This is a genomic window from Pedobacter sp. W3I1, assembly GCF_030816015.1.
Taxonomy (GTDB): domain Bacteria; phylum Bacteroidota; class Bacteroidia; order Sphingobacteriales; family Sphingobacteriaceae; genus Pedobacter.
In genome coordinates this window covers 5073626-5131296 of record NZ_JAUSXN010000001.1, presented here as the reverse complement: position 1 = coordinate 5131296, position 57671 = coordinate 5073626, and the positions used below count along the sequence as shown (strand labels likewise).

The following is a 57671-nucleotide window of genomic DNA, read 5'->3' as shown; positions in this document are numbered from 1 at the left end:
CGGAATAAACCAGAAATAGAAGGAGAATCGTAATAACCATACATCGTTAAGCTGTAGTTTTTAGGCAAAGTGATGGTATTATCCGACATTACAGACCAATTCCACGAGAAGGCATTATAGCCATTTCCCTGTACGGCCGATGCAGTGCGGTTATAACCAACGGAAACTTCGGTACTGTTGTTCCACCATTTGGTTATATCAAAAGGACTTCCTGTGGCCATATAAAAATTTGTGGTACGGTTCAGGTTTTCTGGTCTGGAGATACTTTCCTTTGTACTATTGTTCTGATAAATCACTTCCGATATCGATCCATCACTAACCGAATAACTTAAGGTAAGTATCCTGAAGTTTTTAATCGAGTAATTAAATTCAAAACTATTGGCATAAGAGGGCTGCAACAATGGGTTTCCTTGTATTGCTGTATAGGGGTCGGTATAAAAGGTAAAAGGATTTAAACTGCTGTATGATGGCCTGTTGATGCTTTTGCGATAGGCAGCCGTTACGAGGTTGTTCGAATCCAGTTTTAAGGAGATAAATAGCGTTGGGAAAAGTTTCCAGTATTTCCTGTCAATTAAGGTATTTGTACCTGATGAACTGCCATCACCTCTGGTCTGTTCAGCACGTAAACCTGCTTTAACCTGTAGGTTTTTAAAACTTTGATCAAAGGAAAGATAACCTGCATTAATGTTTTCATGGTATAAAAAGGCGTTGGTTCTGCGCGGATCGTTAATCCAGCCAGCGGTTTTTAGCGAATCGAAACGTACATCGCTCTGCGATTTTACCCAGCTGCTCTTCCAGCCCGTTTCCATTTTTAATGTTTTTGAAAAATTCAGGCTATAATCGGCCTTGATTGAATAAATAGAGACGTTGCCCATGCCTTTGTTGCGTAAATCGATTGGATTGCCAATCAGCTGATCACTGGCATCGAGGTAATTATTGGTAAAGGTTTCGTTTTTGCTGTTATCGTATTGGACATAATCGGCATCAAAACCCAGTTCACCGCCCAGTGTATCTGTTTTAAAACGGTAGTTTAAATTTAGCGCGTGGTTTTTTTCGGTATTGCTTTGTGGATTAAACATCGATGTTCCGCCCATTTTTACACCAGTTGCATTGTAATTTACCGAATTGCTGTTTACCCTGGTTTCTTCAGGCGCAGTAAAGCCTTTTACCATTAAACCTAAAGTATGCTTCTCATTAATAAAATAATCGGCACCGGTAGAGTAATTTAAACTGTTGGTTACCGGATGCCAGAAACTAAGCTGGTTATATTGTTCGTCACCAATGGTTCGGTTTAACGTTAACCTGTTGTAGGAGTTATAGTGTCCGGCATTTAAGCGTACATACGTACTCACCTTACCGATATTGTAATTCAGATTGGTACCAGCATAAACTTTTTCATAACGGCCGTAACCGCCACCCAGATTCATGTTTCCATTAAAGCCCTGCATTTTATTTCTTTTGAGTTTAATGTTAATGATCCCTGCTGTGCCAGCAGCATCGAAAGAGGATGGAGGGTTAGAAATCAGTTCGATTTTGCTTAATACCGATCCGGGCAGCGATTTTAGGTAAGTGGTTAATTCAACGCCCGTCATATAGCTCATTTTGCCGTCAATCATCACGTTGATTCCTTTTTTACCTTTCAGTACAATGTTGTCGTCCTTATCCAGTTTTACACCCGGCGACCTGCTGATTACTTCCAGTGCATTATCGCCGGCGGTATTCATCTGTTCTACATTTACAATCACCCGGTCTGCTTTTTGGTCAATTATCGGCATTTTGGATATAATGTTTACATCTTTCAGGTTTTGAGCCTGATCTGCCAGTATAATTGATGGAACTTTAACGGCCATATCTTTTACTTCGAACGGTGCAGATTGGTTTTTACCGTAACCCATCATTAAGGCTTTAATAAAATACCGGCCAGATTTAACATTGCTGAATTCATATAAACCTTGTTGGTTGGTAACCTGTAAGGCAACTGAAGCCGAATCGGGTAAATGGATTAATGCTATTGAAGCATAATCAAGTGCTTTATTACTTTTATCGGTAATGCTTCCCGATACCTTAATGTTCTGAGCAAAGGCGGTTTGAAGACTAAAAATAAGCAGGGCAAAAAGAGCAGATTTAAATAAGTAGTTCATCATCTTGTTTGTTTTATAATTGACGATTCAAAGATGGAGAGGTTGCATCAGTCTAAAAATTATATAATCCCAACCCTTTGAAATATTATCCCAATGCGTTTTTCGGTAATTAAAGGTGTTAATCCTTAAATTGTACAGGTTGGGATAATTATTTGCAGGTTTGGAATAAGAAAATAGGCAGTTAAAAAAGCTTTGTATAGTTTTAAGGCATGAAAACAATAGAAACCATTTCCATACATATTCTTTGCTGGATACTCGTATTAGGCTATTTTTATGGTGGCTATTTAATTGATGGTACAACTTTTAGCAAGGCCGCTTTGAATATTTCTATGAATTTTATACAATTGATAGAATTCTATATCTGTTATTTATGGGTATATCCAAGATTTTTGAAAAAGAATAAATTACCTCAGTTAATCGGAGGCATTTTGTTTACCATTGCGGTATTTATTGCACTTAGGTATTTAATAGAAGAAGTGCTTTATTTAAAATGGCTTGGTTTTCATAACTATGATGATGGTACAACAGCCTGGGCCTACATCACAGATAATATTTATTGGAGCATTGGTTTTATTGTGACACCCGCTGCGGTTTACGGTATTGAGCAGAGTTTTAAATCGGAACAGGTAAACCGAAAATTGAAGGAGGAAGTGATTAAAGCCGAGCTTTCATTCTTGAAGTCACAAATCAATCCACACTTTCTGTACAATACTTTAAATTATGTTTACTCCCTGGCTATCCCCGTTTCTGATCAACTGGCGAATGCGATTTTACGGTTATCAGATTTAATGCGGTATACACTAAACGATAGTCCGGATGGTAAAGTAAGTTTAAATAAGGAGGTAGAATATTTAGAAAGTTATGTTGCGCTTTTTAAAATGCGCTTTGAACCGAAATTTTATGTCGATTTTACAACCGAAGGCATTACCGATCAAAAAATCGCTTCGCTGATTCTGATCCCTTTTGTTGAAAATGCCCTTAAACATGGCGTGGTAAATGATGAAGCACAGCCTGTGCGCATTAAACTTAAGGTGCAGAACAAACGCTTAAGTTTCGAGGTGAGTAATAAGATCAGCCATGCGCAAAAAGATCATTCGAGCGGTATTGGCATGGTGAATATCCACCGCAGATTAGATTTGATTTATCCTGAAAAACATGAACTGTTGATTTCGAATAATGGCAATACCTATAAGAGCACATTAATTTTAAATCTATAATTGTATCATTGAAATAATTAATTTACGCTAATCGCCAAACCCTAACTCCCAACTATGATCCGTTGCCTTGCCGTTGATGATGAATCTTACGCTTCTGATATTATTGCTGCCTTTATTAATAAAACCCCTTTTTTAGAATTGGTAGGAACCACTACAAATGCTTTTGAAGCGCTTAACCTGGTTCAGGAAGGTAAAGTTGATCTTGTTTTTTTAGACATACAGATGCCAGAATTAACCGGGATCCAGTTTTTGAAAATCTGTGGTGGTAAATGCAAGGTAATCCTAACCACGGCTTATCCCGAATATGCTTTGGAGGGTTTTGATCTTGATGTGGTAGATTATCTGCTTAAACCGATCTCCTATGAGCGTTTTTATAAAGCAGCCACTAAAGCACAACAGATTTTGCAGCCTGTGGCACCCGTTCAGCAAGAAATTGTTGTACAGCAGGTAGCGCAGGGAAATGATTTTATTTTCATCAAAGGCGATACCAAGAACAAGTTTATTAAGGTTAATTATGAAGACATCCTGTACATAGAGGGATTGAAAAATTATGTTTCTGTTTATACAGCTACACAAAGGATTATTACTTACCAGGCGCTGCGCGAACTGGAAACCGAATTGCCTCAGCCACCATTTTATCGCATCCATAAATCGTATATTATCTCTATCGAAAAAATTAAAATGATAGATGGAAATACTGTTTATATTAACGATCAGGCTATTCCAATTGGCGAAACCTATAAAGAAGGATTTTTTAAAGTGGTGAGGGAAGGGAAGAAGAATGGTTAACTGTTTTTGGTTAATTGTTTAAATCGGTTAAACTGGTTAATTGAGGCATAGTTAAATATTGTTAGATTGTTCAATTGTTGGGATCCATCTTTCGAATGCATTATTAACAGTTTTCAGTTGGCAATTTGCGGTTAACAATTTGGCAATGCAACAATTAAACAATCCAATTAGTATTTCGCTATTTACAATTAACCAGTTACAACAGTTAACCGATTAACCAACCTAACAGTGTTCATAAATTCTCCAAATTATTTATCCCGTTTTTTTTAAGTTTGCTGCGTAAAGATTAAATCAAACATCATCATGCAAGAAACGAATTCGTTAAACCAGGTTGCAGAATTTCACACTACCTTTAAACACCCTATTTTAGAAAGTCCGGTTATTCCTTCAAAACAGAGAGCCAATTTGCGTATTTCGCTTTTAGCCGAAGAGTTGAAAGAATTACAGGAAGCTGTAGAAAATGATGACCTGGTAGAAGTGGCCGATGCCCTTTGCGATCTGCAGTATGTTTTGGCTGGTGCTATCCATGAGTTTGGTTTGGGCGTGAAATTTAAGACTTTATTTGATGAAGTTCACCGCTCGAATATGAGCAAAGCCTGCAAAACCGTAGAAGAAGCTGAACAAACCATTCAATTTTACTTAGATAAAGATCAGACCGAATCATATTACAAAGAAATTGACGGACTGTTTTTGGTGTTCAGGAAATCTGACGACAAGACTTTAAAATCAATCAACTATTCTCCAGCTGATTTAAAATCACATTTGGTTTAACACATAAATCAGCGCTAATTGAAAAGGCTAAAACAGATTGTAAACGAGCTGAAGTTAACACAGGCAGCACCTGAAGCAGCGCTAATGCGCGAATTTATTTTTTACTCACCTAAAATGCCTTTGCGCCTGCATCAGGAACAACTGGTGGCTGCATCAAAACAATTTAGCCTTGAGGTTTTTGATACTTATTTCGCCCATTCTGATGTAACTATTAACTGCTTCAGTTGGGGAAATGGAAAACGTAAAGTGTTACTTGCGCATGGCTGGGCCTCAAAAGCTTTAGACTTTTATGAGTTGATCATTGAACTCCTGAAAATAGATGACCTGGAAATAATCGCTTTTGATGCACCTGGCAACGGAAGTTCAATCTCTGAATTTTCCAACCTGATGTTGTATGCCGGTTCGGTAAAATCTATTGCCTTAAATTATGCGCAGCCTGATGTTCTGATCGGTCATTCGCTTGGCGGGATGGCTAATGTAATTGCGCTGCAAGAACTGGAGATAACTCCCCATCTGCTCATCAGCATTGCGCCATTGATCAGGCTAAAAGAAAATTTCGAACAGAGTTTAGATTCGGTAAACATTGGTGCTAAACACCAGGATCTCTTTTTTGATAATTTTGCAAAAGAGTTTCCCGTTTCAGCCAGTCACTTTAATCTGACTAACCTATATCAGCTAAGCACCGCGATTGATCATTTCCTGGCATTCGATCCTGCCGATCATATTTCTCCTTATTCATTTCTAAAAGAATTCCTGGATAAATATCCTGCCATAAAATCAAAATCATTTGAAGATGTAGGACATTATAAAATTCTCAGATCGCTTGAGGTAATTGATGATGTTGTCAAGAGAATTTATGCGCTTCCAATGCTATAAATCGTGCCAGGTGGTAACATCTTGCACCAGAAATGACGCCCTTTTTTCGTCTTTTCGAGAAGGAACGAGAGCCTGCCCCGACTTTTTCGGGGAAGCAATCTCTTTCGTCTTGCCAGTTGGCTCATATAAATAATCTAATTCGGGTTAATAGGAAATGATTGGTTCTGTGCTTTTGGCAATTTCAGCCCCGCTTTTGGTTCGAGTTTCGATGAAGGATCGGAAGCTCTTCCCGGCAATCGGGTTTATTTAACCCAGGCTGGTGCAAGGAACTTAATCTTTCATCCTTCAATAATAAACGTGGGGTTGTTTCGAACAGGCTTTTGTTAACTAAACCCGACAGTAGCGGGCATCCTGATTATTTTCAATCGGGATAAAGCAAATGGCGGGACTACAGCACCTATGAAATGCTGTCCTTTCTTTTTCTAAAAAAAGAAGGATTTATACTTAATAACCTGAACTAGATAATTAGAATTTTAAGATCTTAATATGTGCCAGATGGTAACATCTGACACCACAAGAAATACTTAATAACCTGAACTAGATAATTAGAACTTTAAGATCTTAATATGTGTCAGATGGTAACATCTAACACCACGAAAATTATTGCCCGTGCTGATCAACACACAACCAATATAGCCAGGAGAGAAAGCATATTCAAAAAAGAACTGGCATTTGTTTTTCTGCACTATAACTCCTGACCTCGGTCTTCTGTCTCCAGACTCTCTAATTCTGTCTTCCAGGTACCAAATTATTTCACATCCATAACAGTGCATAACAGTTAAAATTACTGTATATTCTATTTTAGAGCAACCAAATATATTAATAGCGCATGCAAGCAATTTTAGGTGTAATTTTTCATTTCTTCGGTGGTTTTGCCTCCGGAAGTTTTTATATTCCTTACAAAAAAGTTAAAGGCTGGGCCTGGGAAAGTTACTGGATTGTTGGGGGAATCTTCTCCTGGTTAATCGTTCCGCCACTTGCTGCTTTTTTAACCATCCCGAATTTTACGGCAATTATCACCAGTACCAACGGTAGTATTTTATGGCTAACCTATTTTTTTGGTGTGCTTTGGGGTATAGGAGGCTTAACCTATGGTTTAGGCGTTCGTTATCTGGGTGTATCGTTAGGAAGTAGTATCATTTTAGGGCTTTGTATGGTTTTGGGCTCAATCCTGCCCTCTATTTACTTCGATTTTTTTCCTCAGGCAGGTAAAGATACTTTTACCATGTTTCTACACACCGATTGGGGCCGCATGGTATTGCTGGGGCTTTTGGTCTGTGTTGTTGGGATTATCATCTGCGGTAAGGCAGGCATGATGAAAGAAAAGGAAATGAAATCTGATGTTACCGATCCGCATGGAATGGAGGTGAAAACAGAATATAAGTTTGGCCTTGGTTTATTCGTTGGTATTGTATCGGGTGTTTTAAGTGCCTGTTTCAATTTCGGCATCGAAGCCGGGAAACCAATGGCCGATGCGGCGAACGCCATCTGGAAAGCAGCGAATCCTGCTGAAACGGGTAATTTTTTGTTCCAGAACAACGTTACTTATGTAATTGTGCTTTGGGGAGGCCTAACCACCAACTTTATCTGGTGTATGGTATTAAATGCAAGGAATAAAACATTTGGCGATTATACCAATGCAAAAACGCCTCTGTTAAAAAACTATATTTTTTCTGCCCTGGCAGGTACTACATGGTTTTTACAGTTCTTTTTCTACGGCATGGGCGAAAGTAAAATAGGCAATGGCGCCAGTTCGTGGATTCTGCACATGGCCTTTATCATTTTAATCGCCAATGTTTGGGGACTGGTATTAAAAGAGTGGAAAGGTGTATCCAGAAAAACATTGATTACAGTTTTGGCGGGTATTTTAACCATCATCATTTCGGTACTCATTGTAGGTTATGGTAATAGAATAAAAGGATAATAAATAAAAATTTAAATAGAATATAAGAATGTCAATCGATACGAAAAGTTATAAGCACGTAAGCTACCTGTGGGATGAAGAAGAAGCCGCAAAACTGGCTGGAGATGAAGTTGCCCTTTTAATTTATCGCTCTAATTTATTGGGTGCAGATTTACGCTTAACCAATTATGGAGGTGGAAATACCTCATGTAAAGTATTGGAAAAAGATCCCCTTACAGGTTTAGAAACCGAAGTAATGTGGGTAAAAGGTTCAGGCGGCGATTTAGGTACCTTAAAGAAAAGTGGCCTTGCAGCATTATATGTTGATCGTTTACGTAGCTTGAAAAATATTTATCGTGGAGTAGAACATGAGGATGAAATGGTTGAATTATTTAACCACTGCATTTTCGATTTAAGTTCTAAAGCACCATCAATCGATACACCTTTGCATGGTTTTCTACCGTTTGCGCATATCGATCACTTACACCCTGATGCGGCCATTGCTATTGCTGCGGCTAAAGACGGTAAAAAAATTACTGAAGAATTATTTGGCGGTACCATTGGTTGGGTAGAATGGAAAAAACCAGGTTTTGAACTAGGCTTGCAGTTAAAGCAGTGTTTAGATGAAAATCCAGGCATCCGCGGCATTATGTTAGGCTCACACGGTTTGTTTACCTGGGGTGATACGGCTTACGAAAGTTACCTGAATACTTTAGAAGTAATCGAAATCTGTTCTGATTACCTCAACCAGAATTACGGCAAGAAAGGTCCTGTTTTTGGTGGACAAAAGATTGAAAGTGCAGCGGCAGATCAACGTAAAAAACAAGCTGCTGCTTTAGCACCTGTTTTGCGCGGTTTATGCTCTTCTAAACAGCACATGATTGGTCATTTTACCGATGACAGCCGTGTGTTAGAATTCATCAATTCTAACGATCTTGATCGTCTTGCTCCAATGGGGACCAGTTGTCCCGATCACTTTTTAAGAACTAAAATCAGTCCGCTTGTTTTAACTTTAGCCAGTGATGCTGATTTATCGGATGTTAAAGCACTAAAAGAAACGCTTGAGCCTGCTTTCGAAGCTTATAGGGCCATGTACACCGCTTATTACGAAGCCTGTAAACATGCAAACAGTCCGGCAATCCGCGATACCAACCCGGTAGTTATTTTGTATCCTGGAATCGGAATGTTTACCTTCTCTAAAGATAAACAAACAGCAAGGGTTGCTGCAGAATTCTACATCAACGCCATTAATGTAATGAAAGGTGCTGAGGCGGTTTCTGAATACACTTCATTACCACATCAGGAAGCTTTTAACATCGAATATTGGTTGTTGGAAGAGGCAAAATTACAGCGCATGCCAAAGCCAAAACCCTTAACAGGTAAAATTGCACTGATTACAGGCAGTGCCGGCGGAATTGGTAAGGCGATTGCTAAAAAGTTTGTTGCTGAAGGTGGCGTGGTGATCTTAAACGACATGAATGCCGAACGTTTAGAGGAAGCAGGCAAGGAATTTGCAAACCTGTTCGGTAAGGATTCTTACAGCACCGCAATTTTAAATGTAACCAGCGAAGCAGATATTAAACAAGCTTTCGATTCGGCAGCTCTGGCTTTCGGTGGGGTAGATATTATTGTAAACAATGCAGGATTATCGATTTCTAAAACCATTGCTGATCATACCGAGAAAGATTGGGATTTATTATATGATGTTTTGGTAAAAGGCCAGTTTTTTATTACTCAGGCTGCAACAAATACGATGCAAAAGCAGAATATTGGCGGCGATATCATTAATATTGTAAGTAAGAACGCTTTGGTAAGCGGACCAAACAATGCGGGTTATGGCAGTGCAAAAGCAGCTCAATTACATTTAAGCAGATTAAATGCTGCCGAATTGGGGGCCGATAATATCCGTGTAAATGTGGTTAACCCTGATGCTGTAATCAGCGACAGCAATATCTGGGCAGGCGGTTGGGCTGAAGGCCGCGCAAAAGCTTATGGTATTACCGTTGCAGAGTTGCCCGCTTATTACGCAAAACGTACCTTATTGAACCAGATCATATTACCAGATGATATTGCCAATGCCTGTTTCGCCTTTGTGGGTGGCTTGTTGCACAAATCAACGGGAAATGTTTTAAATGTTGATGGCGGGGTAGCCATGGCATTTGTGAGATAGCACAATGGTCCGTGGAGACACAGACCATGGCAAAACGCAACAAATTCAGTTTTAGTAAGTTGTTCAATCGGTCTGTGTTTATCACAGACCGAAAATAACTTTAAAACATTAATGAATAATCGTCCTCGTTTGAAACGAGGATGAGTGAGAACGGCGATTGCATCGCCAAAATAATTAACCTAACAAAAACCAAATATTCTCATGAATATCGAGCAGAACCAGATAGAAAAACATAACGACTCCCTTTTAACCTCACATCAGCGTAAACTTTCTTTTCTAAAAGAAGATTGGTCACACGTTGATCTAGAAAGCGTAATCCAGAAACTGGTTGATTTTCAGATTGCCATTCCAAGCTGGGCTTTAGGTACCGGTGGAACACGTTTTGGCCGTTTTGCCATTACCGGTGGTGAACCTCGTACCATTGAAGAAAAAATTGAAGATGTTGGTCTGCTACATGCCCTTAACGGTGCAAGTGGAGCAATTTCACTTCACATTCCATGGGATATCCCTCAAAATGCAGAAGCGTTAAAAACTTTGGCATCTGGCTATGGTTTAAAATTTGATGCCATGAACTCGAATACCTTTCAAGATCAGGCAGGTTCTGCACATAGCTATAAATTTGGTTCGTTACAGAATGTAAATAAAAACATCCGTAAACAGGCGATTGAGCATAATATAGAAGTAATTAAACACGGTATTGCGCTAGGATCTGATGCATTAACCGTTTGGCTAGCCGATGGTTCTTGTTTCCCTGGTCAGCTTAATTTCCGTAAAGCTTTCGAAAATACATTAGAAAGTCTGCAAGAAATCTATTCAGCACTGCCAGAAGATTGGAAAATGTTTGTGGAGTACAAAGCCTTCGAACCTAATTTTTATTCAACTACGGTTGGCGATTGGGGACAATCACTGTTATATGCGAGTAAACTGGGTAAAAAAGCTTATACTTTGGTGGATTTAGGTCACCATTTGCCTAATGCAAACATTGAGCAGATTGTTGCTTTATTGTTAATGGAAGGAAAATTGGGTGGTTTCCACTTCAACGATTCTAAATATGGGGATGATGATTTAACTGCCGGAAGCATTAAACCTTACCAATTGTTTTTGATTTTTAACGAACTGGTAGAAGGTATGGATGCAAAAGGCATGAACCATGCAAAAGATTTAGGTTGGATGATTGATGCTTCACACAATGTGAAAGATCCATTAGAGGACTTGTTGCAATCTGTTGAAGCCATTATGATCGCCTATGCACAGGCACTATTGGTTGATAGAAAAGCATTAAACGAAGCACAGAACAACAACGATGTAGCCAAAGCACAGGAAATTTTGCAACATACTTTCCGTAGCGATTTAAGGGCTTTAGTAGCCGAAGCCAGGTTAAGAGCTGGGGCGGCCCTATCACCGATCGCGTTATACCGTGGTTTAGAAGTTAGAAATAAGTTAGTTAATCACCGAGGAAATACTGTTGCCACAGGTTTGTAAATAGAGAAATAGAAAATGCCTAAACCTGTTATTGCCATATTTGATGTTGGGAAAACGAATAAAAAATTGTTTCTGATCGACGAAAACTACAGTATCGTTTACGAGCGGTCTGCACGTTTTGTAGAAACAGTTGATGAGGATGGCGAACCATGCGAAAATCTCGAAAGCCTGCGTTCATCAGTTTACGATTCCCTGCATCAGGTTTTGCAGTTGAAAGAGTTTGATGTCAGGGCCATAAATTTTTCTACTTATGGCGCCAGTTTTGTTTATCTCGACGAAAATGGCAATCCGCTAACACCACTTTATAACTATTTAAAAGAATACCCCGAAGCGCTTAAAAAAGCCTTTTATGAAACATATGGAGGTGAGGAGAAGATTTCGTTAGAAACGGCCTCACCAATTTTGGGCAGTTTAAATTCGGGTATGCAATTGTATCGCCTGAAGCATGAAAAGCCCGAAATATTTAAAAAAGTGAAGTGGGCTTTACACCTGCCTCAATATTTGAGTTATTTAATTACGGGTAAAGCCGTGGCCGATATTACCAGTATTGGTTGCCATACCCAGCTTTGGGATTTCAATAAAAGCCAGTATCATCACTGGGTTACAGCGGAAAAAATAGACGAGAAATTTGGTGCATTTACCCCTGCAGATTCCAGCCTTAAAACTGACTTCGAAGGTAGCAATGTAAAAGTTGGTGTTGGCCTGCACGATAGTTCTGCAGCGCTGATTCCTTATCTGGCCAATTTTAACACGCCGTTTGTGCTCATCTCAACCGGAACCTGGTGCATCAGTTTAAACCCTTTTAACCAGGAACCTTTAACCGCTGAAGAACTTAAGCAGGATTGCCTGTGTTACATGCACTTTAAGGGCAAAGCGGTTAAAGCTTCACGTATTTTTGCGGGTTATGAGCACGAGGTGCAGCTTAAGCGGATAGCAGAACATTTCGATCGTGCAGCTTATCTGTTTAAACATTTGAAGTTTAATCCATCGATGATTTTGAAACTGGCGAATAAAATTCCAGAAAATCAGCAAGAACAACAAGGGTTTTCAGCAAGTTCTGCCTTTCCTGATCGTGACTTAAATCTTTTTCAAACGGCTGAAGAAGCTTATCACCAATTAATCTTTGACCTAATCAAACAACAGATTTATTCATTAAGGTTAATCCTGAATAGTGGTGTGAAAAGAATTTTCGTAGATGGCGGCTTTGGTAAAAATGCAATTTACATGCACCTGTTGGCTACCTCTATTCCAGACATTGAGGTTTATGCCTCTTCGGTGTCGCAGGCTACCGCCATAGGTACAGCTTTGGCCATAAATGATGCCTGGAATGAAAATCCTGCACCAACGGATATGATCCAGTTAAAATACTATTCTGCTATACAACGTACGATAGATTTTTAGGAATTTCCGTATATTAGAATTTCCTATATCAATACAACCATTTTGAAACCAGAAGATTTAATCCCCTATATTAACGTCGATGAGTATTCGTCGACGCCAAAATACAAGCAGTTAACGAATGCGATTTTGGCCGCTATTGAAAGTGGTAAACTTCTGAAAAATAGTTTGTTGCCTTCAATAAACGAGTTGAGTTTTAGTCTGGAAATGTCGAGAGATACTGCCGAAAAAGGTTACCGTAACCTCCGGAAACTTGGGGTGGTTGATTCTGTGCCGGGCAAGGGTTATTTTATTATCAATACCGATTTCTCGCGTAAACTAAAGGTTTGTTTGCTTTTTAATAAACTCAGTACACACAAAAAGATCATTTACGATTCCTTTACCAAAACCCTGGGCGAGCGTGCTGCCATTGATTTTTATATCTACAATAACGATTTTGCACTTTTCAAAAAGATGATCGTGGCCAAGCGCGACGATTATTCACACTTTGTAATTATCCCACATTTTTTAGAAGGTGGGGAAAATGCACATGAAATTATCAATACCATCCCAAAAGAAAAACTGGTTATCCTGGATAAACTTTTACCTGGGGTAACAGGCGATTACGCTGCAGCTTACGAAAACTTTGCACAGGATATATATGCCGCTCTGGAACAGGCCCTGGATCGACTTTCGCATTACCGCACCCTAAAAATTATCTTTCCAAAGAACAGTTATTTCCCACACGAAATACTGACGGGATTTTACCGGTTCTGCCAGCAATATGCTTTCGATCATAAAGTAATTCATAACATTAAAGACGAAGAAATTAATCCTGGAGAGGTATACATTAACCTGATGGAAGACGATCTGGTAATGCTCATTGAACGTTTAATTGCGCAAAAACTTAAAATCGGAAAAGATGTTGGCGTAATTTCTTATAATGAAACGCCGCTAAAAAGGATTATTTTAGATGGGATTACCACCATTTCGACTGATTTTAGCCAACTGGGCGCGCAAGCCGCCGAATTTATTCTCTCTGGTAAAACCGAAAAGGTAGCAGTGCCTTTTTATTTGAACTTGCGTAAATCGCTGTAGTACGCGGTTAATTCGTTATCTCGAGCGTAGCCAAGAAATCTATTAAATACGGTCTATCAGCCCTTGCCCTAAACTATACTATTAGGTTAGCGCTGTGGTTGTCAGTCTGAGCGTAGTCGAAGACTTCTAGAGGTAATAAATTATAAAGTGATCTACTACAGCATATCTTTTAGTCGCGAGGTGTGTAATCACATTAGTTTGGATTTTGTTATCTAATTAGCTAACTTTGTGGGCTTAGATTTAGTTAATGAACGAGAAATTCATCAGGGACATTTTCTACTTTGAAGAGTATTATTTGGATTTTTACGAACAGCTTAAGCCCAACGTAAAGAAAAAATTCAATTGGACTTTACAATTAATCGCTACTCTAGAAAAAATTCCTGAAAAATATTTTAAGCACATCACAGGTTCAACAGGGCTTTTTGAAATTAGGGTCGAAGTTGGTTCAGATATTTTTCGGGTATTTAGTTTTTTCGATAAGGGGGAAATTGATCATCCTGGTAAATGGTTTTCAAAAGAAAACTCAAAAAACACCTAAAAATGAAATCGAACTTGCTGAGAAACTTAAAAAGAAATATTTCGATGGAAAAGACAAAAAATAAATTGACATCATTTGCTGACCATTTGGACAAAGAGTATGGCAAACGGGGGACTGAAAACAGAGAAACTTACGAACAAGAATTTGAAAGTTTTAAATTAGGAGCTATGCTTCAAGAACTTCGTAAAGAAAAGGGAATGACACAAGAACAACTTGCAGAAAAATGTGGTACTACAAAAACTTACATTTCAAGAATAGAAAATAATGCAAGCGACATCAGGCTTTCGACTTTAATGAGAATTATTAAGGTTGGACTTGGGGGACATTTGAATCTAAATGTGAGTTTATAAAAGAAATATTACCTTATTTAGTTTAAATGAGTGATCAGGTAACCGCGCATCAAGTATCAGAGCAAAATCCTTACGATTATATTTTAAGAGATTTTAACCTGAAAAATCTTAGCCAGATTGTTATCCTCAAACATTTAGGCGGACTTATCCATACTGATGTTAAAGGCTTTTATCAGCTTTTTCCAGCGCAGATTGAACTCGACTTTGCAGCCTTTAGTGATGAGGCTTCTGGATTGCCTTTTCCGATTGTTCAGGTGCAGCAAAACGAAAACTCGGTAAAGCTTTCTTGCCGTTGCGCTACACCGAAACACAAACTCTGTGAACACCAGGCAAGGGTTTTATATAATATTCTTCAACGTCAGGATTTGCTAATTTTTTTCGATAGCAACTTGCGGAAGCAAAAGCTTAGCAAAATTGCCATCGATTACGGACTGGAAAAAGAAGAAAATCTTGATCTTCTTTTTAACCTGAAATATGAAAATGGTCAGCTAGATATCCGTCCAAAAATGGATGCCCTCCAGCCCTTTAATAAAGAAGCCCAGCAACATTTACAGGAACTTTTACTGCCAGCAACTACATCCAAAACCAAAGTACAGGCCAAAAACAATCCCGGTAAAATGATCCTTGTTTTTGGGCAACACCGCTATTACAACAATTTAACGGTAGAATTATTCGAAGCCGAAACCACTAAAAGTGGCAAGGTTAAAAACCCGATAAAAGGAATTAATCCGGCTGATTTGCTCTTTAAAGCCAATGAAAACGATCAGGTAAAGTTTTATAGTGGTATTAGCACTTTTCAACAAAATTACAATAGCGATCAAAGTGAAGCTGAGATAGAAGCCTTAAAAGCGATCGTTAAAAACCCTCAAAAGATCCCTTTTTACCTGCAGGATAATAAGCAATCTGTCGCTATTCAAGCCTCGACCATTACAGCGGTTGATGTTCATTTATTAGAAGTAGACCTGCGTCTTTCGGTAAATCAACGTGATGATTATTACGAAATTACAGGCCGGCTGATTATCGATGGGAAATCTTATGAGTTGGATAACCTGGTCTTGGTGCATCAGTATTTTGTTAAACTTAACAATCAACTTTATTTAATTGGCAGACTGGATTTTCTCCGCGTAATTGGATTTTTCAAAAAGCAGAGCAACAGATTAATCCTGCATAAAACAAAATATCCTGAGTTTCAAAAAGTTATTTTGGTGCCATTAGAGGGAAGTATTCATGTCGATTATTCGTATTTAAAACCTGCTACCAAAAGCCAGATCGAAGAAAAAGGTTTCGATCTTGAAAATGAGCAGTTGATCTACCTGTCAGAATCTGAAGAATATATCCTCCTTACACCGGTAATGCGTTATGGGAACCTGGAAATTCCTGTGCTGTCTAAAAAGCAGATCCAGGCGCAGGATAAACTGGGCAATCTCTTTACCTTGCACCGTGATGAAGCGGCCGAACTGCAGTTTATTGGGAACGTTTTAAAACAGCATCCTTATTTCTACGATCAGGAAACCAACGATTCTTTTTACCTGCACCGCAAACGGTTTCTGGAAGAAGCCTGGTTCCTTGATGCTTTTGAGGTATGGCGTAACAAAGGCATTCATATTTTAGGTTTCAACCAGCTCAAAAATAATAAACTGAGCGAATTTCAGGCTAAAATTAATATCGAGGTGTTAAGTGGGACAGATTGGTTCGAAACCAAAGTAAAGGTGAAGTTTGGCAAGCAACAGGTTGCGCTAAAGCATTTACATAAATCGATTAGAAACAAAAGTAAGTTTGTAACGCTTGATGATGGAACACAGGGTATACTGCCACATGAATGGATCGAAAAATTTGCTGCTTATTTTAGTGCAGGCGAAGTAACTGAAGATGCTATTCTTACACCAAAAATTAAATTTGCTTCTATCAATGAGCTTTATGAAGATGCTTTATTGGATGGTGATGTAAAGAACGAACTGAAACTTTATAAACAGAAATTTGAAGGGACTGATTCGATTCAGGAGGTAGAAGTACCAAAAGGTTTAACCGCAACTTTACGCCATTACCAGAAAGACGGCCTAAACTGGCTCAACTTTTTGGATGATTTTAACTTTGGTTCTTGTTTGGCCGATGATATGGGATTGGGTAAAACCATTCAGGTTTTGGCTTTCATTTTATCACAGCGCGAAAAAGTAAAGCACAATACAAATCTCGTGGTGGTTCCGGCTTCGTTAATATTTAACTGGAAGGCTGAAGTAGAGAAATTTGCTCCATCCATACAGGTAAAAACCATTTATGCCGTCGAACGTACCAAAACAACTGATACTTTCGACGATTACGAAATCATTTTAACCTCTTACGGAACGTTACTCTCTGATATTCGGTTCCTAAAAGATTATCGCTTTAACTATATCTTTTTAGATGAATCACAGCTGATCAAAAACCCGGATTCACAACGTTATAAAGCAGTTCGCATGCTGCAATCAAGGAATAAAGTAACGATGACGGGAACGCCGATTGAGAACAATACCTTTGATTTGTACGGGCAGCTGTCATTCGCTTGTCCGGGTTTGTTTGGCAGTAAACAGCAGTTTGCTGATTTATATTCAACCCCGATCGATCAGTTTAAAGATAGTAGAAGGGCAGAAGAGCTTCAGAAAAAAATAAGACCGTTTATTCTCCGCAGAACAAAGGAACAGGTAGCGAAAGAACTTCCCGATAAAACAGAAATAGTACTCTATTGCGAAATGGGAGCGGAACAGCGCGAAGTGTACGAAGCGAACAAAAAGGAAATTCAGGATTTTATTTTGGGTAAACAGGAAGATGAACTGCCTAAAAGTTCGATGCACGTATTGAAAAGCATTACCACCTTACGGCAGATCTGCAATTCGGCCGCGTTATTGGCTGATGGGAAATCTTATTTACAGGCTTCCTCAAAAATTGATGTATTGATGGAGCAGATTGAGCGTAAGGCTGGAAAACATAAAATTCTTGTTTTTTCTCAGTTTGTAACCATGCTGGATCTCATTAAAAAGCAATTGGAAAACCGGGGGATTAAATACGAATACCTTACCGGCCAAACCCGTAAAAGAGCCGAAGTGGTTACCTCATTTCAGCAAAATGCCGATATTCCTGTTTTCCTCATCAGTTTAAAAGCTGGTGGAACCGGATTAAATCTCACCGAAGCCGATTATGTCTACCTGGTCGACCCATGGTGGAACCCTGCGGTAGAAAACCAAGCCATAGACCGGGCATACCGGATCGGCCAGCATAAAAATGTAATGGCCGTACGTTTAATCTGCCCTGGCACGATTGAAGAAAAAATCATGAAACTTCAGGCGACTAAAAAAGATTTGGTGAAAGATCTGATTCAGACGGATGGAAGTTTGTTTAAAAACCTCACGAAGAAAGAGTTATTGGGGTTGTTGAGTTAATATAATCTCGTCATTTCGAGCGGAGTGAAACGTAGCCGAGAAATCTTTTAAAGTTGTTTTAACGTTCAAAGATTTCTCCATTTCGCTGCCGATGAAAAATCGGCAAGCTTCAGGCGAAATGACGCAAGAACTTATATCTAAACCCCAACCTCGAACTTATAATCCAAAAATTCAGGCACGTTCAAGCTCTCTATGATCTTCCAATCTTTCTTTTCCGCAATAAAATCAGGTGCTGCAAGCCCTGTGGTTTTGGCTGCATTGACATAGAAATCCATTTTTGCAGGATGGTTTGGCGAGCAGGCATTATACGTTCTACCAAATGCCTGTTTTTCCAAAAGTTTAACCGCAATCCCAACGGCATCTGTTTGGTGAATCAAGTTTACTGGTGATAAACCATTCGGCACATTACTTTTTCCAGCAAAGAATCTCCCTGGATTACGTTCAGGACCAATTAAGCCTGCAAAGCGGATTACTGTACTGTTTTTGGGAAATAGTTCCTTAAATAGCATTTCTGCAGCTAAAACAACCCTTCCTGAATCAGTATCAGGATGTGGTTCGCTGGTTTCATTAACTGCTTTATTTTCATCAGCGTAAACACTGGTCGAACTGATCAACACCACATGTTTCGATTTATCTTTCCCCGCGGCCAAGATTGAATTGATCTTTTGGGGATAATCAAGAAACTCTACAGAATTTCGCTTTGGAGGAATACAGATAAACAAGGTATCAGCTTCAAAAAATGCTGGATCGGCTACAACCGCTTCTGCTGTAAAATTGACTAAAAATGGCTGTATATTTTCAGCCTGAAGTATAGCTAACTTTTCTTCACTTGTGGTAGAGCCCTTAACTGCATAATTTAACCCGATGAGTTTTTTAGCCAAAGCCAACCCGAACCAACCACAGCCTAAAATCGATATGGTTTTAATGCTATTTTGATGTGTCGTATTATCTTGAATCATTTGCGTTAAAGATAAATAGTTGGCTTTATAATTTGTCCTGATTCGTGTCAATTCTGCTTTTTATACATGGTTTTCGAAAGTTTTAATATGCCGTCATCGTAAGCAGTAGGCTTGAAATTGAATGCCTTTTCAAATTTGGCAGAATCGAAATGGTAATCATGATCGTATTGATAGTACATTTCTACAGTGCCCGCAACTACCTTTTTAAATAGACTCACTAAGCGTAGCATCAGTTTATTAATGGTCGAATATTGAGGTTTGGTTTCATAAATCTTTGCAGCCATTTCTATAAAAGCTTTCCCTTTTAAAGGAGGCGCGGTTGGCAAGTGCCATATCTGGTTGCCAGAATCGGGTGTTTGTCCTAACAGAAATAAAGCTTTTCCAGCATCTTCAATGTAAGTAAAACTGTGTAGTGTATTTGGGTCTCCTATCCATTGAGCGCTATTTTTTTTGGCAAACTTATCGAGTACCATCATGTCAAAAAAACTGTTCATCGAATCTGCCCCATAAAAATCTGCAGCACGGGCAATGGTTACATTTATTTTACCCGCTTTCGATTCGTTCATTAACTGTTCGGCTACCTTTGCCCTTACTTCTCCTTTTAAACTGCATGGATGGTAAGGCGTATCTTCTGTCATTGGGCCATTTACCTGGCCATACATATACACATTATCAAAAAATATTAGCCTTGCACCAGTACGTTTAGTTAAGTTAATTACATTTTGAATAATAACCGGCCATTGTTTCTGCCATACTTTGGCGTCGTAAACCAAACCAGCGCACAGGTATATTACTTTCGAACCTTCTGCTGCGGTGAAAAGTTCAGCTTCATTTAATAAATCGGCTTTAACCCAGCTTGCATTCGGGTTGCTTGTAGAAATTGGTTTTCGGCTAACCAATCTAATGGTTTCATTAGTATTGGTTAGTTCTCTGGTGAGTGCGTTTGCTGTTGGTCCGCCGGCGCCAAGTATAGTGTGCATATCTTCGTTTTTGATTAGTTCAAAGTTATGCAGCATTGAATCATAAAAACGTTAACAAAAGATAAGGATTAATTTAATCCTTTAAAATGAGTGTGCGTTTACGGATACGCGAGAGTGAAACAGGAGTAATACCTAAAAAATTGGCGATATAGTGCTGTGGAACGCGCTGAAAAATATCTTTTGCAGTTTTTTCAAGCACAGTATAACGCTCTTCTGGGCTTTGGGTAACAAAAGCATTAAGGCGGTCTTCAAAACAGCAGATGTAATGTTCAGCAACCAGACGGCCAAACCGTTCCATTTTCAGCGCTAACACAGGGTGGTTTAACATTTTCTGAAGATCGGCGTAAGCAATAAGAACAAGTTGTGTTTCCTCCAAGGCCTGAATAAAGTTTGTACTCGGTACTCTTTTTACAAAGCTTTTATAGGCACTTACCAGCTCGTTTTCAAAACAAAAATAACCGGTAATTTCCTGTCCGTCTTTAACATGGTAATGCCTTACAGCACCCTGGATAATAAAGGCAATATAATCGCATACTTTTCCTTCAACTACAAAATGATCTTTTTTCTTTAAGGTAGAAAAACTCAGGTACTGAGTTAAAATTTCCCATTCGCTTTCATTAAAAGTTACAAATTTTGCTAAACCGGTTCTGAAAGTATTGATTTTAAATTGTTTATCCATATCAAGATTTAAGTGCAGCTTAAAGGTACAGATTAATCAAGAATGGTGTTATCCCTTGCCCAGATTATAACAAGCTCTGCAACGTGGTTCATAACTTTCTTTTTCGCCCAATAAAACGGTTGCTTCATCAGCAACGGTTCGGTAACTGTACAGGGCTGGGTTTCCACAGCAAACACAAACGGCATTTACTTTGGTAACATGTTCGGCAATGGCCATTAAAGCAGGCATGGGCCCAAAGGGTTTGCCCGTAAAATCCATATCGAGGCCCGCAACAATAACGCGTATGCCTTTAAGGGCGAGTTTATTGCAAACATCAGGAAGTTCATCATCAAAAAACTGAGCTTCATCTATCCCAACCACCTGTGTATTGGTGCCAAGCAGTAAAATTGCCGAAGCGCTATCAACCGGGGTAGAGTTTATGGAATTTAAATCATGTGAAACCACAGCAGTTTCATGGTAGCGGGTATCGGTACGGGGTTTAAAAATTTCGACATTCAGTTTAGCAATCTGAGCTCTTTTTAACCTTCTGATCAGTTCTTCCGTTTTACCAGAAAACATAGAGCCACAGACCACTTCTATACTCCCCGAAAATTCGCCCCTTCTTCTAAAATTTTGTTCGCTGAATAACATGCCTGTTTTTTTATTCCCCTATGTCCGTTCTATAATTTTTAAACCGAACAAATATGAGAATTATGTGTTATTTTTGAACACATAGTTACCAACATAAATCGATTAAAAATTCGTTTTAATTTTATGATGAACCAACAAGATATTTTCAGAAAGATCGGCAGCATTTTAACAGAATTGAATGAGCAATATCAGTTTTTAGCTCAAAACCCTCAGCAATTAAACGATTTGGAGCTGGAGCTTTTTCTGGCCAATGCCCATTTCCTTTCCGATCATGTTAATATCGTCAAAAAATTAAATACCATAGTAGAAGATAAGCCTGCTGAACCGGGAAACCATACTTTGCTGGCCGAGCAGAATACCATCATACTGCCTGAAGCTGAAAAAAGTTATGTAGAAGAGGAAGAATGTTTCGATCCGCAGGAACTGGAAGAAGTGGCTACTGCCCAGGAAGAGGAGGAACGGGTAGATGTAAAGCCTGAACATGAAGTGCTGGACGATGAAAGGATTGAAGAAGAAAAAGCAGCGTCGCTTTTGAATAAAGACTTCTTTAAGCCCGACCAGGATGACCATACTTTTGAATTTGTACTGGATACACACGATGAAAACGATCAGTTCGAATACGAAGCAAAATCTGTTGAAGAAATTTTCGATCGCCCTTTAAGCAAAGAAGAAGCAGAAATTTTATCACGTAAAAAGATCATTCACGAAAAGGAAGAAGCTTTATCTGTTCAGGAAGAGTCTTCGCCTACAGAGGAAGATGAAATTGGTCCTGAGCCTTTTTTAATTCCACATGAAGAGGAACAACCCCTAGTAATTGCCGAAGAAGAACCTGTTGCAGTTGTTAAGGAAGAAGAGCCAGTCTCTACCCCAAGCCAGCCTATTGAGGCACTGAAAGATGTGAAACTGGATGATCCTATTATTTCGCCACCTGTTGAACAGGAACGCTCTTTGTTTACGCCTGAAGCTGTTCCGGTAAAACCAGCTCCACAGCCCGAAGCCGCTAAACCTGCACCAAGTTTAAACGATCTGCTTGCCAAAACAAATGGTAAAAGCAATGAGCCTGTTAAAGCACCTATTGCCGATTTAAAACAGGCAATTAGTTTAAATGAAAAGTTACTTTTTATTAAGGATCTTTTTAATGGGTATAATCTGGCCTATTCGGAAGCAATTGATATTGTCAATAAAATGAACAGTTTTGAAGCTGCAGATGGTTTTCTTCAGAATAATTATGCGGCAAAAAATAACTGGGCCAATAAACAGGCCACGGTCGATCAGTTTTATGAGTTATTGAACCGAAGGTTTAGCAAGTAGGAGCGAGGAGCATAAGGCGTTTGGCGAATAGCATTACACCACGGTAGTCATACCGAATTTGTTTCATGGCTATAATTCATCGTCCTCGTTTTTAACGAGGATGTTTGAGATTGGCATTTGCAATGCCATAGATAGATCTCTTAGATCCTGATCCCGAACATTCCTATCGTGTGGACACATCTACATCAGCCTGTATTTGTTTTTAGCGCATATCTCTAAGGCGATCGTCATGCTGTCCCGAAGCTTTGGGATCAGCATCTTTCTGCTAATAACAAGCTTGATATCTTAAAAACTATAGTTTGGAGATAAATGTTGATTTTTTTTTGCCGCTCTACGCCGCGGTGGCATGGTACTTTGGAGCGCCAAAGTACCCAAAGCGCTTTGTCAATCCAGCAATGGGCCTTTTACACAATCCTACACGCATCAAAAAAACAGCGGCACTTCGTTTTGTGTTCAATATTTCTTAAAGCTTTAAATTAGCGGCTATGAACACAAAACCACTGCGTTTTAGGTTTGGCAGTACTATTTGTTCTTCCCTGCAACTGTTTTTTTGATTTCTCCGGCCCTTGGGATTGACGGCATTCTTCGGTAAAGACTGTGGTTTATTAAAGCCAGCTAGCATGATGCCTAAACCATTCTTGAAAAAGATGTGTCCACACGATAGGAAAATTGGGGACAAGATGACACATCTCTTTTAATACCAACTCTAGCCTAAGAAACCTGATTATAAATGAACAATTCCAATTTCGTAAATGATTAGGAAATGATTGTTCAGTTTTTCATTGGTGCTGTAGTCCCACCACCACTTCAATCTTTTTGTAAATTTACCTTTAATGGAAAATATGATTTTTCCAAAAAGGATTTCCGTTAAGTTGGGTTTATTAACGCAAAATAGTAGCACAGAACTGCCCACCTAAACCCATGCCTGCAGCAGGCAGGCGATAAAAGTGAACACGAAGCCAAGATCGTCCTCGTTTGTCACAAAGTGATTCCTTTGGAATAACGAGGATGCATGAGATTGGCATTTGTACCTTTGAAAATCTATTCGGGATTAATCATTTAGATCCTGAAATAAATTCAGGATGACGTATCTTTCTACAAGATGACCTTATGTATTTTATCGACTTCAGACTAAAGACTTCCGACTTAGGACTAAATAAATCCCATCCGGTTAGAGTCCAGCTTCAAAAAGATAAACAGCAAGATGGTGAAACTCCAAAGCGACGAACCACCATAGCTAATTAAGGGTAGGGGAATTCCAATTACGGGAATAATACCGATCGTCATCCCGATATTAATAAAAACGTGGAAAAAGAGGATACATGCTACGCTGTAGCCATACACCCTGGAGAAGGTTGATCGCTGCCTTTCTGCCAGATTAATCAATCTGAGTAATAAGAATATGTAAAGGCCAATCACTACTGAACAACCTAAAAATCCCCACTCTTCGCCGATGGTAGAGAAAATAAAATCGGTACTTTGCTCGGGTACGTAACCATATTTGGTTTGTGTGCCCTGTAAAAATCCACGGCCGGTTGCTTGCCCCGATCCTATGGCAATTTGCGATTGAATAACATTATAGCCCGCTCCTTTATTATCGGTTTTAAGTCCTAACATTAATTCGATACGGTTACGTTGATGGGGAGCTAAAACTTTTTCGTAGGCAATTTTTATTAAAAACAGATAGCCAATAGCGAAAACAGTTACCAAAACAGTAGAGAAGATTATTTTTTGTTTTCTCCTGTTGTTGTAAATAAAGAGGCCGGCAATAGTGGTAATAATGATAATTAAGATATAGGTTGGTACTAAGAAATCGGCAATGAACAGCACAATCATTCCCAAAAATATCAATAGAAAATAACCTGATAAACCCTCGCGATAAAGTGGAAACATAAATGCAAGAAACACCAGCGCCGAACCGGTATCGGGCTGAAGCATAATTAACAATAATGGTGCAGCCACGATTAATCCAGCAATCATAATCGATTTAATATCCCGGAATTTGGGGTTAAATGCGCCTACATACCTTGCTAAAAGTAATGCCGTACCGAACTTGGCAAATTCAGCGGGCTGAAGTTTAAAAGAGCCTATCGCAATCCATGCCTGGTTCCCGGCTACTTTATTCCCGATTACCAATACGGCCATTAGCAACAGTAACGTGCTACCATAAATAAAGGGCGAGAAGACATTGAAAAGCCTTCCATCAAATAATAAGATAGATAAACCTAAAATTAAACCCGTGATGATGTAAATTAGCTGTTTGCCGTAAAGCGTGCTAAAGCCAAACACCGCTGTTTGTTCTGGCGGAACGGAAGCATAAATATTGACAAAACCAATAGCACATAAGGCAATATAGATTAAAACAGTAATCCAATCTACATTAAAGAAAAAACGGTTTCCCTGTTGCTGCTGCATTTTATTTCTGGATTACAGGTTTATCGATGATTACTGATTTTAATTCTTTAGGTTTTGTGGTAACCGTTTGTTTTATTATTGCCGATTTAATTCTCAAACTATCTTTTATCCTTTTGGTTGAATCTGCCTTTTTAAGCAACAGGCTATCTGCCTTCGTTAATTTGATCTTTTTTGTTTTGTCGATTAGTAAAGGAAGTAAATTTTGATTCTTCATCCATTCTGCCTGAGCTGCGCGGGCACCACTAATACTCCCTTTAAGGTACTTTTCGATCATATAACTCGCTATTGGTGCTGCATATGTGCTGCCAAAACCTGCATTTTCTACAATTACGGCAATCGCAATTTTCGGATTATCGCGTGGTGCAAAGCCTATAAATACGGAGTGGTTTTTGCCATGAGGGTTTTGTACCGTTCCTGTTTTTCCGCAAAGTACCACATCAGGAATCCGTGAGAGTATGGCGGTTCCCCAGCTGGTGTTTACGGCATCCTGCATACCATCAATTACGGGTTCGAAATGTTTGGCATCTACACCCACATAATTTTTAACCACATATTCTTTTTTAACCAGGTTTTTATCGCCTATACCTTTAATTAAGTGAGGTTTAATATAATAACCACGGTTAGCAATTATGGCCATCGCATTGGCCATTTGCAATGGGGTAGCGGTAATCTCACCCTGGCCAATAGCCTGCGAAATTACGTTGGTATAACCCCATCTTTTACCATAAATTTTATCATAGTGATCTGCGGTATAAAAATATCCCTTTCTTTCATAGGGCATATCAATATCGAGTTTTGATCCGAAACCAAATTTAGCCACTTTATCACGCCATTCCTGGTAAGTTTGTCTTTGGTTTTTCATGCCGTTTTTGGTAATTAACTTCTGAAAAACATAACAAAAGTAAGTATTGCAGGAACGGGCAATGCCTCTTCTCAGTGAAATTGAACCATCAAAGTGTTCGCATTTAATTTTTCTATTTCCGGCCTGATAATAGTGCGGACAAAAGAATGTGGTATTGGGATCGATTACGCCTTCTTGCAATCCGATCAGTGCATCAACCGGCTTAAACGAAGATCCCGGTGGGTAGTAACCCATTATCGGTCTTACTAAAGATGGACGATATGGATTACCCACAATAAACTCCATGTAGTTGTTCCCCTGGTTTCTACCCACCAAAAGATTTGGATCGTAGCCAGGGCTACTGACCAGTGAAAGAATTTCTCCGGTAGCTGGTTCGATGGCTACAATTGCGCCAACCTTATTCATCATCAATTCTTCACCAAGTTTTTGGATTCTCATATCAATCCCTGAGATCAATCTTTCTCCCGAAACCGCGTTTACATCGTATTTGCCATCAGCATAACTTCCTTGCGGGGTATTGTGCGCATCATACACCGTATTAATTACGCCCTTTTTGCCCCTTAAAGTTTCTTCATAAGAAAACTCTAAACCACTTTTGCCCTTATAATCGCCAGGTTTGTAAAACCCTTCCGATTTTTCGATATCAACGGGGCTTACTTCTTTTACATAACCAAATAACTGTCCACCAACACTATCCGGATAATGCCTGATGGTTCTGTCTTGCGTTCTAAATCCTGGGAAACGGTAAAGTGTTTCCTGTAAACGGGCATAACTTTGAACCGAAATCTGTTTCAGAAACGGGGTAGCCTGATAGGTTGACTTACCCCTTGCTTTTTTAAGGTTTTTCCGCACATCCTCAAAAGTAATGTCTAATGCCTGTGCAAGTGCTAATGTATCAAAAGGTTTTACTTCGTTTGGTGTAACCATTAAGTCGTAAACAGGTTCATTCTGTACAATCACCTTCATGTTCCGGTCTAGAATGGCACCCCGCGCCGGGTATTTATAGATTTTTCGTAGCACATTACTTTCGGCAGAAACGAAAGCCGCATCGCTAATAATCTGGATGTAAAATAACTTCCCTAATAAAATCAGGGCGATTACAATAAATAATCCTTGAACGATATATTTTCGGTTAAATAACTGATCCATTAGCGTGGTGTTCTTCTATAGAATATAAACTCTACCAATAAAATAATAAGCAGCGTAAAGATACAACTTAAGCCGCATCTCATTAAGGTATAACCAATTTCGGTTAGCCTGAATGTTTCTAAAAAGAACAGCACCAGGTGGTGTGCAACAACGCAGAGAAAAGCATAAAGTGAAAACCATTGGAAACCCATATAACTTAACGATGGTTCTGGGTCATCAATTGCGTCGCGGTTTAAACTTATTGAAATAAAAGAAATTCTTACAAAAGCCAATACCACACAGGCCGTAGCGTGTACACCCATGGTATCATAAAAAGCATCAAGTGTTAAGCCTGTTCCAAAAGCCAGTAAATACAACAAAATGTTGGGTATGCCGAAGGGAAGCAGGAGTAAAAATAATACATAAATGAATGGTGTTGAAAGATCATAAAAGCCCATATTCTTAAGCAAGAATATCTGCACAAAAAGTAGTAAAAACCACCTGATCACATTTACAATTATGATTCTACTATTCATTCGGTTTAACTAAGCTTTCCAAAGCCTTTTGCTCTTCGGCTTTTTTATCTTTAACCACATATACATATTGCAATGTGCTAAAGTCAGTAAATAAATTTAATTCTGCTGATAAGAAATTATCATTCGTGGCCACATTTGCCTTGCTGATTTTTCCAACCAAAATCCCGGCAGGAAAAGATCCGTAACCAGAAGTAATCACACTATCACCAACGTACATTTTAATATGGTTGGGCACCTCTTTAACAAATGCCTTTTTAATATCGAAATTTCCGTCGCCCCAAACTAATGAGCCAAGCGCATTATTCTTTTTCAAGGTTACACTAATCTTAGTGTCTTTATGCAATAGCGATTGGATCGTTGCTAAATGTGCAGAAACATCACGGATAAAGCCAACTACTCCACGTTGAGGCGCGATAACGGCCATGCCGCTTTTAATGCCATCAACAGTGCCTTTATTAATGGTCATTACGTTATTGCGTAAAGTGATCGAATTTTTAACCACTTTGGCTGCCAGATATGTGTATTGCTGATTGGTAACCGTATCTATTACCTTTACATCTTTGGCTGTATCTACCGTAGTTAATCCCAGTAACTGGCTTTTAAGCTTAGCGTTTTCTGCAGCAAGGCTATCGTTAACCATACCCAGGTTTAAATATCTTTTAAAAACATTTAACCTTTCGTATGCAGTGCCAACTACCTCATTGCTTGAGTTTAAGGTTACGCTTCGCTGATAGGAGTTGTTTTTCACCGTTAGGTAGATCCCAACAATAAAAAAAATGATAAATAAGAAAAATGCGTTGTATCTGCTGATGAAAATCCAAAGGTTACGCATCCGAGTAATTGAGTTGGGAGTTAAAAGTTTGGAGTCTGAGTGGAAAACTCCAAGCTCACAACCCCAAACTCCAAACTAAATGTTATTGCATTAAGAATTTATATCCACCAATATTTTTAAGGGCGATGCCAGTTCCACGAACTACAGCACGAAGCGGATCTTCTGCAACGTGAACAGGTAATTTTGTTTTAGCAGCTACACGCTTATCTAAACCTCTTAACAATGCACCACCACCGGTTAAATAAATACCAGTTTGGTAAATATCTGCCGAAAGTTCTGGAGGAGTAATCTCTAAAGCTTTTAAAATGGCTTCTTCAATTTTAGAGATCGACTTATCTAGGCAGTGTGCAATTTCGGTATATGATACAGTGATCTGTTTGGGTACACCGGTCATTAAATCGCGACCTTGAACCGCGAAATCGGCAGGAGCATCCTGTAACTCAGGTAAAGCTGCACCAACTTCAATTTTAATTTTTTCAGCGGTACGGTCACCAATCATAATGTTGTGTTGGCGGCGGATGTAGTTTACGATATCAGAGTCGAAGTTATCTCCCGCAACGCGGATAGATTGATCGCACACGATACCTGATAAAGCGATAACCGCAATTTCTGTCGTACCGCCACCTATATCGATAATCATGTTACCCATTGGCTCTTCTACATCAATCCCGATACCTACGGCAGCTGCCATTGGCTCATGAATTAAGTATACCTCTTTAGCCCCGGCAATTTCAGCAGAATCGCGCACAGCACGTTTTTCTACTTCAGTAATACCAGATGGAATACAGATTACCATACGTAAAGAAGGAAACATCCAGCCTTTACCGCCATTGAGCATACGGATCATCCCTTTAATCATTGCCTCAGCAGCATTGAAATCAGCAATTACACCATCCTTTAATGGGCGTACGGTTTTAATATTATCGTGGGTTTTACCCTCCATTTGCATTGCCTGACGACCTATAGCAATGACTTTGTTTGTAGTACGATCAAAAGCAACGATAGATGGCTCATCTACAACTACTTTGTCGTTATGTATAATCAGGGTATTCGCTGTGCCTAAATCGATGGCAACTTCTTGCGTAAACCAGTTAAATAATCCCATGTATAAGGTATGTTTTCTTTATTTTATCAAATCTATACTATTCCTAATGTAAAAATAGCTTTTTTATTGTTTTAAGTTTTATTTTCTTCAGTTATTAAATTGTTTTTAAGGCAATTAAAATGTTTAGAGAATAAAAACCTATAATTCTTAGGTTAAAGCACTCCAGCTATCCGTTCAATCCGACGGAAAATCGGAAACCATTGCTGTCGGGTTTAGTTTATTTGGATCCGGCTTTTCTAATTTCCTCCCCCTGCCCCCTCCAAAGGGGGAAGCCCCTCAAAGTTTCATACCTGCATGGTGAATTTGAGCTTTCGATAGGTAAAACCCTCTGCCTTTAAACCCTCTACCTTCTACCTTTCTAATGTTTAAAGTGTCTTATCCCAGTGGTTACCATTGCAATACCTTTTTCGTTTGCTTTCGCTACAGAATCAGCATCTTTAATCGATCCACCTGGTTGCAGAACAGCTGTAATTCCGGCTTCGGCAGCAATTTCAACACAGTCAGGGAAAGGAAAGAAAGCATCAGAAGCCATTGCAGCACCCTTAACACTGAATCCGAAAGAGGCTGCTTTTTCAATCGCTTGTTTTAAGGCGTCAACACGGGAAGTTTGACCAACCCCGCTTGCAATTAAAACATCATCCTTAACCAAAACAATGGTGTTCGATTTAGTATGTTTTACAATTTTGTTAGCAAAGAACAGGTCTTTTAGTTCTTGTTCAGTTGGTGCTTTATCGGTAACGGTTGTCATTTGCTCCGGACCTTCGATAATTAAATCTTTGTCCTGCTCAATTACACCGTTTAATAATGTTTTAAATTGTTTTTTGCTCAATTCAACCTCGTTGCGTTGTAAAATAACGCGGTTTTTCTTTTTACTGAATAACTCAATCGCTTCTGCCTGGTAAGAAGGAGCAATCAAAACTTCGAAAAACAAGTTGTTAATTTCCTGGGCCGTTTCTAAGTCTACCGCAACATTGGTAATCAGTACGCCACCAAAAGCAGAAACCGGATCGCAGGCTAAAGCATCAATCCAAGCTTGTTTAACAGTAGGGCGTGAGGCAATGCCACAAGCATTTGTATGTTTTAAGATCGCAAAAGTTGGATCTTCAAATTCGTCGATCAAAGCAACAGCTGCGTCCACATCAACCAAATTGTTGTAAGAAAGCTCTTTACCATTCAATTTGGTAAACATCGCGTCTAAATCGCCATAAAATACACCACCTTGATGAGGGTTTTCGCCATAACGTAAAGTTTTAGCTTCAGTTACACTTTGTTTAAAAACATCAAGCGGCTCTTCAGCATTGAAATAATTAAAAATGGCAGTATCGTAATGAGAAGAAGTATGGAATGCTTTTTTAGCAAATGCTTTACGCTGTGCTAAAGTAGTTTCACCATTTTGCGCTTCTAATTGGGCTTGTAAAGTAGGGTAGTCGTTTTTCGACGCGATAATCACCACATCGTTGAAGTTTTTGGCAGCGGCACGGATTAAGGAAATACCACCGATATCGATTTTCTCGATAATTTCTTCTGGTGTTCCACCTGCTTTTACGGTTTCTTCAAAAGGATATAAGTCAACGATAACCAGGTCAATTTCAGGAATTTCATATTCAGCAATCTGCTCCTGGTCGCCAGCTAATGCTCTACGATTTAAAATTCCACCAAATACTTTTGGGTGTAAGGTTTTAACACGTCCGCCTAAAATAGATGGATAACCTGTTAAATCTTCAACCGCCGTAACAGGAAGGTTTAAAATCTTTGATGAATTGTTCTGTTCCACCTGTAGAAAATAATTGTACCCCTTGCGCGGCCAACAATTTTACCAATGGCTCCAAACCATCTTTATAATATACTGAGATTAAAGCGTTTTTGATTTTAATGGATTGACTCATTCTACTGAAAATTTTGAGCCGCAAAGGTAGTAAAACAGAGGCATTTATTTAGGTGATGAATCCAATAAAAATGAAATTATCTATATATTTTTATTTGCTGGGTGTTTTTTCTTTTCCAACTGCATTTCTGAGCTTTATTTGTGCCTGTAATACAGGTGTAAACATAGGTGATCAATATATACTTAAATTATTTTAGATGTGCTTCTTCTGATCTATTATTGTTCTGAAAAGCAGTCCACCAATCTTCTAAAACGTCTATTACCGGAAGGAGGGTTTTACCTACACTGGTTAGTTTATACTCTACGCGTGGTGGAGATTCTGCAAAAGCTTCGCGAAGGATAAGGCCATCGCGTTCCATTTCTTTAAGTTGTGTGGTGAGGGTACCCTGGCTTAAGAAATTCATTTCGCGCTTAAGCTCGCCAAACCTTTTGGGGCATTGGGCGGCAATGGCTTTGATGAGCATAATTTTCCATTTACCCCCAATCACCTTAAACACACCTGTCAATGGGGAGTCATTTAAAAATAAATCCTGATTTTCTCCATTTGTAACTCCTTTATACTCATTATTGGTACTGTTTTGCATACTTAGTACGGTTTATAAGACTACTTGATTGCCGTTAAAGCGTTTTCTTACTTTAAATTTTAAATATAAGAAAAGCATGGGTATGAAAAAAAATCAAAGGTGGTTCCTGTTGTTAATAGTGTGTTCGGCTATATTTTTATCTGTACTGGACCTGTTCATTGTAAATGTAGCGCTTCCTGCTATCAAATCAGGGATTAAAGGTACTGATGCTGATATGCAGTTTGTAATCGTGATGTACATTGTGGGGTATGCCTCCTTTCTTGTTACCGGAGGGCGGGCGGGCGAATATTTTGGAAAGAAAAAGATTTTTTTAACCGGAATGTTGGTCTTTACAGCTGCTTCTTTTGTTTGTGGGTTTTCACAATCGGCAATTCAATTAAACATTGCCAGGTTTATTCAGGGAATAAGTGCTGCTTTTATGGTTCCACAAGGAATGGCTTTTATCCCCGATTTATTTCCTGACCCTAAAGAAAGAGTAAAAGTTCTCGGTATATATGGTAGCGTTGCAGGCATTGCTTCTGTTGCTGGCCAATTTTTAGGTGGTTTGCTTCCTGGGCTTGAAATTATTTCACAAAGCTGGCGTTTAATTTTTTTAATAAATGTGCCCATAGGGATAACTGCTGTTGTATTGAGCTTAAAATACCTTAAAGAATCGCCAGTAAAAATTGCTGAGAAATTTGATTTTACCGGAGGCTTGCTACTCATGTTAACCTTAACCACATTTATTTATCCGCTTATTCAGGGGAGGGAATTGAACTGGCCGATATGGAGCATTTTGATGCTGGTACTATCGGTAGTTTTGCTTCTTGTCTTTATTTATGATCAGCGGTTAAGCAAAAGGTTGGGAAGGAATTCTTTGCTCGATACCAGGGTGTTTAAGAATTTTGATTTCAGAATCGGACTTTTAATTTCTCTGTTTTATTACTTCGTTCAAGATTCTTACTTTTTGATCAACACCGTTTATTTACAAAATGGGATGGGCATTAGTTCCATTCATACCGGAATCTATTTTGTTTGTCAGGGGATCGGTTATGTGCTTGCATCTATGTTTTTTGCAAGCCGGGTAACCCGTTACGGTAAATATGTATCGCTATGCGGATCAGTTATTATGATTATGGCGCTCGTTTTTCATCTGGTTATATTCGATTCACGTGATGCCGCTCAAGGACAAATACCAATTGTATTGTTTGTTTATGGAATTGGCTGTGGTACAATCTTGCCTTCTTTAATGACTATATCTTTAAAAAGTATTCCCGAAAATATGTTAGGGGCCTCATCAGGTATTTATTTAACATTGCAACAGGTCTCAGTGGCTATAGGGGTTGCAGTAATTGGGGGCGTTTTCTTTCAACGCCTGGGTAATCCACCAATATTAACATCGTTTCCGCTTGCTTACCGATGGGCAACATTACTAAATATAGGCTTTCTTATTATCGTAAGTGCATTATTGATTTTGATACCAAAAAGAAATAAACCACCGGTTTAATTAGAATCATGTTAGTGTCTTATTAAAGGTTATTTTTTTATCTTTTTAACAATGGTTTCTACAATACGTGGGTAATGCTGGTGTTCGAGCTGCTGACCTTTAAACTTTACCATTTCCAGGTTGTCGTTTTTGTCGATTCTATAGCGGGCCTGATAAATATACTCGCCTTCATCGTAGTTTTCGTTAACATAATGAATCGTTATTCCACCTTCAGTTTCGCCGGCGGCCATAACAGCATTATGTACATGATCTCCGTACATGCCCTTACCGCCAAATTTAGGAAGGATTGCCGGATGGATATTTACAATTCTACCAGGGTAAGCGTGGATCAGGTTTTGGGGAATTAGCCAAAGAAAACCAGCCAGTACAATAAAATCGATTTCAAGATTTTTGAGCAGGTCTATTACTTCATCTGTTTTATAGAACTCGTTTTTGTCGAATATATGAGTGGGGATTTCGAAATTATCAGCTCTTTGTAGCACATAGGCGTCTGCATTATTGGTTAATACCAAAGAAATTTCTATCTCGTTACTCCGTTTAAAATGCTCCATCAGCTTTTGGGCATTAGAGCCAGAACCTGATGCAAAGATGGCTATTCGTTTTTTCACTCAAAATCGTTTTGTCCAAAAATAGTATTTTTAAGCCTGTTTTCTTAATGGAAAAGAATTTTTATTCAATTATGTTAAAGTATTATTAATGAATAATTTTAACGTATTTTTGCAGTCCGGAAATAGGGTTCAATTTTAATGAAAAAAAAGTTGAAAGTGTTTTGTAATTTAAAAACATTAATCCTATATTTGCAACCCGAATTATAGGAAACGAATAAGAAAAATAAAAGGCTAAATAGAAATGGCAAATCATAAATCTTCATTAAAAAGAATTAGAGCAAACGCAACAAAACGTTTACGTAACAGATATCAGGCAAAAACTACACGTACCTTTATTAAAAGATTACGTGCTGCAGAAGATAAAAAATCTGCATCTGATTTATTGCCTAAAGTAATCTCTATGTTAGATCGTTTAGCTAAAAAGAGTATTATCCACAAAAACAAAGCGGCTAATAACAAATCAAAATTAACGAAATTCGTTAACGGTTTAAAATAAGCCAATTTTTTTACGATATTAGTAAGGCATCCTAATCAAAAGTTAGGATGCCTTTTTTTGTCTAAAAAAATGGAAAATTACGAACAAAAACTAGGGATAAAGTTATGGGCTGAAGAAGATCGCCCGCGTGAAAAACTTTTATTACATGGCCGAAGACATTTAACAGATGCCGAACTGATTGCTATTTTAATTGGCTCGGGAAGTAAAAATGAAACCGCTGTAGATTTAAGTAAAAGGGTTTTATCTTTTTACGATAACAATTTAACAAAACTGGGGAAAGCCTCCATTCTGGATCTTTCGAGGTTTAGAGGTATTGGAGAAGCCAAAGCATTAACCATTATTGCCGCTTTAGAACTTGGTTTACGGCGAAAGGAAACCGCAGAGGAGGCCATTACACACATTACCACTTCTAACGATGTTTATAAATATTTACATCAAACTTTCGCTAATCTCAATCACGAAGAGTTCTGGATAGTACTTCTAAACAGGTCTAACCGGGTGATAGGTAAATTTTTGATCAGTAAAGGGGGGCAGGCAGGTACAGTAGCCGATCCGAAAATTATTTTTAAAACAGCTTTAGAAAACAATGCGGCAAATATTGTATTAGCGCACAACCATCCTTCAGGAAATTTAAAGCCCAGCGAGAGCGACGATAAATTAACCCGGAATATGGTTGCTTCAGGGAATTTGCTGAGTCTGTATGTGGTTGATCACCTGATTTTCGCTAATAACCGTTACTATAGTTATCGGGATGAAGATTTAATTTAAAGATATTAGATTGTTAAAGTACAATTAACGTTAAATTAGTATAATAGCGGCTTAAAATTAAGTGTTACTTGCCAGCCGGCATTAATTTATGGTGTAATTATATTTATGAATACTTTAAAAATCATCCCTGTTTTTCTTTTATTAACGATTGTGGCTTTCGCTCAGAAAAAAGCTGTTCCAATTAATATCATTACCTATAACATCCGCTTAAATGTAGCATCAGATGGTGTTAATGCCTGGCCAAACCGAAAAGAGAATGTAAAAGCATTGGTGAAATTTCACGATGCTAATATTCTTTGTGTACAGGAAGCCTTACCTGAACAATTCGATGCCCTGCTCGAAAATTCTAATTTCGATGTGGTGGGTGTTGGTCGTGAAGATGGAAAGAGAAAAGGAGAATTTTCAGCTGTTTATTTCGATAAAGACCGATTTACTAAAAAAGATGGAGGAACGTTTTGGCTATCAGAAACGCCTGATGTTCCGTCAAAAGGATGGGACGCTGCACTTAACCGGGTATGCAGCTGGGTTAAATTGTACGATAAGCTGAATAAAAAAGAATTTATCGTTTTTAATACCCACTACGATCATATTGGAGTGAAAGCGAGAATTGAATCAGCCAAATTATTGAAACAAAAAATACAGCAGATAGCACCTGATTTGCCGGTTGTTTTTACAGGCGACTTAAATGTAACGCCCGAAACTGAAGCTATTGCTACAATCAAATCTTTTCTTATCGATGCGAAAGATATTTCTATAGAGCCTCCATATGGCCCCACAGGTACTTTTAATGCCTTTGATTTTAACAGTGACCTGAAAAACAGGATCGACTATATTTTTGTAAACAAAGGATTTAAGGTACAGAAATTCGCTGTATTAACCGATAGTAAGGATAAAAGGTATTACTCGGATCATTTACCTGTTTTTTGCAGACTTTGGTTTTAATACATGTTGTTAAAATCTTTGTTTCCCTTTCAATTCGAGCTTTTTGGTGAGCAATACCATTATCACTATATTTTCGAAACCCTGGCATTTATAATTGGTGTGAGGTTATATTATTATAATAAAAAGGGGATTGTAGATCCGATATCTGACGAAAACAGGTTGTGGATTATGTTGGGTGCCATGCTTGGAGCTTTAATCGGTTCGCGTGTAATTGCTGTGCTCGAAACGCCCGAGGTTATCCACCATCTTAGTTTTTCAGTTCTTTATCAAAGTAAAACCATTGTTGGCGGTTTGCTTGGCGGTTTGTTCGGTGTCGAATTAATAAAAAAGATAATAGGCGTTCATATTGCCTCCGGAGACATTTATGTTATCCCGATTTTGGTGGCGCTGATTATAGGCCGTATTGGTTGCTTTTCGATGGGGATCGATGAGCCAACTTATGGCGTTCCTACCCGCTTTTTTATGGGTATGGATCTGGGAGATGGTATACCGCGGCATCCCATCATGCTCTACGAAATGATTTATCTCACGCTTTTGATTTTTCTTTTTAATCGCTTAAAACATAAGGAGCTAATTAACGGAGATCAGTTTAAGTTATTCATGGTGCTGTATTTCTTCTTCCGTTTTTTGATAGAATTTATAAAACCTTACCATTCATTATTTTTAAACTTAAGCAGTATTCATTGGTCTGCATTGTTTATTTTTATGTATTATTATAAATTCATCATCAGAATTTCGAAACAGATTTTACCTCAACAGTAAACATTATGGCCAATACCAGAGATTATATATACTACGATTATACCAAAAGTCTTTGCCCCGAATGTTTACAGCTTTGCGATGCGAAAATTGTTTTTCAGGATGCTAAAGTGTTTATGCTGAAAAATTGCAGAACACATGGCGATAGCAAAGTAATGATTGCTGATGATGTAGAATATTATAAACAGATCAGGAATTACAATAAACAATCGGAAATGCCACTTAAGTTTAATACCAAAGTGCATTACGGTTGCCCTTATGATTGCGGTTTGTGTACTGATCATGAACAGCATTCGTGTTTAACAGTAATAGAGGTTACCGATCGTTGCAACCTGGCCTGTCCAACCTGTTATGCCATGTCGTCGCCAAGTTATGGCAGACATAGAACTTTGGAAGAAATAGAGCGGATGATGGATGTTGTAGTGGCAAACGAGGGTGAGCCCGATGTGGTTCAGCTCTCAGGCGGAGAACCAACGGTACACCCCGATTTTTTTAAGATTTTAGATCTCGCCAAAACCAAACCCATTAAACACTTAATGGTGAACACCAACGGCATCAGGATTGCCAAGGATATTAATTTTGTAGAGAAACTGGCAAGTTATATGCCCGATTTTGAAATCTACCTGCAGTTTGATAGTTTCAGTGCAGAGGTTTTAACTAAATTACGGGGTGAAGACCTTACGGAAGTAAGGAGAAAAGCCATCGATCATTTAAATCAGTTTAATGTATCTACCACATTAGTCGTTACCTTGCAAAATGGATTAAACGATCATGAAATTGGCGATATCTTGGATTATGCGCTTAAGCAGAAATGTGTTCGTGGCGTTACTTTCCAGCCTACTCAGGTTGCCGGAAGAAATGATGATTATAATGATCAACAGGGAAGAATCACTTTAACCGAGGTACGTAGAAAAATTTATGAGCAATATCCAACTTTTACCCCACAAGATTTAATCCCTGTGCCATGCAATCCCGATGCATTGTGTATGGCTTATGCATTAAAAATCGGCGATGAGGTGATCCCGATGACACACTTAATCAATCCCGAAGATTTGCTCAACAATTCAAAAAATACGATTGTTTTTGAACACGATGAAAAATTGAAAGAACACATGCTCAACTTGTTTAGTACAGGTGTTTCGGTAGATTGTGCCGAAGATACCTTTGGCGAATTGATGTGTTGCCTGCCCAGGGTAAAATCAGATAGTTTAAGTTATGATAATTTATTTCGGATCATCATCATGAATTTTATGGATCCCCTGGATTTTGATGTACGTGCAGTTAAAAAATCATGTGTACACATTGTGAGCGATAAATACAAAATGGTACCTTTCGAAACCATGAATATTTTTTATCGTGACAACAAAATAGATCTGATCAGAGAAAAATTAAATATGAACTAACATGGGAGGTTTATTCGGATTATTCATTATTTATTGCCTTACTGCGGTTGTACTATTTGTTGTTGGGATTATTCAGATTATCATTAAATCATCAAGAAACGAACCCGTAAAACCTGGGCTAAAATTGCTTATTATTTCAGTAATTATGGTGGTAATCGGTTTTGGTGCTTGTGCAGTATTGCTCGCCAACAGTTAATCTCAAACTTAATTCATGGAAGTTTTTATTATATATTGGGTAATTGTCGTATTGTTGTTTGTAATTGGCATCATTCAGATCATCGTAAAAGCAGCTAAAGATCAACCCGTTAAACCCGGGCTTAAATTGGTTATTGCCTCCGTTATTATGCTGGTAATAGGAGCAGGGGCATGTGCAGTAATTCTATCTAATCTAAATATTGGACATTAGTCATTTTTATTGCTAAGATAGCGGGTTTAACTTTCTCCTTTGACCTTTAAATAATATCTTTGCGTTTTATAAAAATAGAGTATCAGCCGGGATTTGTCTTGATACCTGATGCTCAAACTTGATACTCCAAAATGAAAATATCATATAACTGGTTAAAACAATTTGTACAGATTGATAAAACACCTCAGGAACTTTCGTTAATCCTTACCAATGTTGGTTTGGAAGTAGAAAGTGTAGAAAAAGTGCAGCCTGTTGTAGGCGGTTTAGAGGGATTAGTTATTGGCGAAGTATTAACTTGTGTACAGCATCCCAATGCCGATCGTTTACGCATTACTACGGTAAATGTTGGCGGTAAAGAAAACCTTCAGATTGTTTGTGGTGCTCCAAATGTAGGCGCTGGTCAAAAAGTGGTAGTGGCTACAGTGGGCACAACGGTATATCCTTTAGAGGGTGAGCCTTTTAAAATAAAAGAATCAAAAATAAGGGGAGAACTTTCTCAGGGCATGATCTGTGCCGAAGATGAAATTGGTTTAGGTAAATCTCATGATGGGATTATGATCCTTGCCGAAGATACCGAAATTGGGATTCGGGCAAAAGATCATTTCAAAATGGATGATGATTTTGTTTTTGAAATCGGGTTAACACCAAACCGTGCTGATGCAGCTTCACATTTAGGTGTGGCGAGAGATTTGGCCGCTTATTTCAGAAGCGAGTATGAAATGCCTGATCTTTCAGCTTTTAAAACAGATAATGAAAACCTGGTTATTCCGGTAGAAGTAGAAGATTTAACAGCTTGCCCACGTTACAGCAGCCTTACGCTTTCTGGTGTTACCGTAAAAGAATCGCCAGAGTGGTTAAAAGATAAATTAAAGGTAATTGGTTTACGTCCGATCAATAATGTAGTTGATATTACCAATTATGTGCTTCATGGCTTAGGACAACCTTTGCATGCTTTCGATGCCGATAAAATTACCGGTGGAAAAGTAATCGTAAAAAAAGTTGCCGAAGGAACACCATTTGTAACGCTTGATGATGTAGAACGTAAGTTGAGTGCAGATGACTTAATGATCTGCAATGCCGATGCACCAATGTGTATTGCAGGCGTTTTTGGTGGAAAATCTTCTGGAGTGGATGCCAATACTAAAAATATTTTCTTAGAAAGTGCTTATTTCAATTCAGTTTCTGTTCGTAAAACTTCAAAAAGACACGGATTAAAAACGGATGCATCTTTCCGTTATGAGCGTGGTACCGATCCGGAGATTACGGTTACGGCTTTAAAATACGCGGCTTTATTGATTAAAGAGCTGGCTGGAGGAGAAATTTCTTCATCAGTTTCTGACATTTATCCAAGCCATATCAAACCGTTCGAGTTTGAAGTAAGTTATACTAACATCAATAAATTAATTGGTGCAAATATTCCATCAGCAGAAATTAAACATATTATTACAGCTTTGGGGATTTCTGCAACCAATACGGCTGATGATACTTTAGCTTTAAGAGTACCATCGTTTAAAGTTGATGTGACCCGCGAATGCGACATTACAGAAGAAGTATTGCGTATTTATGGTTATAACAATATCGAAATCCCATCTAAGGTAAATGCATCGCTTTCTTATAGCATCAAGCCTGAAAAAGAAAATACGCATAACGTAATTGCAGATATGCTTACCTCGAATGGTTATGCAGAAATTATGTGCAACTCGTTAACTAAATCGGCTTATTCGAAAAATTTAGACGAAGCCGTATTTATTTTAAATCCGTTAAGCAGTGATTTAAATGTAATGCGTCAAAATTTATTGATGCCGGCTTTAGAAAGCGTAGCCTACAACCAAAATCGTAAAAATGCTGATGTTAAATTTTACGAATTCGGTAAAACCTATCATTTGATCAATGAGCAGTATGTAGAACGCTCAAGGTTGTTATTATTAGTTGCTGGGGCTAAACAGAGCGAACAATGGAACCACAATGCTAAACCGGTTACTTTCTATAATTTAAAATCGGCGGTTGATGCGATTATGTTGCGTTTAGGCATTACAAGTTATCAATCTGATGCTTTAAATGATGAAAACTTTGCTTACGGAATTAAATATTTCCGTGGGGATAAAACCCTGGTCAGTTTCGGTGCCGTATCAAAAGCCGACCGTAAAGTGGCCGATGTAAATGCAGGCGTTTTTTATGCCGATTTTGATTGGGCTGCCTTGTTAGATATTGTAAGAAAAAATAAAATCGTGAACAAGGAGGTTTCGAAGTATCCCCAAGTGCGCAGAGATTTATCTTTATTGATCGATCAGGCTGTAACTTTCGATACCTTGAAAGGTATTGCTTTTAAAACCGATAAAAAGCTGATCAAGGAGGTTGGTGTATTCGATGTATACGTTGGCGATAAATTACCAGAAGGGAAAAAATCGTACGCTTTGAATTTCATTTTGCAGGATGAGGAACAAACCTTAACCGATAAACAGATCGAAAATACAATGCAGAAACTAATCGCGAATTTAACCGCACAAGCTGGTGCAGAAATTAGGAAATAAAATATAAATTCGTATTTTTAGAAATAAATTCATGACTTCTGTTGCAGATCAATTAGATAAAGTATTACAAAAAACGGCTCAGGTATTGGAGTTATGTAATGCCCTACAGGAAGAAAATGATTTATTAAAGCTTGAAAATCAATCGTTAAAAGTAGCACTCGATACGGCGAAGGGCAAAAATGTAGAACTTGATGAAAAATTAAGGGTTACAAAATTGGCTAAAAGTATAGAGGGAACAAGTGAAAAATCGCTTGATATTAAACAAAAAATTAACGATTTTGTGCGGGAGATTGATAAGAGTATTGCATTATTAAAAAAATAATGATGCAAAGAAATCAGAAACTAAGCTAAACAAATGGGAGAAATCTCGATTAAAATAACCATTTCCGACCGTATTTATCCGCTAAAGGTGAATATGGAAGAGGAAGAAATTGTGAGACGGGCAGCAAAAATGATCAACGAACGCATAAAAGATTATCAGGATAATTATGCGGTTAGAGATAAGCAGGATCTTCTTTCTATGGCTGTGTTGCACTATGCAACAGCGGTATTAAGAACAGAAAACAAAGTACAAAGCCAGGATACTGCTGTTGCCGATAAAGTTGAAGAATTGGATGTTTTACTGAGTAATTTCTTTTCAAAATAAGGTTCGTTCTTTCAAAGCTTGCGTCACTCTGAACTTGTTTCAGAGCCTGTTTAATAAGATCCTGAAATAAATCAGTAATTATTGGGTCAGGATGACAAAGGCTTTAAATATATTAGCACAAAAATATAGCCGCAGCTAGTTTTTGAGTTTCAAATTTTATAAAACTTAACACTTCAATATCTATAGGGTTAAGAGGGCGTATTTCATCTGCTATGGCACCTGAAAATGGCTTAAACCCTAATTATGCTTAGTTGAGGTTTAAAATGTATGAGACTTTAAAAATTAGTTGCGGTTTTTTTTTACTTAAAAAACAAAATGGAAATAGTTGAAATATTAGGATACGTATTTGCCGTAATAGCGGGTATAGCTATCGGAGTAGTGGTAGGAAGATTCCTCCTGCGTAACTTGCTTAAACAGCAGGAAGTTGCTGCACAGAACAAAGTGAAGAAGATTTTAAAAGATGCAGAAAACAATGCAGAAATTTTAAAAAAGAATAAACTTTTAGAAGCAAAAGAGAAGTTTTTGCAAATGAAAGCTGAGCACGAACAAGAAGTGACTGCGAAGAACAACAACATTAACCAACGCGAAAATACCATGAAGCAAAAGGAGCAATCGGTAAACCAGCGCATGGAAAATTTTAATAAAAAAGAACAAGAACTCGATAAGCAAAAAAGTGTTTTAGAAAAGCAGACCGAAATTGCGATTAAAAAGCAAGAAGAGGTTGAGGTGCTGAAAAACCAACACTTAACGCAATTGGAAACCATTGCAGGTTTATCAGCCGAAGAGGCTAAAAACCAGTTGGTAGAAAACTTAAAAGAAGTTGCGCGTACACAGGCAATGATCCAGATTAAGGATATTGTTGATGAAGCTAAACTGACGGCAAGTAAAGAGGCTAAAAAGGTGGTGATCCAAACCATTCAGCGTACAGCTACCGAAGCGGCTATCGAAAATTCTGTGTCTATTTTTCATATAGAAAGTGATGAGATTAAAGGTCGCGTTATTGGCAGAGAGGGTAGAAATATCCGTGCTTTAGAAGCCGCAACCGGTATCGAGATTATTGTGGATGATACACCAGAGGCCATTATTTTATCAGGTTTCGATCCGGTAAGAAGAGAAATAGCCCGTTTGGCTTTACATCGTTTGGTAACAGATGGTCGTATCCACCCGGCTCGTATTGAAGAAATTGTAGCGAAAACCAAAAAACAGATCGAAGATGAGATTGTAGAAATTGGTGAGCGTACCGTAATCGATTTAGGTATTCATGGTTTACACCCTGAGTTAATCCGTATGGTTGGCCGTATGCGCTACCGTTCATCTTACGGACAAAACCTGTTACATCACTCGCGTGAGGTAGCTAATTTCTGTGCTACCATGGCTGCAGAACTAGGCTTAAATGCTAAAATGGCTAAACGTGCAGGTTTATTACATGATATAGGTAAAGTGCCTGATGATAATCCTGAATTGCCACACGCAATTTTAGGGATGCAATTGGCCGAAAAATATAAAGAGCATCCTGAAATTTGTAATGCTATTGGAGCCCACCACGATGAAATTGAGATGACTTCGATGATCTCTCCAATTATTCAGGCTTGTGATGCGATTTCTGGCGCCCGTCCAGGTGCAAGGCGAGAGGTGGTAGAAAGTTATATTAAACGCCTTAAAGATTTAGAAGAACTGGCCTTATCTTACCCAGGCGTTGAAAAAACGTTTGCCATTCAGGCTGGTAGAGAATTACGCGTAATTGTAGAAAGCGAACGCATTACTGATGCGCAGGCAGAACTTTTGGCTGCCGATATTTCGACCCGTATTCAAACTGAAATGACTTATCCCGGACAGATTAAAGTTACCGTAATTAGAGAAACCCGCTCTGTAGCATTTGCGAAATAGATTAAATCGTCATCCTGAACTTGTTTCAGGATCTTAGTAATAGAAAAGATGCTGAAATAAATTCAGCATGACGAATGGTTTAATAAACAAAATATTAAGCGATGGATATTCCATCGCTTTTTTTTATTTTTACATAATGAGCAAGCAAACCATCACAATCGAACCCAAACGACCAGTAGATGTACTTTTTGATAAGTATGCCGAAAGTCATCAAAATCCAACAAACAAGCTGGTGCACTGGATCTGTGTTCCATTAATTGTATTCAGTTTATTGGGTTTGATCTGGCAGATCCCTTTTCCACATATTGGTTTTTTGGGCAGCTATAACGGTTTCTTTAACTGGGCATCATTTCTATTGGCCTTTAGCTTATATTATTACTTTACACTTTCGCCAGTATTGTTTTTTTTGATGATATGGGTGGTTGGTCTAATGAGTTACATTATTGTAAAAATTGAGCAGGCGGTGGGTTTAGGCAGCGGAACGGCTTATGCTATTTATGCAGTAATATTTGTAGCTGCCTGGATTGGTCAGTTCATTGGTCATAAAATTGAAGGCAAAAAACCCTCATTTCTGGATGATGTTAAGTTCCTGTTAATAGGTCCGATCTGGTTATTGCACTTCATTTGTAAGAAAGTGGGTATTCGTTACTGATTCGAAAAGTGCTTAACGTTTAGTTAACCTTAAGGTAAAGTAATATTAATTAACACCTAACTTGTAGTTAACACTGCGGTAATACTTTTGCCCTTATCAAATAAAGGCAAATTGGATTTACTAAACTCTTTTAAAAGAGCGGCACTTACTGTGTTCGCTTTAACGATCAGCATACTTGCGTATGCACAAACAGGAAAAATTTCTGGAACAGTTACCGATAAAAAAACGGGTGAGACCTTAATTGGAGTAACGGTTAAAATTAAAGGTACAACTAAAGGTACTTCTACAGGTGCTGATGGTAAATATACTATTGCTGCATTGCAAGATGGTAAATTTATTATCGAAGCATCGTATGTAGGTTATGCTACAAAGGAAGTGCCATCTGTTGAAGTAAATGGTGGAGGTACAACTACCTTAAACCTGGCGCTTGATGAATCAAATTCTCAAAAATTAGCTGATGTACAGGTAAAAGGTCAGTCCAGTAGAGAAACTGAAACAGCACTTTTATCGCTTCAAAAAAATGCAATAGAAATTAAACAAGGTATCGGAATCCAGGAACTATCTAGAAAAGGTGTAAGTGATGTTGAAGAAGGATTGACAAAAATTACCGGTATTACTAAAGTAGACGGTAGAGGTTTATTTGTAAGAGGTTTAGAAGACAGGTATAATAACTTATTAATAAACGGTTTAGCAGTACCTTCTAACAATCCGTTTAAAAAAATTATCCCCTTAGATCTTTTTCCAACAGATATTGTAAGTGTTTTAGAAACTTACAAAACTTTTAACTCAGGCTTATATGGCGATTTTGCTGGTGGAACTTTTAACATTGTAACCGCTAAGGGCGAAAAAGCAGTAACCAAAATTAATATCGGTACCAGCTTTCTTTCAAACAGTAGCTTTAAGAAATTCTTAAGACCTGAGGGTGAGACTTCAATCGGTGATTACTTCGGCTTTGCAGGAAGTGACCGTAAACTACCTAAGGTTTTTGGGAAGAAACCATCATCTTATACCATGACTGGAAACGAAGCCAATTCGCAATTCGGATCGGGTTTCGATGTTGAAGAGGGAAATGCGCCTTTGAATACAAATATTGGTATACTACATACACGAAAAATCAGATTTGAAAACAACCGCTATTTCCAGTATCTGGTTTCTGTAAATACAGATAATAATTTTCAAATCAGAGAGGGAGTAGATCGTTTCTTTAATACCGCACAAGGTATTTACGACAACAACTTATATACCACTAAATATAGGTTTTCTACCAATTCATCGGTATTAGGTGCAATTAATTATGGTACCAACAGGTTAAACCTTAATTTAAATGCCTTTTATTTAAAAGGAACAGAAACCATGATTCAGGATCAACTGGGTTATACCAATAGCCAGGCTACAGTTACTAACTCATTTATCCGTTTAAACCAGTTGCAAAAAACCGATTTCTTTACCGGTCAGGTGTTCGCGAATTATAAAATAACGGAAGACGACAGACATAGCATAAGGGCAGGAGCTTCTTATTCAAAAACAGGTTATGAGCTTCCTGATAGAAAATCGTTTAAAGGAGTACAGCTAGATGCGAATACCACATCAATTAGTTATACTGGCAACAGTATTTCAAGACAGTATATGGATTTTAACGGCGATTTCTTCGGATCTGGTTTACTGGAATACAACTTGAAGTTTGGAAACGGCGATAAAGAAAAAGCCAATAAATTTACTGTAGGTTACAATGGCTCTTTCAATAAAATAGAATCTAATTTCAGGTTTTTAGTTTCGCAAAACCTCGCCTCTAATAGTGCTACTTTTAATACTAATCAGCCTGATGCTACGTTGGCCGACCAGATTGCCAATGGTGGCTTTACTTATAACGAAGGTACAGGTGCAACCTACCTTGCCCGCATGCAAGAAAGTGTTAACGCTGGTTATGCCGATTTATCGCTGGTTATAGGCGATAAAATTAACATCAATGGTGGGTTAAGGGTAGAGCAATCGCAACGGGTTACAAGATTCAGAAACCAGGGAACTTATGATGATCCTTTTTTAAGGGTCACAAAAAACAAAACAGATGTTTTACCAGCTTTAAACTTTAAATATTCGGTTAGCGAGAAAACCAACTTAAGGCTATCACTTTCAAAAACCTTGACCAAACCGGTTATTATGGAAGCTTTCCCATTAGAATTCGTAAACCCGGATGCGACTATCGAAAATGGTAATCCGAACGTGATTAATAGCCAGAATTACAATTTAGATGTGAAATATGAATTTTTCCCTTCTAATACCGAAATGTTTGCCATAACCGGCTTTGCCAAATATTTAAAAAATCCTATTGAGCGTTTGTTTACACCAACAGCGGGTAGCGGTGGTTTAGCCATTACCTATGATAACTCTAAAAAAGCAGTTTTATATGGTGCTGAATTAGAATTTTTATTGCAACTCTCAAGGTTCAGCGAATCGCTTTCTAATTTCTCAGTTGGTTTCAATACCTCGTTGATGTATACCCAAACTACTATTGATAAGGTAAAAAATAGTGCTGAAACTGCCGCAATTGGTAACGAGAATACCCGCAAGTTGCAGGGCGCTTCACCATGGTTAATCAATGCCGATATCAAACACGAAAGTAATTTTGGTAAAAACTGGAAAAGCACCATCACATTAGCCTATAATATTTATGGCGAACGTATTTATGCGGTAGGTACCAATGGCTTAGATAACTACTACGAGAAACCATTTGGAAAATTGGATCTGATCTGGAGCAACAAGATTTCGAGCAAGTGGGATTTAAAGTTTGGCGTAGAGAATATCTTAAACCCAACTTATAAAGTTGATTTGGGCGAAAAGAGCTTAGTGAAAATATATGAGAACAGCCTTACTGTTAAAGATTATAAAAGAGGTGTTGGCGTGTCGTTAGGCCTTGGCTACACATTCTAATTTAATATTGCGATTTCTTAACCTTCGGTTTACGTAATGTTAAACCTGGGTTAATGTATTCAAAACATAGGAAAACTAAATTTACACATCAAAGGAAAATTAAAAAATATTAAAAATGAAAAAATTACTTTATGCAATTGCTGTGTCAGCTACAATTTTTACGGGCTGTTCAAAAGACGAAGATGATGAAATCCCTACAAAAGTTCCGGTAGTAGGCGAAATCACAGGCGATATTACAGCTAACAGGACATTGGCTTTTGGTAATTATACGTTAAAAGGTATTGTTAAAATTCAATCAGGTGTTACTTTAACTATCGAGGCCGGTTCTACTTTTACCGCTGATAAAACTGATGGTGATGATGGTTTAGTAGTATTAAATGGTGGTAAGCTAATTGCCAACGGTACTGCAGATAACCCGATTGTATTAACCGAAAAATCAAAAGTTGGTGGCTCTTGGAATGGTATAATCATGTATGGTGATGCGCCGATTGTAAACTCAGCAGCACCAGGGGTACAAACTTCAAACTCCGAGGATGGTTTATTATTGCCATATGGTGGATCTAACACTGCCCACAATGGTGGTTCATTAAAATATGTAAGGGTAGAATATGCAGGTCGCGTAATTACTACCAACTCAAAAGAGCAAAACGGTTTCTCTTTCTACTCAGTGGGTAGTGGAACAGTATTAGAAAACCTGGTTTCTTATAAAGGAAATGATGATGGTTTCGAATTTTATGGTGGTACTGTAAGTGCTAAAAACTTAATCTCTTATGGTAATGCTGATGACGCTTTCGATTGGCAAGATGGCTGGAGAGGCCAGGATAATACCAACTGGTTTGCTTATCAAACTGGTGTGGGTAACTACGGTATGGAAGTAGAAGCAAAAAGTGTTAACAATGCATTTTGGCCTAAAGTAACCAACATTACTTTAAAAAGAGCTGCTGGTACAACAACAGAAGCACAAAGCGAAATCCAGTTAGATGCTTTCCAGTTTAAAGCAGAAGGTAATGGCGATTATAGCAATATCGTAATTGATGGATATAATAGCCAAACAACACCAACAGCACTTGTCGGTGGGGCAGTTCAAATCAAAGATTTAGTTACTTATGACCATCAGGTAACAACCGGAAAAATTAAGTTAACTAATGTTAAAGTAACTAATACCCCTACATTGTTTATCGCAGGTGCAACAACTTTTACAGTAAACGCAGCAAGCTTTGGTGCCAATTGGACCATTTCAACCACTGCAACAGGTGCTTCTTTAACAAAAGGCAAATGGGCTACTGTTGATGGTGTAGATTTATTAGCTAATTTATAAGCATTACACTTCCTGTACCAACAGGATGTTAAGAAAAGGTATTCATTGTGATAATGGATACCTTTTTATGTTTCATAGTAAAACCGTTATTGTTGAGGTACGAAGCAATGGCGAATGCTCACACCTCTATCGTCAATCTAATATAGCATTCCTGATCTCGTATTAAAATGATTTATTCTCCGTATGGTATGTATGATAAAGATTACTTCTTAATTATTTTTAATTTGTAGTTATTCTACAATTAAACTTAATGATTTGTTGTTTATTGCTTAATAATGAGAGCGTTATCTTGTATAAAAAGAATAATATGAAAAAAACATCTATTTTAAGCTCATTCTCAAGGATAATGGGCCTGGCAGTTCTGCTGCTAACCTTAAGCATCTATTCGTGTAAAAAATCTGAACCCTCTGTTATCGCGACGGAGAGCAAAGCAGAAGTTGAATCTGCTATACTTGCAAAAATCAAAGAAATGGGCTTTCAAATAGATGGCATTAAGGAATCTGGCGATTACTACGTGGTGGAAGGTGATATCTTGATTTCGAAGAAATCACTATCCACAGTAAAAAATATTGAAAAAGCAACAAATGTTGGTGGTAAAATAGCACAGGGGAATACCAATCAGTTAATTCAGGGAAACCTCACAAATGTTATTATCACCCAGGAAGATTTCGATACCAGATGGTTCTATGCAATTAGGGAAGCAATAACTGCCTGGAATGCGGTAAGTAATTGCCGCATTAATTTAATCCATTCTTATAATCAATTTTATCCACCTTACACAAGTTCTGTTAGCCCTAATATTACCATTAGAAAAGTAAATATGGGAACAGGTGCATTTGGACAAGCAGATTTTCCAACCGATGCAGGACAGCCCGGAGCTAATATTTGGGTAAATCCTGTTACCAATAATGTTACCAGCACGGGTGCTGACAATGGCATACCAAGAAGCCATGCGCAGGATGTATTTATGCTGGTACACGAAATTGGTCACTGTTTGGGCTTGCGTCATACAGATTACAAAGGAGAAGGTAACTACGACGCTTATGGTAGGTATGTAGGCGTTAATGCTACACCTGGCACGCCTTCAACAGGCGCTGCGTCGGCAGATCCAAATTCAGTGATGAACTCTGGCAGACTTGGTACTTCAAGAACCTGGACCGATTTTTCATCATATGATGTAATAGCCGCTCAATATTTATACCCGCCAGTAACCACGTCATTTGTAAGTACCTTTAAAAATGTGATTAATGGGCCATCTTCCAATTCAGCAGGTGCAACGGTGATTAGTACAGCCGGCGCCATGTACAATGGTGGTTACTATGAATGGAGAATGTTAGATCAAAGTTTAAATGTTGTATTGCCGGTAAGCAGTTTTAGTAATTCGTCACAACAGGAATGGGCGCACAATACACCTGGAACTTATTATTTAGAGTGCCGTTTGGTTGGTTTAGAATGCGTTGGAGAGTGGGCAAGACAAACCGTCATTTTTAATTAAGTACCAGCTGATCAAAATAGATCTATTGCAAAAAAAAAGCAGGGTAATTTCCATTAGAAAATTGTCCTGCTTTTTTCTTTAAAACTGGTTATGCGCTAAAAAGCGATCTATTACCCTATTCGCTTAATTGAATTTTAATTTACTCCGCTATTGGCTCTTTTTTTACTGCTTTCTTTTCTACAATAGGTTTAGCTGTTTTTGCTTTCGGAGTTGCAGCTGCAACTTTTTCTTCTTTAATATATGGCGTTATAGAATCATCCTGAGTATGGAAAGTAACTTTTTTAGTTAATTGCTTTGCAAATTTTTCGATTACTTTATCGGTTTTTTTGGCTTTGCCGTATTGGATAACCAATTCGTTAAATGCAAGGGCTAATTTTGATTCTAATTCTTTACGTAACTTTTTGCTTGTCGAATGATTTTTCGACTTGGATTTATTCTTTTTCATCTAACTAATCTGGATTTTCCCAAAGATAGAAAATCGGAAAGTTAAATTAATATTATCATTATGTTAACTAACGGTTGTACGCTTAACATGTGAAATATTTCCCATAAATTAGCTTAAATCACATAGGTTAGCATTTAATCAAACGAATATGAACGATCCAATATTAATCGGAGTTGCGGTTCTGGTCATCATTTTAATCGGCTATCTCATCAAAAGAAACCTAAAGGATAAAAAAGAATTTGAAGAAGAGGTAATCCAGTCAGAACTTCCGCCTGAGAAAGATGATAAAGAAAACAGCTAAAAACTATTTCCAGACGCAATGTCGCCACCCAGATCTAATGTGTTTTGAAAACCTTCCAGGTATTGAAGTAAATGCCGTTCCGCATTTGCGTAAGAAGTAAAGGTTGATGCCGGTTCATAGGCATCAGAATCAGTTTTGCTTTTGTAAAATGAACTAATTTTGAAAACGAAAACTTGGCCATCATTAATGGGCGACATAATTCTAGCCTTTATAGCGTGACCGTTAACCTCCACAAAAAATTCTTTTAAAACGGTATAGATAACAGCAGACATAGACAAGGTTTTAGATTTAATTCAATATGAGAAAATCTAAATTACCTTAAATAGCTCATGAATCAACCTGTTGTTGATAACATAATGATTTTTTAACATTAATTTAATGAATGTTCTTTTATTTAATACGAAGTGCCTACTTCTTAACAGGCTCGTATGCATAAACCACTTCGTATTTACTATTCTTGAAATTTGAAGAAAGTTGTCCGATTTTTAGATTCTGAGCCTGGGGTGTAGGCTCGCAATATGAATACTTTTTGCCTTTATAAGTAACCGGTTCACCAATTGGTTTATCAAACTGAACGGCAATAGTTAAATGTTTAGGGTATAGCAGAGCAATCATCGGCAGGTTATATATTTCCTTTACCAAATAGAAAAATAATGCGGCCCGGTCATCGCAATCGCTGTAGGTACTTAATAAGGTTTGTTCAGGCGAAAAACGTTTTTCCTTGCCAAAATTTTCACCGTCATCTTCGTATAAAAAACCATAACGCGTAAATCTCATGAGATAATCAACACCCTTTTTCTGATCCATGTGTTTTAGGTTTTCTTTTAAGGTGGGAATAAGAGAACTGTATGTTTCCCTGCTCAAAGGAATATTAAAATAACTCTCAAAATCTACTACCGGATAATTTTTGAAAATGGTTTGTACATCTTCATTCACTTTCAATTTAAAATGATGGATTTTTTGACGGTAGCTAAATTCGATATCCTTTTCCTGATAGCTTTCCGGTTTAAAATCGGGCATTCTGGTTACCTTGTAAGAGAAAGGATTTTTAGCCTCTGGAATTAAAATTTTAACGGGCTTGTAAGCATCAGCCTGTTTAAAAAGTTTGCCGTAATCGTGGTAATTTAAGCACATAAACTTTTTATCGTCAATCATAAAAAACGGAATATCGCTGATATCTTCTTCATTTCTTACATAAAATATAACCTGATCATTGCCTACAGCTAACCTTGCATCGTAGCCGCATTTACTCAGTAAAAACCATTTATATAAAGTATAAGCAAAATAATTATCCGCTTTTGGGCTAATCTGTTCAGCTGTTTTACGGATCAGTTGATAATAAATCCAGTCGTTTAAATTATATTTTTTCTGATATTTTTCTAAAGAGGAGATAAGCGGCGCATATTGGCCGGAAGAGATGCGGCTGTAAAAGTTTGAAACGGCCGATGCAGTTGCTGTTCTTGGTATTGGAAAAACGACTGAAGAATCGATATTAAAATTAAAAGTTCCGTCATAAAAATCGAAAGAATAAATCTGTCCCTTCGAGACGATGGTATTCATCATCATGCAAACGAACAAAATGGTCCTCAAAATATATATATAAATCCCTCTTTTCAAACCGCCTCATATTTGGTTACATTAAATTTACCTATTATTAACATAAAAGCAACAATTTCTTTATGTGAACAAGGGGAGGGGTTCTTAATGAGAAATTAACATTGGGTTTTAATGAAAGTCGATCAGGCTATTTTTTTAAAGCGTAAAGCCCCTTTCTTAAGTGTTTTAAAAGCGAGGTATTGCAGTCTTTACAATCAATTTCTTTCAAGTGGATGGCTTTGCCAATACTGATTTTTAACTGGTGGCCATTTTTGTTGAATAACTCTGAAATAAGTTTTGCAGTTTGTAACGAAGGGTGTATGAATTTTAACAGGCTAAAAAAGATGCCATTATTACCATGAAAATATATGGGTAATATAGGCACATTGGCTTTGGATATGATTTTACCAACCACGGGATGCCATTCGCGGTCTGTAATCTGATTTTTTCTGAATTTATAGGAAGAAACTTCGCCGGCCGGAAAAATAGCAACAGGACTGCCATCTTTTAAAAGTTTTAAAGTTGTTTTTAATCCGCTAATACTTGATGAATCCTGAACTTTTTCGAATGGATTTACCGCGATAATACATTTCTCAAGATTTGGAATTTTTTTTAGCAGAAAATTTCCCATAAACATGGTATCAGGTCGGTGATTGGCTAGTGTACTTAATAATGCTAATGATTCTATCGCGCCATAAGGATGGTTTGCAATCGCAATAAATGCGCCCTCTTTTGGGATGTTGGCCAAATCTTCATCACTGATCTGAATCGTAACGCCTAAAACATCCAGAATGTGATTGGCAAATTTTTCTCCTTCTAACGTATTGGCGTCTCTGATAATTCCATTGAAGTCGTTAATCTTCAGGAACCTCATTAAAAAGGAAGCAAGACCAGGGATCGGAATATTACAAATGCCTGTTGCCTTTGAAAAATTCTCTTTAGAAATAACTGTCATAATTTTAGTTCAAAATTGGTTCCATCAGAAAGCCAACTTGATAAATGATTTTTTATTTGAGCTAAATATAAGGGAGGGAAACATTCGGTTCTCAAGAAGAAGAATGTTTATCATAGCTCATACAGAGTACCTAAAGATAATGGAATAATATGAACAACAGCATATTAATCGATTAAGAAATTGTAAGGAAGAAAATTCTATAAATAATATTTCATTAACACCAATTTAACACGGCAAGCCTACTTTTGTGGCATAAATATTTGGTTAGTATTTATAAAGTTTAGGTTAGTTGATAATAAAAAACCCAGATGGATGTCTGGGTTTTTTTATTAAATTCAATTATAGATTTTTGCCGAGCTTTTCGAGCATTTCTGGTGGAATATTATGCGTATCAACCACTAAGAAGCCATCTAAACAATCAGAAAATTTAGGGTCGATATTGAAAGAGATAATCTTCGCATTCAGGTTCATATACTGCCTTAACAATACGGGGATTTTGATGTGCGAGTTTTCTATATCTCCGATTATACTATCTAAATCTTTAAAAGACTCGCTGCTATCAACCAAGGTATCGGTAGAAATTGGTAAAAGGTCAGCCTTGAATTTGTTTCTTGGTTTAACATATTTAGCCATTTCATAATCAAAATGGTTTTTGGTAATATAATCTACAATTAAGGCCTTGCTAAATTTAGAAAAGTTATTGCTGATACTCACTGGTCCGAACATATAACGAAACTGTGGATTATCGATCAGATACTTTAAAATGCCTTTCCATAGTAAAAATAAGGGAAGTGGTTTGCCCTGGTATTCTTTTCTGATCCACGATCTGCCCAACTCGATTCCTTGCCTCAACATTGGGTAGAACTGATCTTTCATTTTGAACAACTCTGATAGGTAGAAACCACGGCGGCCCATGCTTTCTAAAATTTCATCTCCTTTACCAATCCGGTAAGCACCTACAATATTTTCTAAATCCTTATCCCATATAAATAAATGGTTATAGTAGATGTCGTAATTGTCGAGATCGATTTTTTTGTTGGTTCCTTCACCCACCTCACGGAAAGTAATTTCACGCAAACGGCCAATTTCTCTTAAAATATTCGGGATTTTTAAAGTCGGAACAATGTATACTTCGTAATTTTTCTCTGTCCAAACCTTGAAATCTTCCAGAAGCGTTACCTCATTTTTAATTAAAAGCCTCGAAGTTTCTTCAATTACCTCAGCAGGCTTCTTTTTAATTTTAAATAAGTTTAATGGGTTAAAGAGTTTTTTCTCTGTATCTAAACCAACACCAAGCGCATACGTACGGGCCCTTAAAAAGTCCATCAGTTTATTGCTGCTGTTCATATGTGAGATTTCAGATACGGCTATTGGTTTACCAACCCGTACCTTAATGGTGCGCCCATGTTTATTTAAAAACTCCGAAGGCAGTTTTGCTGTACGCAGGGTAGGGTGTATGAAGCTTAAAATGTTAAAGAAAACGCCGTTATTGCCATGAAAGTAAATAGGTACAACGGGCACTTTTGCTTTAGCAATCAGTTTTCCAACAACAGGATGCCACATCCTGTCGGTTACCTGCTGGGCATCCAATTTAAAGGTAGAAACCTCTCCTGCAGGGAAAATACCGATCGGAACCCCGTTTCTAAGCAGATCAAAAGTCGTTTTTAATCCGCTGATGCTTGATGTATGCTGCACATTTTCGAAAGGATTTACTGCAACAAAAAATTCATCAAGGTTCGGTATTTTTTTCAAAATGAAATTTACCATCACCTTGGCATCTGGCCTAACCGTACACAATAGTTTAACTAAAGCCAAACCCTCTACACCACCATAAGGGTGATTTGCAATGGCAATAAAAGGGCCTGTCTTCGGAATACTATTTAAATCATCATCATCAAATTCTATAGAAACGCCAATGGTTTCTAATATCTTGTCTACAAATTCTAAGCCTTTAAAGTGTTGATTTTGAGCGAATACGTCGTTGATTTCGTTCAGTTTCATGATCTCCATCATCAAACCTGCTAAACCTGGTACACCTAGCTTATCTATCTTTGTTGCTTTCGCAAACTCAGATGTAGTTATGATCTTCATATAAAATTCTTAGATTGTTGATAGGCAAAACCTGTTCTGTTTTGCAATTCCAAAAATAAGATTTATATTTATAATACACATGTCATATCGCATCAATGAGAATTTGGCTCAACAAAAATTTTGGTGTTAGCAAAAGTGAATTTAATGGATTGCTGTTTCTGGTCTTTATTATAATTGTAATTAAGGCTACACCTATTATATATGGCTATTATCAGCCGGTTTCAAATGATGATCCGAATCTTTTAGCACAAATTCAGAAGATAAGCATAACAGATCAGGCATATGCCAATACTATTCGCGATCGGATTGAAGGTTCAATCCCTAAAAAACCAATTAAGCTTTTTAAATTCAATCCCAACACTTTAGATGCACAAGGTTGGCAAACTTTAGGCTTATCGGCAAAACAGGCACAATCGATTATAAATTATACCGCGAAGGGTGGCAAGTTTTATAAGCCCGAAGATCTTCAGAAAATGTATACCATTTCTCCTGAAATGTACAAGAAGATACTGCCTTATGCTCACATCCCCGATCAGCCCCTCAATGCTTCAGGAAAATATGCACCTTTCGAAAAAAAGGAATATGCTAAAAAAACTTCGGTCATCGTTGATATTAATAAGGCAGACTCGACACAATTGGATGAGATAAAAGGCATTGGCGGAACTTTTGCACTTAGAATTATTAAATACCGTGAACGTTTAGGCGGTTTTTACAAGAAAGAGCAGCTGCTCGAAGTTTATGGCTTAGATTCTAATAAGTATGCCGAAATTAAAGATCAGATTGAAATCAGTAATACCCCGTTAAAAACAATAAATGTAAATACAGCAACTTTTAACGATTTAAAGCGTAATCCATATCTTTCTTACAAGCAGATCAATGCCATTATTCAATACCGTAAGCAGCATGGCAATTATTCCGGCGTATCTGATCTGAAGAAGATTGTGCTCCTCAACCAGCAGGTTATAGATAAAATTACCCCTTACATTTCTTTTTAGAAGTAGGTTTAAAAGAGCCATTTTCAATTTGATTGGAAAGCAATGGTCGTGCTCATCGGTTCCGAAAGTCCTGCTTTACACTTTACGCTGCCGATGAAGGATCGGCATTCGTGCTCGTTCCAATCAGGTTTAATCATAGAGGGCAATGCTTATTAACCGCAAATCATATTGCCGGCCGTGCCACCTAAACCTGATCGGAACGAACACGAAGTGTAACGGAGTAAAGTGGAGAGCAGGGCTAAATATCGCCAAACGCTTCTGTACCTGATTTCCAAAAAAAAGGATAACCAAGCTTGAAATCATATATTCCTATTCCAGAAGTTAATTGCTTGCAAGGTTTAAAAAGAATCCATCTTCAATTTGATTTGGAAAGCAATGGTCGTGCTCATCGGTTCTGAAAGTCCTGCTTTACACTTTACTCTGCCGATGAAACCTGTGAAACAAGCAAGCACACCATAAAAAGTTAAAAACAAGTGCTTAATTCGGCATTCGTGCTCGTTCCAATCAGGTTTAATCATAGAGGGCAATGCTTATTAACCCCAAATCATATTACCTGCCTTGCTAACTAAACCTGATCGGAACGAACACGAAGTGTAACGGAGTAAAGTGGAGAGCAGGACTGAATAACCCGAAACGCTTCTGTACCTGATTTCCAAAAAAAAGATAACCAAGTTAAAAATTATGTATTTCCTATTCCAGGTTAGTTATGGAAGTTAATTGCTTGCAAGGTTTAAAAAGAATCCATCTTCAATTTGATTTGGAAAGCAATGGCGTGCTCATCGGTTCCGAAAGCCCTGCTTTATACTTTACGCTCCCGATGAAAACCTGTGAAACAAGCAAGCACACCATAAAAGTAAAAACAAGTGCTTAAATCGGGATTCGTGCCCGTTCCAATCAGGTTTAATCATAGAGGGCAATGCTTATTACCCCAA

The 57671-nt window shown here is 38.0% G+C and carries 49 protein-coding genes and 1 pseudogene (1 of these 50 cut by a window edge); 32 read left to right on the top strand and 18 right to left on the bottom strand.

From position 1 onward, the window contains the following. A protein-coding gene (locus QF042_RS20995; protein WP_307532036.1) for an outer membrane beta-barrel family protein crosses the window boundary here: on the bottom strand, positions 1-2144 show its 5' portion. The gene continues 274 nt to the left of window position 1, outside the view; the window shows 2144 of its 2418 coding nt (coding positions 1-2144); its start codon is at positions 2142-2144; the stop codon falls past the left edge of the window. Between the two features lie 206 nt (positions 2145-2350). Here QF042_RS20995 and QF042_RS20990 point away from each other — a divergent pair, with 206 nt between their 5' ends. The 13 genes from QF042_RS20990 to QF042_RS20935 all read left to right on the top strand — a co-directional run bounded on the left by QF042_RS20990 (position 2351) and on the right by QF042_RS20935 (position 18125). Next, the gene (locus QF042_RS20990) at positions 2351-3358 is read left to right on the top strand and encodes a sensor histidine kinase (protein ID WP_307532034.1); all 1008 of its coding nucleotides are present in this window, start codon (positions 2351-2353) and stop codon (positions 3356-3358) included. A 54-nt stretch (positions 3359-3412) separates the two neighbouring features. Beyond that, entirely contained in the window at positions 3413-4147 is a 735-nt protein-coding gene (locus QF042_RS20985; protein ID WP_307532033.1) for a LytTR family DNA-binding domain-containing protein, read from the top strand. Between the two features lie 303 nt (positions 4148-4450). Beyond that, positions 4451-4918, top strand: a complete 468-nt coding sequence (locus QF042_RS20980) for a nucleoside triphosphate pyrophosphohydrolase family protein (RefSeq protein ID WP_307532031.1) — start codon at positions 4451-4453, stop codon at positions 4916-4918. An 18-nt stretch (positions 4919-4936) separates the two neighbouring features. Then, complete coding sequence (locus tag QF042_RS20975) at positions 4937-5794, top strand: alpha/beta fold hydrolase (RefSeq protein WP_307532029.1); 858 nt, start codon at positions 4937-4939, stop codon at positions 5792-5794. A gap of 829 nt (positions 5795-6623) precedes the next feature. Beyond that, entirely contained in the window at positions 6624-7718 is a 1095-nt protein-coding gene (rhaT, locus tag QF042_RS20970) for an L-rhamnose/proton symporter RhaT (RefSeq protein WP_307532027.1), read from the top strand. A gap of 28 nt (positions 7719-7746) precedes the next feature. Further along, positions 7747-9867 (top strand): bifunctional aldolase/short-chain dehydrogenase, encoded by a 2121-nt coding sequence (locus QF042_RS20965; protein ID WP_307532026.1) that lies wholly within the window; start codon positions 7747-7749, stop codon positions 9865-9867. A 201-nt stretch (positions 9868-10068) separates the two neighbouring features. Further along, positions 10069-11349 (top strand): sugar isomerase, encoded by a 1281-nt coding sequence (locus tag QF042_RS20960; protein ID WP_307532025.1) that lies wholly within the window; start codon positions 10069-10071, stop codon positions 11347-11349. A 15-nt stretch (positions 11350-11364) separates the two neighbouring features. Then, entirely contained in the window at positions 11365-12750 is a 1386-nt protein-coding gene (locus tag QF042_RS20955; protein ID WP_307532024.1) for an FGGY-family carbohydrate kinase, read from the top strand. A gap of 42 nt (positions 12751-12792) precedes the next feature. Further along, a complete protein-coding gene (locus QF042_RS20950) occupies positions 12793-13824 on the top strand; it encodes a GntR family transcriptional regulator (RefSeq protein WP_307532022.1) in 1032 nt (343 codons plus the stop codon). Between the two features lie 295 nt (positions 13825-14119). Further along, on the top strand, positions 14120-14362 hold the full coding sequence (locus QF042_RS20945; RefSeq protein WP_307532020.1) for a type II toxin-antitoxin system RelE/ParE family toxin: 243 nt from the start codon (positions 14120-14122) through the stop codon (positions 14360-14362). Then, a complete protein-coding gene (locus QF042_RS26410; RefSeq protein ID WP_373459091.1) occupies positions 14313-14426 on the top strand; it encodes a type II toxin-antitoxin system RelE/ParE family toxin in 114 nt (37 codons plus the stop codon). Before QF042_RS20945 ends, QF042_RS26410 begins: the two co-directional genes overlap by 50 nt. Then, entirely contained in the window at positions 14407-14712 is a 306-nt protein-coding gene (locus QF042_RS20940; RefSeq protein WP_307532018.1) for a helix-turn-helix domain-containing protein, read from the top strand. The genes QF042_RS26410 and QF042_RS20940 overlap by 20 nt, the downstream gene beginning before the upstream one ends. A 26-nt stretch (positions 14713-14738) precedes the next feature. Further along, positions 14739-18125: a DEAD/DEAH box helicase gene (locus tag QF042_RS20935; RefSeq protein WP_307532016.1), complete on the top strand. Its 3387-nt coding sequence runs from the start codon at positions 14739-14741 to the stop codon at positions 18123-18125. 137 nt (positions 18126-18262) lie between these two features. Here the strand turns inward: QF042_RS20935 and QF042_RS20930 are convergent, their stop codons facing one another. From QF042_RS20930 to QF042_RS20915, 4 genes are all read right to left on the bottom strand, one after another. Then, positions 18263-19084 (bottom strand): SDR family oxidoreductase, encoded by an 822-nt coding sequence (locus QF042_RS20930; RefSeq protein WP_307532014.1) that lies wholly within the window; start codon positions 19082-19084, stop codon positions 18263-18265. A gap of 47 nt (positions 19085-19131) precedes the next feature. Then, positions 19132-20064, bottom strand: a complete 933-nt coding sequence (locus QF042_RS20925; RefSeq protein WP_307532012.1) for an NAD-dependent epimerase/dehydratase family protein — start codon at positions 20062-20064, stop codon at positions 19132-19134. Between the two features lie 73 nt (positions 20065-20137). After that, on the bottom strand, positions 20138-20743 hold the full coding sequence (locus QF042_RS20920) for a Crp/Fnr family transcriptional regulator (RefSeq protein WP_307532010.1): 606 nt from the start codon (positions 20741-20743) through the stop codon (positions 20138-20140). Positions 20744-20791: 48 nt separating this feature from the next. After that, on the bottom strand, positions 20792-21373 hold the full coding sequence (locus QF042_RS20915; RefSeq protein WP_051691820.1) for a thymidine kinase: 582 nt from the start codon (positions 21371-21373) through the stop codon (positions 20792-20794). Positions 21374-21496: 123 nt separating this feature from the next. On the opposite strand from QF042_RS20915, the gene QF042_RS20910 reads away from it, so the two are divergent. After that, positions 21497-22684: a hypothetical protein gene (locus tag QF042_RS20910; protein WP_307532007.1), complete on the top strand. Its 1188-nt coding sequence runs from the start codon at positions 21497-21499 to the stop codon at positions 22682-22684. Between the two features lie 1152 nt (positions 22685-23836). Here QF042_RS20910 and rodA read toward each other — a convergent pair. From rodA to QF042_RS20875, 7 genes and pseudogenes are all read right to left on the bottom strand, one after another. After that, positions 23837-25099 carry a rod shape-determining protein RodA gene (gene rodA / locus QF042_RS20905; RefSeq protein ID WP_307532005.1) on the bottom strand — a complete coding sequence of 421 codons (1263 nt, stop codon included), beginning with the start codon at positions 25097-25099 and terminating at the stop codon, positions 23837-23839. Between the two features lies 1 nt (position 25100). Further along, entirely contained in the window at positions 25101-27110 is a 2010-nt protein-coding gene (gene mrdA / locus QF042_RS20900; RefSeq protein WP_307532003.1) for a penicillin-binding protein 2, read from the bottom strand. Continuing rightward, the gene (locus tag QF042_RS20895; RefSeq protein WP_029277298.1) at positions 27110-27625 is read right to left on the bottom strand and encodes a hypothetical protein; all 516 of its coding nucleotides are present in this window, start codon (positions 27623-27625) and stop codon (positions 27110-27112) included. The genes mrdA and QF042_RS20895 overlap by 1 nt, the downstream gene beginning before the upstream one ends. Continuing rightward, the gene (mreC, locus tag QF042_RS20890; RefSeq protein ID WP_307532001.1) at positions 27618-28457 is read right to left on the bottom strand and encodes a rod shape-determining protein MreC; all 840 of its coding nucleotides are present in this window, start codon (positions 28455-28457) and stop codon (positions 27618-27620) included. The genes QF042_RS20895 and mreC overlap by 8 nt, the downstream gene beginning before the upstream one ends. Before the next feature lie 82 nt (positions 28458-28539). Further along, positions 28540-29562 (bottom strand): rod shape-determining protein, encoded by a 1023-nt coding sequence (locus tag QF042_RS20885; protein WP_010601761.1) that lies wholly within the window; start codon positions 29560-29562, stop codon positions 28540-28542. Between the two features lie 358 nt (positions 29563-29920). Then, a pseudogene (purH, locus tag QF042_RS20880) lies at positions 29921-31448 on the bottom strand (bifunctional phosphoribosylaminoimidazolecarboxamide formyltransferase/IMP cyclohydrolase). A 187-nt stretch (positions 31449-31635) separates the two neighbouring features. Then, positions 31636-32031 (bottom strand): helix-turn-helix domain-containing protein, encoded by a 396-nt coding sequence (locus QF042_RS20875; RefSeq protein WP_307531999.1) that lies wholly within the window; start codon positions 32029-32031, stop codon positions 31636-31638. Between the two features lie 82 nt (positions 32032-32113). On the opposite strand from QF042_RS20875, the gene QF042_RS20870 reads away from it, so the two are divergent. Then, positions 32114-33517: an MFS transporter gene (locus tag QF042_RS20870; protein ID WP_307531997.1), complete on the top strand. Its 1404-nt coding sequence runs from the start codon at positions 32114-32116 to the stop codon at positions 33515-33517. A 29-nt stretch (positions 33518-33546) separates the two neighbouring features. Here QF042_RS20870 and QF042_RS20865 read toward each other — a convergent pair whose 3' ends face one another. Continuing rightward, complete coding sequence (locus QF042_RS20865; RefSeq protein ID WP_307531995.1) at positions 33547-34125, bottom strand: phosphoribosylglycinamide formyltransferase; 579 nt, start codon at positions 34123-34125, stop codon at positions 33547-33549. A 241-nt stretch (positions 34126-34366) separates the two neighbouring features. Here QF042_RS20865 and rpsT point away from each other — a divergent pair, with 241 nt between their 5' ends. The 15 genes from rpsT to QF042_RS20790 all read left to right on the top strand — a co-directional run bounded on the left by rpsT (position 34367) and on the right by QF042_RS20790 (position 50356). Continuing rightward, a complete protein-coding gene (gene rpsT, locus QF042_RS20860; RefSeq protein ID WP_187071663.1) occupies positions 34367-34621 on the top strand; it encodes a 30S ribosomal protein S20 in 255 nt (84 codons plus the stop codon). Between the two features lie 69 nt (positions 34622-34690). Further along, complete coding sequence (gene radC / locus QF042_RS20855; RefSeq protein WP_307531991.1) at positions 34691-35389, top strand: DNA repair protein RadC; 699 nt, start codon at positions 34691-34693, stop codon at positions 35387-35389. 105 nt (positions 35390-35494) lie between these two features. After that, entirely contained in the window at positions 35495-36331 is an 837-nt protein-coding gene (locus QF042_RS20850) for an endonuclease/exonuclease/phosphatase family protein (RefSeq protein ID WP_307531989.1), read from the top strand. A gap of 3 nt (positions 36332-36334) precedes the next feature. Next, the gene (locus QF042_RS20845; protein ID WP_307531987.1) at positions 36335-37093 is read left to right on the top strand and encodes a prolipoprotein diacylglyceryl transferase; all 759 of its coding nucleotides are present in this window, start codon (positions 36335-36337) and stop codon (positions 37091-37093) included. 5 nt (positions 37094-37098) lie between these two features. Then, a complete protein-coding gene (locus QF042_RS20840) occupies positions 37099-38493 on the top strand; it encodes a radical SAM protein (protein WP_307531985.1) in 1395 nt (464 codons plus the stop codon). A gap of 1 nt (position 38494) precedes the next feature. Beyond that, positions 38495-38689 (top strand): hypothetical protein, encoded by a 195-nt coding sequence (locus QF042_RS20835; RefSeq protein ID WP_307531983.1) that lies wholly within the window; start codon positions 38495-38497, stop codon positions 38687-38689. 15 nt (positions 38690-38704) lie between these two features. Continuing rightward, the gene (locus QF042_RS20830) at positions 38705-38899 is read left to right on the top strand and encodes a hypothetical protein (protein WP_307531980.1); all 195 of its coding nucleotides are present in this window, start codon (positions 38705-38707) and stop codon (positions 38897-38899) included. Positions 38900-39030: 131 nt separating this feature from the next. Beyond that, the gene (pheT, locus tag QF042_RS20825) at positions 39031-41430 is read left to right on the top strand and encodes a phenylalanine--tRNA ligase subunit beta (protein WP_307531978.1); all 2400 of its coding nucleotides are present in this window, start codon (positions 39031-39033) and stop codon (positions 41428-41430) included. A gap of 31 nt (positions 41431-41461) precedes the next feature. Continuing rightward, positions 41462-41752, top strand: a complete 291-nt coding sequence (locus QF042_RS20820; RefSeq protein WP_029277274.1) for a hypothetical protein — start codon at positions 41462-41464, stop codon at positions 41750-41752. A gap of 33 nt (positions 41753-41785) precedes the next feature. After that, the gene (locus QF042_RS20815) at positions 41786-42076 is read left to right on the top strand and encodes a cell division protein ZapA (RefSeq protein ID WP_086545136.1); all 291 of its coding nucleotides are present in this window, start codon (positions 41786-41788) and stop codon (positions 42074-42076) included. 315 nt (positions 42077-42391) lie between these two features. Further along, positions 42392-43963, top strand: a complete 1572-nt coding sequence (gene rny / locus QF042_RS20810; RefSeq protein WP_307531974.1) for a ribonuclease Y — start codon at positions 42392-42394, stop codon at positions 43961-43963. Between the two features lie 136 nt (positions 43964-44099). After that, a complete protein-coding gene (locus QF042_RS20805) occupies positions 44100-44615 on the top strand; it encodes a DUF962 domain-containing protein (RefSeq protein WP_307531972.1) in 516 nt (171 codons plus the stop codon). Between the two features lie 111 nt (positions 44616-44726). After that, positions 44727-47543, top strand: a complete 2817-nt coding sequence (locus tag QF042_RS20800; protein WP_307531970.1) for a TonB-dependent receptor — start codon at positions 44727-44729, stop codon at positions 47541-47543. A 115-nt stretch (positions 47544-47658) separates the two neighbouring features. Then, positions 47659-48861, top strand: a complete 1203-nt coding sequence (locus tag QF042_RS20795) for a hypothetical protein (protein WP_307531968.1) — start codon at positions 47659-47661, stop codon at positions 48859-48861. A 307-nt stretch (positions 48862-49168) separates the two neighbouring features. Continuing rightward, complete coding sequence (locus tag QF042_RS20790; RefSeq protein WP_307531966.1) at positions 49169-50356, top strand: M57 family metalloprotease; 1188 nt, start codon at positions 49169-49171, stop codon at positions 50354-50356. Between the two features lie 139 nt (positions 50357-50495). On the opposite strand, the gene QF042_RS20785 is transcribed toward QF042_RS20790, so the two are convergent. After that, positions 50496-50801 (bottom strand): hypothetical protein, encoded by a 306-nt coding sequence (locus QF042_RS20785; RefSeq protein WP_307531964.1) that lies wholly within the window; start codon positions 50799-50801, stop codon positions 50496-50498. 148 nt (positions 50802-50949) lie between these two features. Between QF042_RS20785 and QF042_RS20780 the strand changes: the two genes are divergently transcribed. Continuing rightward, entirely contained in the window at positions 50950-51102 is a 153-nt protein-coding gene (locus QF042_RS20780) for a hypothetical protein (RefSeq protein WP_307531962.1), read from the top strand. On the opposite strand, the gene QF042_RS20775 is transcribed toward QF042_RS20780, so the two are convergent. The 4 genes from QF042_RS20775 to QF042_RS20760 form a co-directional block, all read right to left on the bottom strand. Continuing rightward, positions 51099-51374 (bottom strand): hypothetical protein, encoded by a 276-nt coding sequence (locus QF042_RS20775; RefSeq protein WP_307531961.1) that lies wholly within the window; start codon positions 51372-51374, stop codon positions 51099-51101. The two genes, QF042_RS20780 and QF042_RS20775, sit on opposite strands and share 4 nt — an antisense overlap. A 136-nt stretch (positions 51375-51510) precedes the next feature. Then, positions 51511-52668 carry a hypothetical protein gene (locus QF042_RS20770; protein ID WP_307531958.1) on the bottom strand — a complete coding sequence of 386 codons (1158 nt, stop codon included), beginning with the start codon at positions 52666-52668 and terminating at the stop codon, positions 51511-51513. A gap of 178 nt (positions 52669-52846) precedes the next feature. Then, positions 52847-53653, bottom strand: a complete 807-nt coding sequence (locus QF042_RS20765) for a 1-acyl-sn-glycerol-3-phosphate acyltransferase (RefSeq protein ID WP_307531957.1) — start codon at positions 53651-53653, stop codon at positions 52847-52849. Positions 53654-53992: 339 nt separating this feature from the next. Then, positions 53993-55744 carry a lysophospholipid acyltransferase family protein gene (locus QF042_RS20760; RefSeq protein WP_307531955.1) on the bottom strand — a complete coding sequence of 584 codons (1752 nt, stop codon included), beginning with the start codon at positions 55742-55744 and terminating at the stop codon, positions 53993-53995. A gap of 95 nt (positions 55745-55839) precedes the next feature. Here QF042_RS20760 and QF042_RS20755 point away from each other — a divergent pair, with 95 nt between their 5' ends. Beyond that, the gene (locus QF042_RS20755; RefSeq protein WP_307531954.1) at positions 55840-56739 is read left to right on the top strand and encodes a ComEA family DNA-binding protein; all 900 of its coding nucleotides are present in this window, start codon (positions 55840-55842) and stop codon (positions 56737-56739) included. The last annotated feature ends 932 nt before the right edge of the window (positions 56740-57671 follow it).

Coding starts and splice junctions, on each gene's coding strand:
- QF042_RS20990 (WP_307532034.1), top strand. CDS start 2,351: ATGAAAACAATAGAAACCATTTCCATACATATTCTTTGCTGGATACTC.
- QF042_RS20985 (WP_307532033.1), top strand. CDS start 3,413: ATGATCCGTTGCCTTGCCGTTGATGATGAATCTTACGCTTCTGATATT.
- QF042_RS20980 (WP_307532031.1), top strand. CDS start 4,451: ATGCAAGAAACGAATTCGTTAAACCAGGTTGCAGAATTTCACACTACC.
- rhaT (WP_307532027.1), top strand. CDS start 6,624: ATGCAAGCAATTTTAGGTGTAATTTTTCATTTCTTCGGTGGTTTTGCC.
- QF042_RS20965 (WP_307532026.1), top strand. CDS start 7,747: ATGTCAATCGATACGAAAAGTTATAAGCACGTAAGCTACCTGTGGGAT.
- QF042_RS20960 (WP_307532025.1), top strand. CDS start 10,069: ATGAATATCGAGCAGAACCAGATAGAAAAACATAACGACTCCCTTTTA.
- QF042_RS20955 (WP_307532024.1), top strand. CDS start 11,365: ATGCCTAAACCTGTTATTGCCATATTTGATGTTGGGAAAACGAATAAA.
- QF042_RS20940 (WP_307532018.1), top strand. CDS start 14,407: ATGGAAAAGACAAAAAATAAATTGACATCATTTGCTGACCATTTGGAC.
- QF042_RS20935 (WP_307532016.1), top strand. CDS start 14,739: ATGAGTGATCAGGTAACCGCGCATCAAGTATCAGAGCAAAATCCTTAC.
- QF042_RS20930 (WP_307532014.1), bottom strand. CDS start 19,084: ATGATTCAAGATAATACGACACATCAAAATAGCATTAAAACCATATCG.
- QF042_RS20925 (WP_307532012.1), bottom strand. CDS start 20,064: ATGCACACTATACTTGGCGCCGGCGGACCAACAGCAAACGCACTCACC.
- QF042_RS20920 (WP_307532010.1), bottom strand. CDS start 20,743: ATGGATAAACAATTTAAAATCAATACTTTCAGAACCGGTTTAGCAAAA.
- QF042_RS20915 (WP_051691820.1), bottom strand. CDS start 21,373: ATGTTATTCAGCGAACAAAATTTTAGAAGAAGGGGCGAATTTTCGGGG.
- QF042_RS20910 (WP_307532007.1), top strand. CDS start 21,497: ATGATGAACCAACAAGATATTTTCAGAAAGATCGGCAGCATTTTAACA.
- rodA (WP_307532005.1), bottom strand. CDS start 25,099: ATGCAGCAGCAACAGGGAAACCGTTTTTTCTTTAATGTAGATTGGATT.
- mrdA (WP_307532003.1), bottom strand. CDS start 27,110: ATGGATCAGTTATTTAACCGAAAATATATCGTTCAAGGATTATTTATT.
- QF042_RS20895 (WP_029277298.1), bottom strand. CDS start 27,625: ATGAATAGTAGAATCATAATTGTAAATGTGATCAGGTGGTTTTTACTA.
- mreC (WP_307532001.1), bottom strand. CDS start 28,457: ATGCGTAACCTTTGGATTTTCATCAGCAGATACAACGCATTTTTCTTA.
- QF042_RS20885 (WP_010601761.1), bottom strand. CDS start 29,562: ATGGGATTATTTAACTGGTTTACGCAAGAAGTTGCCATCGATTTAGGC.
- QF042_RS20875 (WP_307531999.1), bottom strand. CDS start 32,031: ATGCAAAACAGTACCAATAATGAGTATAAAGGAGTTACAAATGGAGAA.
- QF042_RS20870 (WP_307531997.1), top strand. CDS start 32,114: ATGAAAAAAAATCAAAGGTGGTTCCTGTTGTTAATAGTGTGTTCGGCT.
- rpsT (WP_187071663.1), top strand. CDS start 34,367: ATGGCAAATCATAAATCTTCATTAAAAAGAATTAGAGCAAACGCAACA.
- radC (WP_307531991.1), top strand. CDS start 34,691: ATGGAAAATTACGAACAAAAACTAGGGATAAAGTTATGGGCTGAAGAA.
- QF042_RS20850 (WP_307531989.1), top strand. CDS start 35,495: ATGAATACTTTAAAAATCATCCCTGTTTTTCTTTTATTAACGATTGTG.
- QF042_RS20845 (WP_307531987.1), top strand. CDS start 36,335: ATGTTGTTAAAATCTTTGTTTCCCTTTCAATTCGAGCTTTTTGGTGAG.
- QF042_RS20840 (WP_307531985.1), top strand. CDS start 37,099: ATGGCCAATACCAGAGATTATATATACTACGATTATACCAAAAGTCTT.
- QF042_RS20835 (WP_307531983.1), top strand. CDS start 38,495: ATGGGAGGTTTATTCGGATTATTCATTATTTATTGCCTTACTGCGGTT.
- QF042_RS20830 (WP_307531980.1), top strand. CDS start 38,705: ATGGAAGTTTTTATTATATATTGGGTAATTGTCGTATTGTTGTTTGTA.
- pheT (WP_307531978.1), top strand. CDS start 39,031: ATGAAAATATCATATAACTGGTTAAAACAATTTGTACAGATTGATAAA.
- QF042_RS20820 (WP_029277274.1), top strand. CDS start 41,462: ATGACTTCTGTTGCAGATCAATTAGATAAAGTATTACAAAAAACGGCT.
- QF042_RS20815 (WP_086545136.1), top strand. CDS start 41,786: ATGGGAGAAATCTCGATTAAAATAACCATTTCCGACCGTATTTATCCG.
- rny (WP_307531974.1), top strand. CDS start 42,392: ATGGAAATAGTTGAAATATTAGGATACGTATTTGCCGTAATAGCGGGT.
- QF042_RS20805 (WP_307531972.1), top strand. CDS start 44,100: ATGAGCAAGCAAACCATCACAATCGAACCCAAACGACCAGTAGATGTA.
- QF042_RS20795 (WP_307531968.1), top strand. CDS start 47,659: ATGAAAAAATTACTTTATGCAATTGCTGTGTCAGCTACAATTTTTACG.
- QF042_RS20790 (WP_307531966.1), top strand. CDS start 49,169: ATGAAAAAAACATCTATTTTAAGCTCATTCTCAAGGATAATGGGCCTG.
- QF042_RS20785 (WP_307531964.1), bottom strand. CDS start 50,801: ATGAAAAAGAATAAATCCAAGTCGAAAAATCATTCGACAAGCAAAAAG.
- QF042_RS20780 (WP_307531962.1), top strand. CDS start 50,950: ATGAACGATCCAATATTAATCGGAGTTGCGGTTCTGGTCATCATTTTA.
- QF042_RS20775 (WP_307531961.1), bottom strand. CDS start 51,374: ATGTCTGCTGTTATCTATACCGTTTTAAAAGAATTTTTTGTGGAGGTT.
- QF042_RS20770 (WP_307531958.1), bottom strand. CDS start 52,668: ATGATGATGAATACCATCGTCTCGAAGGGACAGATTTATTCTTTCGAT.
- QF042_RS20765 (WP_307531957.1), bottom strand. CDS start 53,653: ATGACAGTTATTTCTAAAGAGAATTTTTCAAAGGCAACAGGCATTTGT.
- QF042_RS20760 (WP_307531955.1), bottom strand. CDS start 55,744: ATGAAGATCATAACTACATCTGAGTTTGCGAAAGCAACAAAGATAGAT.
- QF042_RS20755 (WP_307531954.1), top strand. CDS start 55,840: ATGAGAATTTGGCTCAACAAAAATTTTGGTGTTAGCAAAAGTGAATTT.